The organism is Alcaligenes pakistanensis (assembly GCF_014652815.1).
Taxonomy (GTDB): domain Bacteria; phylum Pseudomonadota; class Gammaproteobacteria; order Burkholderiales; family Burkholderiaceae_B; genus Alcaligenes; species Alcaligenes pakistanensis.
In genome coordinates this window covers 42,363-100,033 of sequence record NZ_BMZN01000001.1, presented here as the reverse complement: position 1 = coordinate 100,033, position 57,671 = coordinate 42,363, and the positions used below count along the sequence as shown (strand labels likewise).

The 57,671-nt window shown below is 54.6% G+C and carries 48 protein-coding genes and 3 riboswitches; of the genes, 20 read left to right on the top strand and 28 right to left on the bottom strand.

The features are described 5' to 3' along the window. Nucleotides 1-127: 127 nt before the first annotated feature. From ugpA to IE156_RS00445, 3 genes are read left to right on the top strand one after another with little or no spacing between them, the layout of a single operon-like run. Nucleotides 128-1,012, top strand: coding sequence for a sn-glycerol-3-phosphate ABC transporter permease UgpA (ugpA, locus tag IE156_RS00455; protein ID WP_189390535.1), 885 nt, complete (start codon nt 128-130; stop codon nt 1,010-1,012). 21 nt (nt 1,013-1,033) lie between these two features. Next, nucleotides 1,034-1,876: a sn-glycerol-3-phosphate ABC transporter permease UgpE gene (ugpE, locus tag IE156_RS00450; protein ID WP_189390534.1), complete on the top strand. Its 843-nt coding sequence runs from the start codon at nt 1,034-1,036 to the stop codon at nt 1,874-1,876. Nucleotides 1,877-1,896: 20 nt separating this feature from the next. After that, on the top strand, nt 1,897-2,982 hold the full coding sequence (locus IE156_RS00445) for a sn-glycerol-3-phosphate import ATP-binding protein UgpC (RefSeq protein ID WP_189390533.1): 1,086 nt from the start codon (nt 1,897-1,899) through the stop codon (nt 2,980-2,982). 82 nt (nt 2,983-3,064) lie between these two features. Here the strand turns inward: IE156_RS00445 and IE156_RS00440 are convergent, their stop codons facing one another. The 6 genes from IE156_RS00440 to IE156_RS00415 all read right to left on the bottom strand — a co-directional run bounded on the left by IE156_RS00440 (nt 3,065) and on the right by IE156_RS00415 (nt 9,520). Beyond that, nucleotides 3,065-4,189: a branched-chain amino acid ABC transporter substrate-binding protein gene (locus tag IE156_RS00440; RefSeq protein ID WP_189390532.1), complete on the bottom strand. Its 1,125-nt coding sequence runs from the start codon at nt 4,187-4,189 to the stop codon at nt 3,065-3,067. Nucleotides 4,190-4,344: 155 nt separating this feature from the next. Then, a complete protein-coding gene (locus IE156_RS00435; protein WP_189391345.1) occupies nt 4,345-4,812 on the bottom strand; it encodes a Dps family protein in 468 nt (155 codons plus the stop codon). A gap of 374 nt (nt 4,813-5,186) precedes the next feature. After that, nucleotides 5,187-6,152 (bottom strand): LysR substrate-binding domain-containing protein, encoded by a 966-nt coding sequence (locus tag IE156_RS00430; protein ID WP_189390531.1) that lies wholly within the window; start codon nt 6,150-6,152, stop codon nt 5,187-5,189. Nucleotides 6,153-6,189: 37 nt separating this feature from the next. Further along, entirely contained in the window at nt 6,190-8,271 is a 2,082-nt protein-coding gene (gene recG, locus IE156_RS00425) for an ATP-dependent DNA helicase RecG (protein ID WP_189390530.1), read from the bottom strand. A 12-nt stretch (nt 8,272-8,283) separates the two neighbouring features. After that, nucleotides 8,284-8,670, bottom strand: coding sequence for a Rid family detoxifying hydrolase (locus IE156_RS00420; protein WP_042480596.1), 387 nt, complete (start codon nt 8,668-8,670; stop codon nt 8,284-8,286). A 73-nt stretch (nt 8,671-8,743) separates the two neighbouring features. Beyond that, nucleotides 8,744-9,520, bottom strand: a complete 777-nt coding sequence (locus IE156_RS00415) for a ferredoxin--NADP reductase (RefSeq protein WP_189390529.1) — start codon at nt 9,518-9,520, stop codon at nt 8,744-8,746. A 298-nt stretch (nt 9,521-9,818) separates the two neighbouring features. Between IE156_RS00415 and IE156_RS00410 the strand changes: the two genes are divergently transcribed. The 3 genes from IE156_RS00410 (at nt 9,819) to IE156_RS00400 (ending at nt 13,406) form a co-directional block, all read left to right on the top strand. Further along, a complete protein-coding gene (locus tag IE156_RS00410; protein WP_189391344.1) occupies nt 9,819-10,862 on the top strand; it encodes a Fe(3+) ABC transporter substrate-binding protein in 1,044 nt (347 codons plus the stop codon). A gap of 94 nt (nt 10,863-10,956) precedes the next feature. Beyond that, the gene (locus IE156_RS00405) at nt 10,957-12,621 is read left to right on the top strand and encodes an ABC transporter permease (RefSeq protein ID WP_189390528.1); all 1,665 of its coding nucleotides are present in this window, start codon (nt 10,957-10,959) and stop codon (nt 12,619-12,621) included. Then, nucleotides 12,618-13,406, top strand: a complete 789-nt coding sequence (locus IE156_RS00400; RefSeq protein ID WP_189390527.1) for an ABC transporter ATP-binding protein — start codon at nt 12,618-12,620, stop codon at nt 13,404-13,406. The genes IE156_RS00405 and IE156_RS00400 overlap by 4 nt, the downstream gene beginning before the upstream one ends. A gap of 225 nt (nt 13,407-13,631) precedes the next feature. Here the strand turns inward: IE156_RS00400 and IE156_RS00395 are convergent, their stop codons facing one another. Next, nucleotides 13,632-14,816: an MFS transporter gene (locus IE156_RS00395; protein ID WP_189390526.1), complete on the bottom strand. Its 1,185-nt coding sequence runs from the start codon at nt 14,814-14,816 to the stop codon at nt 13,632-13,634. Between the two features lie 103 nt (nt 14,817-14,919). On the opposite strand from IE156_RS00395, the gene IE156_RS00390 reads away from it, so the two are divergent. Continuing rightward, the gene (locus IE156_RS00390) at nt 14,920-15,855 is read left to right on the top strand and encodes a LysR family transcriptional regulator (protein WP_189390525.1); all 936 of its coding nucleotides are present in this window, start codon (nt 14,920-14,922) and stop codon (nt 15,853-15,855) included. A 13-nt stretch (nt 15,856-15,868) separates the two neighbouring features. Here IE156_RS00390 and IE156_RS00385 read toward each other — a convergent pair whose 3' ends face one another. The 7 genes from IE156_RS00385 to IE156_RS00355 all read right to left on the bottom strand — a co-directional run bounded on the left by IE156_RS00385 (nt 15,869) and on the right by IE156_RS00355 (nt 24,706). Continuing rightward, nucleotides 15,869-16,345: a GNAT family N-acetyltransferase gene (locus IE156_RS00385; RefSeq protein ID WP_189390524.1), complete on the bottom strand. Its 477-nt coding sequence runs from the start codon at nt 16,343-16,345 to the stop codon at nt 15,869-15,871. Between the two features lie 235 nt (nt 16,346-16,580). After that, nucleotides 16,581-17,993: a type I glutamate--ammonia ligase gene (glnA, locus tag IE156_RS00380; protein WP_189390523.1), complete on the bottom strand. Its 1,413-nt coding sequence runs from the start codon at nt 17,991-17,993 to the stop codon at nt 16,581-16,583. A 226-nt stretch (nt 17,994-18,219) separates the two neighbouring features. Next, nucleotides 18,220-19,434, bottom strand: coding sequence for a radical SAM family heme chaperone HemW (gene hemW, locus IE156_RS00375; RefSeq protein WP_229840805.1), 1,215 nt, complete (start codon nt 19,432-19,434; stop codon nt 18,220-18,222). A gap of 4 nt (nt 19,435-19,438) precedes the next feature. Next, nucleotides 19,439-20,050: an RdgB/HAM1 family non-canonical purine NTP pyrophosphatase gene (gene rdgB / locus IE156_RS00370; protein WP_189390522.1), complete on the bottom strand. Its 612-nt coding sequence runs from the start codon at nt 20,048-20,050 to the stop codon at nt 19,439-19,441. Between the two features lie 159 nt (nt 20,051-20,209). After that, nucleotides 20,210-20,947, bottom strand: coding sequence for a ribonuclease PH (gene rph / locus IE156_RS00365; protein ID WP_189390521.1), 738 nt, complete (start codon nt 20,945-20,947; stop codon nt 20,210-20,212). A 29-nt stretch (nt 20,948-20,976) separates the two neighbouring features. Continuing rightward, on the bottom strand, nt 20,977-23,598 hold the full coding sequence (locus tag IE156_RS00360; RefSeq protein ID WP_189390520.1) for an AAA family ATPase: 2,622 nt from the start codon (nt 23,596-23,598) through the stop codon (nt 20,977-20,979). Beyond that, nucleotides 23,588-24,706: a metallophosphoesterase family protein gene (locus IE156_RS00355; protein WP_189390519.1), complete on the bottom strand. Its 1,119-nt coding sequence runs from the start codon at nt 24,704-24,706 to the stop codon at nt 23,588-23,590. Before IE156_RS00355 ends, IE156_RS00360 begins: the two co-directional genes overlap by 11 nt. Nucleotides 24,707-24,976: 270 nt before the next feature. Between IE156_RS00355 and IE156_RS00350 the strand changes: the two genes are divergently transcribed. Together IE156_RS00350 and nudC are read left to right on the top strand one after the other, a co-directional pair. After that, entirely contained in the window at nt 24,977-25,909 is a 933-nt protein-coding gene (locus IE156_RS00350) for a YicC/YloC family endoribonuclease (protein WP_189390518.1), read from the top strand. 600 nt (nt 25,910-26,509) lie between these two features. Continuing rightward, entirely contained in the window at nt 26,510-27,259 is a 750-nt protein-coding gene (nudC, locus tag IE156_RS00345) for an NAD(+) diphosphatase (RefSeq protein ID WP_189390517.1), read from the top strand. Between the two features lie 21 nt (nt 27,260-27,280). Here nudC and IE156_RS00340 read toward each other — a convergent pair whose 3' ends face one another. The 6 genes from IE156_RS00340 to IE156_RS00315 form a co-directional block, all read right to left on the bottom strand. After that, entirely contained in the window at nt 27,281-27,730 is a 450-nt protein-coding gene (locus IE156_RS00340) for a MarR family winged helix-turn-helix transcriptional regulator (RefSeq protein ID WP_189390516.1), read from the bottom strand. A gap of 85 nt (nt 27,731-27,815) precedes the next feature. Continuing rightward, entirely contained in the window at nt 27,816-28,958 is a 1,143-nt protein-coding gene (locus IE156_RS00335; protein WP_189390515.1) for an FAD-dependent oxidoreductase, read from the bottom strand. A 10-nt stretch (nt 28,959-28,968) separates the two neighbouring features. Then, a complete protein-coding gene (locus IE156_RS00330) occupies nt 28,969-29,961 on the bottom strand; it encodes a VOC family protein (RefSeq protein ID WP_189390514.1) in 993 nt (330 codons plus the stop codon). Further along, nucleotides 29,958-30,821 (bottom strand): alpha/beta hydrolase, encoded by an 864-nt coding sequence (locus IE156_RS00325; protein ID WP_189390513.1) that lies wholly within the window; start codon nt 30,819-30,821, stop codon nt 29,958-29,960. The genes IE156_RS00330 and IE156_RS00325 overlap by 4 nt, the downstream gene beginning before the upstream one ends. Before the next feature lie 4 nt (nt 30,822-30,825). Next, entirely contained in the window at nt 30,826-32,064 is a 1,239-nt protein-coding gene (locus IE156_RS00320) for an MFS transporter (RefSeq protein ID WP_189390512.1), read from the bottom strand. 169 nt (nt 32,065-32,233) lie between these two features. Then, nucleotides 32,234-33,358, bottom strand: a complete 1,125-nt coding sequence (locus IE156_RS00315; protein WP_189390511.1) for an MFS transporter — start codon at nt 33,356-33,358, stop codon at nt 32,234-32,236. Nucleotides 33,359-33,455: 97 nt separating this feature from the next. Here IE156_RS00315 and IE156_RS00310 point away from each other — a divergent pair, with 97 nt between their 5' ends. From IE156_RS00310 to IE156_RS00300, 3 genes are all read left to right on the top strand, one after another. Next, entirely contained in the window at nt 33,456-34,229 is a 774-nt protein-coding gene (locus IE156_RS00310) for an AraC family transcriptional regulator (RefSeq protein WP_189390510.1), read from the top strand. Nucleotides 34,230-34,418: 189 nt separating this feature from the next. Continuing rightward, nucleotides 34,419-35,735, top strand: a complete 1,317-nt coding sequence (locus IE156_RS00305; protein ID WP_189390509.1) for a M20 metallopeptidase family protein — start codon at nt 34,419-34,421, stop codon at nt 35,733-35,735. Nucleotides 35,736-35,863: 128 nt separating this feature from the next. Then, the gene (locus tag IE156_RS00300; protein ID WP_189390508.1) at nt 35,864-36,904 is read left to right on the top strand and encodes a methyltransferase; all 1,041 of its coding nucleotides are present in this window, start codon (nt 35,864-35,866) and stop codon (nt 36,902-36,904) included. Between the two features lie 57 nt (nt 36,905-36,961). Here IE156_RS00300 and IE156_RS00295 read toward each other — a convergent pair whose 3' ends face one another. The 3 genes from IE156_RS00295 to IE156_RS00285 form a co-directional block, all read right to left on the bottom strand. Continuing rightward, nucleotides 36,962-37,411 carry an Hsp20/alpha crystallin family protein gene (locus IE156_RS00295; RefSeq protein WP_189390507.1) on the bottom strand — a complete coding sequence of 150 codons (450 nt, stop codon included), beginning with the start codon at nt 37,409-37,411 and terminating at the stop codon, nt 36,962-36,964. 191 nt (nt 37,412-37,602) lie between these two features. Further along, a complete protein-coding gene (locus IE156_RS00290; RefSeq protein WP_189390506.1) occupies nt 37,603-39,126 on the bottom strand; it encodes a nucleobase:cation symporter-2 family protein in 1,524 nt (507 codons plus the stop codon). A 55-nt stretch (nt 39,127-39,181) separates the two neighbouring features. Beyond that, entirely contained in the window at nt 39,182-40,558 is a 1,377-nt protein-coding gene (locus IE156_RS00285) for an 8-oxoguanine deaminase (protein ID WP_189390505.1), read from the bottom strand. 454 nt (nt 40,559-41,012) lie between these two features. On the opposite strand from IE156_RS00285, the gene fmdA reads away from it, so the two are divergent. The 6 genes from fmdA (at nt 41,013) to IE156_RS00255 (ending at nt 50,209) form a co-directional block, all read left to right on the top strand. Then, the gene (gene fmdA / locus IE156_RS00280; protein WP_189390504.1) at nt 41,013-42,212 is read left to right on the top strand and encodes a formamidase; all 1,200 of its coding nucleotides are present in this window, start codon (nt 41,013-41,015) and stop codon (nt 42,210-42,212) included. Between the two features lie 58 nt (nt 42,213-42,270). Continuing rightward, the gene (locus IE156_RS00275) at nt 42,271-42,558 is read left to right on the top strand and encodes an FmdB family zinc ribbon protein (RefSeq protein WP_189390503.1); all 288 of its coding nucleotides are present in this window, start codon (nt 42,271-42,273) and stop codon (nt 42,556-42,558) included. A 184-nt stretch (nt 42,559-42,742) separates the two neighbouring features. Beyond that, nucleotides 42,743-45,037 (top strand): TonB-dependent siderophore receptor, encoded by a 2,295-nt coding sequence (locus tag IE156_RS00270; protein ID WP_189390502.1) that lies wholly within the window; start codon nt 42,743-42,745, stop codon nt 45,035-45,037. A 209-nt stretch (nt 45,038-45,246) separates the two neighbouring features. Then, complete coding sequence (dsrO, locus tag IE156_RS00265; protein WP_189390501.1) at nt 45,247-46,005, top strand: sulfate reduction electron transfer complex DsrMKJOP subunit DsrO; 759 nt, start codon at nt 45,247-45,249, stop codon at nt 46,003-46,005. Nucleotides 46,006-46,014: 9 nt separating this feature from the next. Beyond that, nucleotides 46,015-47,046 (top strand): NrfD/PsrC family molybdoenzyme membrane anchor subunit, encoded by a 1,032-nt coding sequence (gene nrfD / locus IE156_RS00260; protein WP_189390500.1) that lies wholly within the window; start codon nt 46,015-46,017, stop codon nt 47,044-47,046. 37 nt (nt 47,047-47,083) lie between these two features. Next, the gene (locus IE156_RS00255) at nt 47,084-50,209 is read left to right on the top strand and encodes a tetrathionate reductase subunit A (protein ID WP_189390499.1); all 3,126 of its coding nucleotides are present in this window, start codon (nt 47,084-47,086) and stop codon (nt 50,207-50,209) included. Nucleotides 50,210-50,411: 202 nt separating this feature from the next. Here the strand turns inward: IE156_RS00255 and IE156_RS00250 are convergent, their stop codons facing one another. Beyond that, nucleotides 50,412-50,819, bottom strand: coding sequence for a DUF4260 domain-containing protein (locus tag IE156_RS00250; RefSeq protein WP_189390498.1), 408 nt, complete (start codon nt 50,817-50,819; stop codon nt 50,412-50,414). 374 nt (nt 50,820-51,193) lie between these two features. Here IE156_RS00250 and IE156_RS00245 point away from each other — a divergent pair, with 374 nt between their 5' ends. Then, complete coding sequence (locus tag IE156_RS00245) at nt 51,194-51,727, top strand: AAA family ATPase (RefSeq protein WP_189390497.1); 534 nt, start codon at nt 51,194-51,196, stop codon at nt 51,725-51,727. Nucleotides 51,728-51,883: 156 nt separating this feature from the next. Here IE156_RS00245 and IE156_RS00240 read toward each other — a convergent pair whose 3' ends face one another. The 4 genes from IE156_RS00240 to IE156_RS00225 form a co-directional block, all read right to left on the bottom strand. Further along, nucleotides 51,884-52,519 (bottom strand): riboflavin synthase subunit alpha, encoded by a 636-nt coding sequence (locus IE156_RS00240; RefSeq protein WP_189390496.1) that lies wholly within the window; start codon nt 52,517-52,519, stop codon nt 51,884-51,886. Nucleotides 52,520-52,670: 151 nt separating this feature from the next. After that, nucleotides 52,671-52,815, bottom strand: a riboswitch (FMN riboswitch). A 41-nt stretch (nt 52,816-52,856) separates the two neighbouring features. Next, a complete protein-coding gene (locus IE156_RS00235; RefSeq protein ID WP_189390495.1) occupies nt 52,857-53,606 on the bottom strand; it encodes an SDR family NAD(P)-dependent oxidoreductase in 750 nt (249 codons plus the stop codon). 152 nt (nt 53,607-53,758) lie between these two features. Further along, entirely contained in the window at nt 53,759-55,051 is a 1,293-nt protein-coding gene (locus tag IE156_RS00230) for an LLM class flavin-dependent oxidoreductase (protein WP_189390494.1), read from the bottom strand. Then, complete coding sequence (locus IE156_RS00225) at nt 55,048-55,830, bottom strand: 3-oxoacyl-ACP reductase (protein WP_189390493.1); 783 nt, start codon at nt 55,828-55,830, stop codon at nt 55,048-55,050. Before IE156_RS00225 ends, IE156_RS00230 begins: the two co-directional genes overlap by 4 nt. Nucleotides 55,831-55,880: 50 nt before the next feature. After that, nucleotides 55,881-55,978: riboswitch (TPP riboswitch) on the bottom strand. Nucleotides 55,979-56,045: 67 nt separating this feature from the next. Further along, nucleotides 56,046-56,154: riboswitch (TPP riboswitch) on the top strand. A gap of 137 nt (nt 56,155-56,291) precedes the next feature. On the opposite strand from IE156_RS00225, the gene IE156_RS00220 reads away from it, so the two are divergent. Next, on the top strand, nt 56,292-57,671 hold a 1,380-nt coding region (locus tag IE156_RS00220), incomplete at its 3' end, for a sodium:solute symporter family protein (protein ID WP_189390492.1).

Sequence of the window (57,671 nt, the reverse complement as noted above, 5' to 3'; positions counted from 1 at the left end):
CTGAGGGTGTCTTGGTGTTACTGCCAGCATGTTGACACCCGCTAATCCAAGCGGCTCATACGCTTTTCGTTTCCTTTCAGTCTGTCCACCCTGATGGTGGCGCTCCTTTCCCACCGCGCGCAAACCTATGGAAAAACGTGTCGTCTTTCGTCATAAGACACTGCCTTATTTGCTACTTGCTCCGCAGCTAGCCATCACCCTGATCTTCTTTTTTCTGCCCGCCGGTCAGGCGCTTTGGCAGGCTTTTCATCTGGAAGATCCCTTTGGCCTATCTTCGCAGTTTGTTGGCCTGGAAAATTTTGCCGAACTGTTCAGTAGCGCGGAATATAGAGCCTCGTTCACCACGACGGCGATGTTTTCGGCTGCGGTGTCGGTATTGGGATTGGTCATTGCGCTGGTGCTGGCTGTAATGGCCAATCGCGTAGTGCGTGGTGCCCTGCTCTATCGCAGTTTGTTGATTTGGCCTTATGCCGTGGCAACTGCGGTTGCCGGCGTGTTGTGGCTGTTCTTATTCTCTCCTTCGGTGGGGATTGTGGCCGTGTTTTTGCTGGAACATGGTTTTCAATGGAACCCGCGCTTGAATGGTAATGACGCCATGCTGCTGGTAGTTATCGCCTCGGTATGGAAGCAGATTTCCTACAACTTCCTGTTTTTCCTGGCTGGCCTGCAAGCCATTCCGCGCTCCTTGATTGAAGCGGCTGCCATGGATGGTGCGGGCCCTATGCGCCGTTTTTGGGCCATTGTGTTCCCCTTGCTCGCGCCCACGACCTTCTTCCTGCTGGTCGTCAATATCATTTATGCCTTCTTTGACACCTTTGCCATTATTGATGTGGTCAGTCAAGGTGGTCCGGGCGAAGCTACCTCGATTCTGGTTTACCGGGTCTACAACACGGGTTTCCGTGGCTTGGATATTGGATCTTCGGCGGCTCAGTCTGTGGTGTTGATGGTGCTGGTTGTGGCGCTGACGGTGATTCAGTTCCGCTATATTGATCGCAAAGTGACGTACAGCTGATGCGTAGCAAGGAACATAGTCATGGTTGAACGACGCCCTATTCTTGATTTTTTCACTCATCTGACCCTGATTCTGGGTGTGATCGTGATTGCACTGCCCCTGTACATCACGTTTGTAGCCTCGACCCAAACCAGTGCTGAAGTAGCCCGTGCGCCCATGTCGCTGCTGCCTGGCTCGCACATGGTGGAGAACTACGTGACGGCTTTGCAGGGCAAGGCAACCAATGCTCCGCCGGTAGGACGCATGTTGATGGTCAGCATGGTAATGGCGCTGGGAATTGCCGTCGGCAAGATCATTATTTCCATGCTCTCGGCCTTTGCTGTGGTGTATTTCCGCTTCCCTTTCCGCATGCTGTTTTTCTGGATGATTTTCATCACCCTGATGCTGCCAGTGGAAGTGCGCATTATGCCCACCTACAAGGTCGTGGCGGACCTTCAGTTGCTGGATAGCTATGGGGGCCTGATCCTGCCCTTAATTGCTTCTGCGACGGCGACATTCTTGTTTCGTCAGTTCTTTCTGACGGTGCCCGATGAATTGATCGAGGCCGCCCGAATCGACGGGGCGGGTCCCATGCGTTTTTTCAAAGATGTGCTGCTGCCCTTATCTAAAACCAGCATTGCAGCCCTGTTTGTGATTCAGTTTATTTACGGCTGGAACCAGTATTTGTGGCCGCTGATCATCACCACACAAGAGGATATGTACCCGATTGTGGTGGGTATCCGGCGCATGATTTCCGGTGGTGACAGTGTGACTGAATGGAACGTGGTGATGGCGACAGCCCTTTTAGCCATGATCCCACCTGCACTGGTGGTGATGCTGATGCAAAAGTGGTTCGTCAAGGGCCTCATCGACTCCGAAAAGTAATTCTCTACAGGCTTTATTGAATGGCTAGCTTACGATTTGAAGGCGTCAAGAAAACCTATCCGAACGGCACGGTCGTTATTCACGGCATTAATGTAGACGTGAGTGATGGCGAGTTCGTCGTCATTGTGGGCCCGTCTGGTTGTGGGAAATCCACCTTGATGCGTATGGTAGCGGGCCTGGAGTCTGTTACCGAAGGCCAGGTCTATATTGACGGCAAGATGGTGAATGATCTGGAACCGGCTGAGCGCGATATCGCTATGGTGTTCCAGAACTATGCGCTCTACCCTCATATGTCGGTGTTCGACAATATGGCATATGGCTTGAAGATCCGTAAGTTCTCCAAGGACGAGATCAAGCAGCGGGTCAATGCGGCAGCATCCATCCTGGAATTGGGCGCCTTGCTGGAGCGTCGCCCTGGTCAGCTTTCCGGTGGACAGCGTCAGCGAGTGGCGATGGGCCGAGCCATTGTGCGTGAGCCCAAGGTGTTTTTGTTTGATGAGCCTTTGTCCAATCTGGATGCCAAGCTGCGGGTTCAGATGCGGCTGGAAATTCAAAAACTGCATCGTCGCCTGAAAACCACCAGCCTTTATGTCACCCACGATCAGATCGAGGCTATGACGCTGGCAGAGCGCATGATTGTGATGAATCAAGGCATGCCAGAACAGATCGGTACCCCTAGCGAGGTATTCGAGAAACCTGCCTCGGTTTTTGTGGCTAGTTTCATCGGTTCACCACCTATGAACCTCTTGCCTGTTCATGTGAATGAAGCCGGCCAAATTCGACAAGACAATGACCAGCCTGTGCAATTTACTCCTGATATGGTGCCGGCTTCAGTACGTGGCCGTAAGGTGTTCCTGGGCATACGGCCAGAGCATATCCAACTTCATGTACCGGGCGTGACTACCCAGGTGGAAATGGTGGAGATTCTGGGCTCCGAGCAGCTATTGCATTTGGGCTGTGGGGACTACCGCATTATTGTGCGCTGCCCGATTGAGCAGACTCGCAAGTACCCCATCCAAATTGGTGAGGCTATTCAGATCGGCTATATGCCGCCCCACCCCTTGCATTGGTTCGATCGGGATACAGGCTTGCGTATCGAGGACTGAACCGAACGTGGCAATGCCGCTTGATCGCACAATAAAAAAACCGGCCCGAAGGCCGGTTTTTTTTACAAGCAAGAATCAGGGATTACTTGTTGTAGACAGTTTTGCTACCGTCAGCGTGCCAGCTAAAGACGTCAAATTTGAAGTCGTTCAGGTCGCCCTGCTTGTTCCAGCTGATTTGGCCGATAGGTGTTTTCACACTGTTGGCGTGCAGGTACTCGGCAACTTTCACAGGATCATCAGCGCCAGCGCCCTTGATGCCTTCAGCAATGGCGATGGTGGCCGCATAAGCCGACAGTTGGAACGCGCCGCTAGCGTCACGCTTCTTGTCCTGGAAAGCCTTAACAATGGCCTGGTTGTCCGGATCTTGCGAGAAGTCTGCAGGCAGGGTCAGCAACATGCCTTCAACTGCTTTACCAGCAATCGCGTTAATGTCCGGGTTACCCACGCCTTCTGGGCCCATGAAGTGGACTTTTACGCCCTGTTCCGCCGCTTGGCGCAGCAACAGGCCCATTTCTGGGTGGTAGCCACCAAAATACACAAAGTCCACGCCTGTGGATTTCAGCTTGGTGATGACGGCGGAGTAATCGCTGTCACCGGCATTAATGCCTTCGAACAGGGACACTTCAGTACCGGCTTTTTGCAGCTCGGAGCGAACCGAAGCAGCAATACCCTGACCGTAGGATTGTTTGTCGTGCAGCACGGCTACTTTCTTGGGCTTGATCTGCTCCAGGATGAACTTGGCTGCAGCTGGGCCTTGCTGATCGTCGCGACCGATGGTGCGCAGGATCATTTCGTAGCCTTTGCCATCGGTGACGGCAGGAGCCGTTGCCGAAGGGGTGACCATCAAGACGCCTTCGTTGTTATAGATTTCGGTGGCAGCGATGGTGGCACCCGAACAAACGTGACCGACGACATAGTGGATCTTGTCATTCACGATACGGTTGGCAGCGACGGGGCCTTGCTTAGGTTCGCAGGCATCATCCACAGTGACCAGTTCGAGCTGTTTGCCCAGAACACCACCGGCAGCATTGATCTGTTCGATAGCCGTATCGACGCCTTGTTTGACCATATCGCCGTACTGCGTCACCGAGCCTGTGAAAGGACCGGCCAGAGCAATACGAATGTTGTCAGCGTGAGCAGCACCGGACAAGAGCAGACCCGTTGCCAGGCTCATGGCCGCTGCAACAGGAGTGAAACGAATTTTCATAGAAAACACCTCCGTGAATATGCAGGAAAGCATACACCGATAACAGGGCGATATGCCTGCCTTGGGCTGCAATTCAGGGTTTTCTATAGGAGGAATAAGAAGGGCCACCTGATGGTGGCCCTGTTTTATCGCTCGTTAAGGCGATAAAGACGGTATTACTGCAGCAAGCTGCGCAGCATCCACGCGTTTTTCTCGTGCACGTCCAGGCGCTGTGTCAACAGGTCAGCCGTAGGCTGGTCGTCTGCGGAGTCAGCACGATCAAAGGCGGCGCGAGCGGTACGAGCCAAGGCTTCGTTACCCTTGACCAGCAGTTCGATCATGGTGGTGGCGTTAGGCACGGAAGTGGGCTGCGAAATGGACGACAGCTTCTGGAACTCGGCATAGGTGCCGGGGGCATAGTGGCCCAGGGCGCGAATACGCTCGGCGATATCATCCAGGGCTTGCCACAGTTCGGTGTACTGCGTCATGAACAGCTCATGCAGTGTCTTGAACATGGGGCCGGTGACGTTCCAGTGGAAGTTGTGCGTCATCAAGTACACGGTGTAGGAGTCGGCCAGTACCTTGGACAATTCCTTGACCACAGCAGCACGATCTGCAGTGGAAATACCGATGTCAATTTTCAACGCGCTGCTGACGGCTGCGGGTGCGGCGGGTTTGGCCGCTGCTGCCGGTTTGGTCGCGGCGGGCTTGCTTGCAGCAGGTTTAGCAGCTGGCTTGGCAGCGGCTTTTGCGGGAGCTTTGGCAGCAGTGGCAGGCTTTTTGGCGACGGCCTTTTTAGCAGTCACTTTTTTGGCGGGGGCCTTAGCGGGTGCGGGTTTGAGTTCAGCCTTTACATCGGCTGCAACGGCGGCCTTGGTATCGGTGCTTGGGGCGTCTGCGGCCTTGGTGACCTTGGCGGTTTTACTCACTGCTTTCACGGCTTTTGCCATAATGGACTCCTGTTAAACAGAGGGCTAAATAGGTACTGAAGCAGAATAACACGCAGTATGTGTGCGGCTTACGCTAGTTCAGGATACGGGAAATTGCTGTTGTATTCGACTTTTAAGTAATTGACTCCACCCAAGCCACTTTCCATGATCCCACGGGTCAAGGCATCAATGGCCGAGACACGAGGAAAACTTTTGCGCCAGACCAAAGCAATGCGACGATCCGGGATGGGTTTTTTGAAGGGTACATAAGCGAGCAGATCATTGGCCTGACCAGGGGCATTCAAAGAGCTGGCGGGCAGCACTGTCAGCCCGATACCAGTAGCCACCATATGCCGGATGGTTTCCAGTGACGAACCTTCAAAGGTGCGCTGTATGCCTTCGCTGGAGGCCGAGAAGCGTGACAGTTCCGGGCACACATCCAGCACCTGATCCCGGAAGCAATGGCCAGCTCCCAGAAGCAACATCGTCTGGTCTTTCAGCTGTTCCGGATCGATTTCTTTGCGCTTGGCCCAGGCATGTTCATGGGGCATGGCAACCACAAATGGCTCGTCGTACAACTCGCGGATGACCAGCCCTGTTTCTGGTAAAGGCAAGGCCACAATGGCGCAATCAATCTCGCCTTGGCGCAGCAATTCCAACAAGCGCACGGTAAAGTTTTCTTGCAATAAAAGTGGCATTTGCGGGGTCAACTCGATCTGCTTGGGCACCAGCTTGGGCAGCAGATAGGGAGCGACCGTGTAAATAATGCCAAGTCGCAAGGGCCCTGCTAAAGGATCATGACCCTGGCGGGCAATCTCACGCAGGTTGGCGCCCTCTTCGAGCACTTTCTGTGCCTGAGTGACGATGCGCAATCCGATCGGAGTAATAGCCACTTCGGGCCCGCCACGCTCGAAGATGACCACGCCTAACTCGTCTTCCAGCTTTTTAATCGCCACCGACAGCGTGGGTTGGCTTACAAAGCAAGCTTCGGCGGCACGTCCAAAATGACGTTCGCGTGCCACGGCAACGATGTACTTCAGCTCGGTCAATGTCATGACAATTCCTTGTGCAAAACAGCATTAAGACCTTGGGTCAACTACGTAGTAATTCTTCCCGGCCCTTCATCCAGCGCTGTAAATGGTGGTTAGCGTGGTCTGGATAATCACGGCGAAAGGTGCTGGCCAATGTCTGGGCCTGCTCGATCAGATCTTCATCGGACTCCAGGCTGGCAAAACGCAAGCCAGCCTGTCCGGATTGACGCATCCCCATGAACTCACCGGGACCGCGCTGCTCCAGATCGCGGCGGGCAATTTCAAAGCCATCCGTGGTTTCGTACATGGCACGCAAACGCAGGCGGGCAATGGCCGACAACGGTGCTTGGTACAGCAGCACACAGACGGATTGAATCTGGCCCCGCCCTACCCGGCCACGCAGCTGGTGCAACTGGGCCAGACCAAAACGTTCGGCATGTTCAATAATCATCAGGGAGGCGTTGGGCACGTCCACCCCCACTTCAATAACGGTCGTGGCCACTAAAACATCCAGGTTTCCGGTTCTGAAGGCTTCCATGACGCCGGCTTTGTCCGCCGAGGCCAGGCGACCGTGAATCAGCCCCACGCGCAGTGGTGCCAAGGCCAACTCAAGAGCGGCATGGGTATCAACAGCCGTCTGTAATTGCAGGGCTTCACTTTCTTCAACCAAGGGGCAAACCCAATAGGCTTGTCGACCTTGGGCCACTTCAGCTCGTACGCGCGCCATGATCTCGTCACGGCGATTGTCGGCAGCCAGTTTGGTAATAATGGGGCTGCGGCCGGGTGGCAGTTCGTCAATAGCAGACACGTCCAGGTCTGCAAAAAAGGCCATGGCCAAGGTGCGTGGGATAGGCGTCGCACTCATGTTTAGTTGATGCGGCAGGTAGGCTTGGCCTTTCTTGTCTTGTGCATCGCCTTTGCGATTCAGTTCCAGACGTTGGCCCACGCCGAAGCGGTGCTGCTCGTCCAGAATGACCAAGCCTAATTGCTGGAACTGCACATTATCTTGAATCAGAGCTTGGGTGCCGATCGCCAGTCTGGCTTGGCCGGAGCTGATAGCCTCGTAGGCCAATCGTTTGGCTTTTACACCCAAGCTACCACTTAACCAGGCCAGCTCTATGCCCAAGGGTTCCAGCCAGGACCGCATTTTCAAATAGTGCTGTTCGGCCAGAATCTCGGTCGGTGCCATCAGGGCGACCTGAAACCCGCTGGCAATCGCTTGGACTGCAGCAATGGCCGCCACAATGGTTTTGCCGCTCCCCACATCGCCCTGCAAGAGTCTATGCATAGGATAAGAGCGCTTCATATCCGCGCTGATTTCTTTTACACAGCGTTTTTGGGCAGCCGTCAGCGTGAAGGGTAAAGAGGCCAATAAAGCCTTGGTCAACTCGCTATTGCCCACTTTCATGGGCTTGGAGCGCTGCGCCTGACGGGCTGCACGTGCTTGGGCCAGAGACAGTTGCTGCGCCAGCAGCTCATCAAATTTGATGCGGCTCCAGGCAGGATGTCCTTGCTCGAACAAATCGTCGTAGCTTAATTCGGGAGGTGGATAGTGCAAGAGCCGGATTGCCTGGGAAAAAGGCATTAGGCCATATTCGGTACGGACTTCTTCGGGCAACGTATCGCGCAGATCCGCATGATTCAAGGCATCGGCAATTGCTTTGCGCAACTGCACCTGGCTTAGGCCATCAGTGGTGGGATACACAGGGGTCAAGGCACTGGCCAGGGGCTGGCCGGCTTTGGTGACTTTAGGATGCACCATTTCCAGGCCATGAAAGCCCTGGCGCACTTCGCCACGCACGCGCAAAGGTAAATCGCCTTGCAGCTGTTTGAGCTGACTGGGATAAAAGTGCAGCCAGCGCAAGGCCAACTCCCCGCTGTCATCTGCAATGCGTGCATGCAATTGCGCGCGGGGACGTGCTTGGACATCCGTACTCAGGATGCGCCCTTCGATTTGCGCCATCTTGCCAGGATAGAGACGAGCAATAGGCTCCACCTGAGTCTCGTCCTCGTAGCGCAAAGGGAGATGGACCACAAAGTCGGCAGGCTCTAGCAGGCCGAGCTTTTCAAATTTCTGATCCAGACTGAGCGCTTTGCGTGGCGCCGCCCGTTTGGCCTGAGGCGCAGGCCGACCCGCGGTCATGGCGATACGTCTTTAGAAATTGAGGATGGCCTCGACCTCGAACTGAGCGCCTTTGGGCAAGCTGGCCACACCAATGGTGGAGCGTGCCGGGAAAGGCTGAGGAATCAGTTCGGCCATGATGGCGTTGGCGCTGGCAAAGCGGGACAGATCTGTCAGGAACAAGGTCAGTTTGACGATGTCGCCCAGGTTAGCGCCTGCTTCTTTGACCACGGCTTCCAGATTGGCAAATGCCTGACGGACCTGACCTTCAAAATTTTCAGATACCAGTTCGCCAGTGGCAGGCTCCAGACCGATTTGACCCGACAAAAACACGGTCTTGCCGCCTGAAGCGATAATGGCCTGAGAGTAAGGGCCTACGGCTGCCGGAGCGGCATCGGTGAAGACGACTTGCTTAGTCATAAGAAACCTCTGATGAGTGTTGTACTATCAGAGTTTAAGCGCCTATAGCTAAAATTAACAGATCTTGGCGTGATTATTTTTCGACGAAGGCGCGCTCAATGACGTAGTCACCCGGCTGGCCAACTCCCGGCGAGACCACGAAACCGCGATTGTCGAGCATGGCGCTGATATCGGTCAGCATGGCGGGGCTACCGCACAGCATGGCGCGATCCTGAGCCGGATCCAATTGAGGAATACCCAAGTCTGCACATAACTTGCCCGAATCGATCAGGTCGGTAATGCGGCCGGTATTGCGGAATTCTTCGCGGGTAACGGTGGGGTAGTACAGCAGTTTTTCACGTACCACGTCGCCGAAGTATTCGTTCTGGGGCAGCTCGTTCTGGATAAAATCCGAGTACGCCAGTTCGCTGACGAAACGCACGCCGTGTACCAGGATCACTTTTTCAAAGCGCTCGTAGGTGTCGGGGTCTTTGATGATGCTCATGAAAGGGGCCAGACCGGTGCCGGTACCAAACAGGAACAGATTGCGGCCAGCGCGCAGGTCGTCAATGACCAGGGTGCCCACGGGCTTGCGGCTAACCAGAATGCTGTCGCCTTCCTTCAAGTGCTGCAGGCGCGAGGTCAAGGGGCCGTTCTGCACCTTGATGCTGAGGAATTCCAGATTTTCTTCATAGTTGGCGCTGGCGATGCTGTAAGCGCGCATGAGCGGCTTGCCATCCACTTCCAGACCGATCATTACAAAGTGCCCATTATGAAAACGCAGGGCGGCGTCGCGGGTGGTGGTAAATGAGAACAATGTGTCGTTCCAGTGGTGGACGCTGAGCACTTGTTCGGTATTGAAAGCTGCCATGATAGTTGTCGTATAAAGGGGCAAAAGAGCCCGGATAAGTAAGCAAATATTTGACCATTGTACCGAGTTCCCCAGGTAAATCTATGCTCATTCAGCAATACGATTTGATCGCAATCAGGACTTACCATTAAGTTTTGGAAGCCGCTATTTCCCTGGCTTGGCAGGTCTGCTCCCCTGGTTTTGCGCTGATGGCCGCGCTGGCGCCTAAATAGCTCTTGCCTAGTTTCTGCATACGTTTGATAATCATTCACATTTTCCGGCTTCTTCGCTATTTTCGCCTGTTTTTGGAGTGTTGATGATGCGCTTTAATCTTCGTAATCGTGCCTTGACCCAGGCCTTGTTATTGTCCGCTCTGGGCACCATGTCGATGGCTGCCTTTGCCTCTGGCGAAGTCAATATCTACACAACACGCGAACCTGGCTTGATCACTCCCCTGCTGGAGACCTTCAGCAAAGACACGGGCGTGAAGGTCAACACGGTGTTCGTCAAAGATGGTCTGATCGAGCGTGTGAAAACTGAAGGCGACAAATCCCCTGCCGACATTCTGATGACGGTAGACATTGGCAACCTGCTGGATCTAGTGGAAGCCGGTATTACCCAGCCGGTCCAATCTGCTGAGTTGACCAGTGCCATCCCCGCCAATCTGCGCGGTGCGGACAATCAGTGGTACTCCCTGTCCCTGCGTGATCGAGTGGCGTATGTGGCCAAAGATGTGGATGTGAAGAGCATTCACTACGAAGATTTTGCTGATCCTAAATGGAAAGGCAAAGTGTGTATCCGCTCCGGTCAGCACCCTTACAACACCGCTTTGGTCGCAGCGATGATTGCGCACAATGGCGCAGAAGCAACTGAACAGTGGCTGCGTGGCGTGAAAGACAATTTGGGTCGTAAGGCCGCTGGCGGTGATCGTGATGTAGCCCGCGATATTCTGGGTGGCATTTGTGATGTGGGTATTGCCAATGCCTACTACGTGGGCCGTATGAAGAACGCCGAGCCTGGTACCGATGCCTACAAATGGGGTGAAGCCATCAATGTGGTACGTCCTACTTTCGCGGATGCCAAGGGTGGCGGTACACACGTGAACATCTCGGGTGCGGCCGTAGCCAAGCACTCCCCTAATAAGGACAATGCTGTCAAACTGCTGGAGTACCTGGTTTCCGAGAAAGCCCAGAGCCTCTACGCCAAGGCCAATTATGAATATCCCGTGCGCGCGGGCGTAGAGCTCGATCCGGTTGTGGCCAGCTTTGGTGCCATGACCATTGACTCTTTGCCGCTGATTGAAATCGCCAAACATCGCAAGCAAGCCAGCGAGTTAGTGGATAAAGTTGGCTTCGACAATTAAAATCGCCCTACTCTTTTTCTACGACCGCCAGCTTTGAGAAATCAGAGCGGCGGTCGTCGCGCATTTAAGCGCCGGTAATACCTAGCTTCTAATAATGTCCTTTTTCCGTCGTCTGCCCCTTTGGTCTCTGGCTGCTGCATTAATTGCTCTTATGGTGGCAGCACCTGTGATTACGCTGCTGACTTACGCTTTAGGCGGCTCGACCGAGCATTGGTCGCACCTGTTCCAGTTTGTGCTGCCCCAGGCCATGAGCAATACCTTGTTGCTGCTCTTGGGGGTAGGCGTGGTGGTCAGCTGTTTGGGGGTGGGGTCAGCTTGGCTGATTACCGCTTACGAGTTTCCCGGACGACGTGTATTGCAATGGGCCTTGCTTCTGCCCTTGGCGGTGCCCACCTATATCGTGGCCTTTGCCTATCTAGATTTGCTGCATCCGATTGGCCCGATTCAATCCGCAATCCGCTATGTCTTGGGCTATAGCAGCCCGCGCGAATTCCGCCTGCCTGATCTGCGCTCCTTGGGCGGTGCCATTTTCTTGCTGGGTTCAGTGCTCTATCCCTATGTGTATCTGAGCACGCGAGCCATGTTTGCCACCCAATCGGCCAGCTTGCTGGAAGCGGCACGCATTATGGGTGAATCAGGCCGGAGCGTGTTTTTCCGTGTGGTGTTGCCGATGGCTCGCCCTGCGATTGCAGTGGGTGTCAGTTTGGCCCTGCTGGAAACCTTGAACGATATTGGTGCCTCTGAATTCCTGGGTGTGCAGACCTTAACTGTATCCATCTACACCACGTGGGTGACGCGCTCCGATTTAGCGGGGGCTGCACAAATTGCGGTGTCCATGCTTTGTCTGGTGGCCGCGCTGATCAGTATCGAACGTTATGGCCGTCGTCGTCAGTCCTATTCCAGCAATCAGCGCTCGGAACCCATACGCCCTACAAAGTTGAAAGGGGCGGCAGCCTGTGTCGCCATTGCTTTGGGCGTGGCTCCCGTTGTGGTGGGTTTTGTGGCCCCTTCCCTGTATTTACTAAATGAAAGCATCAAGCATGTGATGCAAACCGGCGGCTTGTCGGCGCAACTGCTTAGCAGCGCCTGGAACACTTTATATATTGCTGCCTTGGCCACCATGGCCACCTTATCCTGTGGTTTGATCATGGCCTGGTCGGCTCGTGCTGTGCGTTCAGGAAGCAAACCCCGTCTGGCACGTTTCTTGGCGGGTGTCAGTAGCTTGGGCTATGCCATTCCGGGTACGGTCTTGGCGATTGGCCTGCTTACACCCTTAGTGATGTTCGACTCCTTTTACAATCAGCTTTTATCCTGGTTCGGGATCTCGTCTACCGGCCTGTTGTTAATGGGCTCGACCCTGGCCTTGGTGCTGGCTTACACACTGCGGTTTTTGGCCATTTCGATTGGCGGTATAGAGGCCGGTCTGGCACGTATCCCCTCCTCGCTGGAACAGGCTTCCCGCTTATTGGGTGAAACTCCGGCGGGTACGCTGAAACGCGTGCACTTGCCTTTGCTGCGGCCCGCCATGGGCGCGGCTGCTTTATTGATTTTTGTGGATGCCATGAAGGAGCTGCCTGCAACCTTGCTGCTGCGTCCGATGAACTTCGAGACGCTGGCAACCTGGTTGTATGCAGAGGCCGCTCGCGGAACGTATGAGGAAGGCGCTGTTGCCGCCTTGGCCATTGTTCTGGCCGGTTTGATTCCCGTTATTTTATTGGCACGTACTCAATTGATGGCCTCTGGCCCACGCGCATCATGAACGATTTTCTGGATTTGCAGGCGATCACCCTGTCCTATGAAACGTCTGAAGGCTTTCGGCCTGTCGTAGACCAGCTCAGCTTGCAGGTACCCCAAGGGGAAATTGGCTGTTTGCTGGGTGCATCAGGCTGCGGTAAAACCACGGTCTTGCGGGCGATTGCCGGTTTCGAGCCTTTGCGTGAAGGGCAGATTCTGCTTAATGGCCGCGTGCTGTCTGCCATATCCCAGCAAGTCCCTCCTGAGCATCGTCAGGTAGGCATGATGTTTCAGGACTACGCCCTCTTTCCCCATTTGACGGTAGAGAAGAACGTGGGCTTTGGCCTACGTAAATGGGACAAAGGTGAACGGCAGGCACGGGTTCTGGAGATGCTGGAGCTGGTGGATTTGGCTCGTTTGGCACAACGTTATCCGCATGAGTTGTCCGGTGGCCAGCAACAGCGTGTGGCCTTGGCGCGGGCTTTGGCTCCCAAACCTTCTTTGCTCTTATTGGACGAGCCCTTCTCCAATCTTGATGTGGATACGCGCGAGCGCCTGGCTTTTGAGGTGCGCGATATCCTTAAAAGTGCCGGTATTACCGCCATTCTGGTGACGCATAACCAGGCTGAAGCCTTTGCCATTGCCGACCGTATCGGGGTGATGCAGGCCGGCAAGATTATTCAGTGGGATACCCCTTACAGCCTGCACCATCGTCCGGTGAATGATTTCGTGGCGGACTTCATCCGCCGGGAAGCGATTATGGCGCAGCGGGCCCAGGCTTTTCTACGCGGTGAGCAAATAGAGTCGTAGTAACAGGGTAAGCTGCGCGCCTGCTTTAGGACCTTGGGGCAGATATATTCTGCAGTCACCATGCGAACAAGCTCAGCATGTTTGGCGGTGTGGGTTGCCATATGCGATTCCTTTGACGTGATGCCGGTTGCGGTACAACCCTCCCAAGCGCTGATACAAACGTTTATCTGACACCTTAGGCAAGGAGGCTTGGGCTAGCAGTAAACAGGTGTAGTGATTTAGTAGTTAGTGATTGGCTGCTTGTGTATTACTGCGCTGCTCAGAGGGTGCGAGCCGCATCAAAAACGGCAAGGCTAGGGCTGTTGCAGCTGTCAGGAGTAGCAAGGTATTTAGCCCGGCAAGCGAGACATCCTGATCACTCAGAACGAAGGCTGGAATGGCCAAGGCGATAAAGCTGCCTATATGGTTACCAGTAGTTTGCAATGCCATGAAACGGCCTCGCTGGGCGGGACTGGGATAGCTAGCGCTGTGGGCACTGGCGCAGACTAGCCGGGTATAAGTTCCAGCCATAAATACGATCATGAATCCCTGCGCTGTGGCCCAGCCTAGAGCCAGCAAGATCAGGGACAGGAGTAAAGCCAGTGTTCCTAGATCGGCCATGAGCGTCTCTCCCCATTTCTTGATACCTAGCGCAGACAGACGCGAAGCCAGCAAAGCGGCGACCCCGCCCAAAATAAAAATGATCGGCATTTGGCTCAGCTGCGTGTCATAGCGTAGTGCCAAGACGGGAATCAGTACTGGAATCAGCAATAGCGAGCCCGCTTGGGCGATAGCAGGCAAGCTTAGCCAGCGCCAGGCGTCTTTACCCAAAGAACTGCTCGGTGTTTGCGCTGTAGCCTGTGAACTGGCAGGCAGGAAGAAATACGCCACTAGGCCCGCGAATAGGCAAAGTCCGGCCAGAACCAGCATGGCAGTACGCCAACCCAGGTTCACAGCAATGAACAAGACAGCGGGCATACCTGCAATGCTAACCAAGGCGAAAGCGCTGACCACAATGGCAATCGCGTCTGTGCGCTGTTCGGCATTCATGCCATTGAGCAGCAAAGTCATAGCTGCACTCATTAAAAAGCCACCCAATAGGCCAGCCCCCAGACGCAGCCCAAGAAAGAGCAAAAAGTCCGAGCCAAGGGCGCCTAAGCCGGTCAATATGGCAAGTAAGCACAAGGCTAAAAGCAGCAAGGGCTTCAAAGGGGCTTTGTGCATCCAACGAGCTGCCAAGACACCGGATAAGGCGGCTGATCCCATATAGGCAGAGGCGGCATAACCGGCATACGCAGGAGGAACGTCAAAATCTACGGCCATCCATACAAATAAGGGAGTGAGTGCCATGAACTCCAATGCATGTACAAACTGGATGAACGAGACGGCCCTAGCCTGTAGCTGGGGACGTAAAACTTCAGATTCAGACATAGTGATCGCCATAAAGAAACAAGGCCCTAGCCTAGTTCTTCGCGATTTTGATATGTAGTCTCTATAATTTTAATATTGATTTATCAAAATCGGGATCTTTGTCATGACGCCTCAGCTGAATCTGAATGCTTTGCGGGTATTTGTTCAAGTGGCGGAAAGTGGCAGTTTCACGGCAGCTGCCCAGGCACTGGCTTTACCGACTTCGAATGTCAGCCGTTATGTCGCCCAGCTGGAGCGGCAAGTGGGTCAGCGGCTGTTGGAGCGCAGTTCTCGGCAGCTACGTTTAACCAGCGTAGGCCAGGGTTTGTTTGATACGGTGCAGCCTTGGTGGGGAGCCTTGAAGCAGGCAGAACAGGATTTGCTGGATCAGCGCACGCGTCTGTCAGGACGTTTGCGGATTTGTATCCCCTCGGAAGTAGGCCCGGTTTTATTGGCAACGATGTTGGCAGATTTTGCAGAGCAGCATCCTGATCTTGAACTGCATTGCCAGACCAATCTGGAAGGCCCTAAGGTGCTGACGCAGGATTTTGATCTGGCCTTGTTAATGTGTCGTGGTGCTTTGCCCGATAGTAATTTGGTCGTGCAGGATCTGTGCTCTTTTGATTGCCAGGTCGTGGCAGCCCCCGTTTTGATTGAACAGCTCGGGATGCCGACGCGCCTGGAAGAGCTGGAGCATTTGCCTTGTATTACGACGGATACGGCCTTGGACGGCCAAGCTTGGCAGTTTGTGCTGCCTGACGGAAATTTCCAGATCTTGAATGTGTCTAGCCGCTTTCGCGTTAATAGCGGTTTATTGGCTGGTGCTGGAGCGCTCAAAGGCTTGGGCTTTGCGATTTTGGCGCAGCAAGCTTGTCAAAAGGACATTGATCAAGGGCGCTTGATCCCCGTTCCCCTGCCCTTGCCTCCTGCACCCCTGCGTCTGGTGTTGGCTTATACGCATCGACGGCACTTGTCGAACGCGGCACGTGCTTTGATTGATTATTTAAAGACGCAGCGTGATAGTGGCGCACTGCCCGGTTTAAGCACAAGCGTGGATTAGCGTTCACGGCTTATCATTTGCTGCCCCGGCACGTGACTGCTTTAGCTGGCTTAACCATATCAATATGAGGAATACCGTCCTCGTCGTAAATGTCGCCCACCGGTTTAAAGCCTAAAGAACCGTAGAAGCTCTGCAAGTGCGCCTGGGCTCCGATGCGTATGCCTGCGCGGGGATAGTGAGCTTCAGTAAAGCGAATGGCTTCGGCCACCAGGGCATAGCCAATTTTCAGGCTTCTGAATTTGGCCAGCGTCAGGACACGCCCAATTGATGGCTGATCATATTTCAGGCCGGGTTCGACGACGCGGGCATACGCGGCCAGTTCCCCATCTTTAAGTACTGAAAGATGCCAGGAACGCAAATCCAGCCCATCTACCTCTTGATAGGCGCAGGATTGCTCCACGACAAACACCGCCTCCCGAGCCTGGATGATGGCGTACAGTTCCCGCGTGGACAGATCGTCCAGTTGCTTCCATTGAAAAACCAGGTCCATCTTTACGTCCATGACGATAGTGATTTATTGACTGCGTATGGTAATCGTTTAATTGATACGTGCAAGTACCCAAGTACTTGCCTTAGCAGCGCTATCTAAGAAAATCTTGCCAAGACTAATGTTGACCTCATTGACAGATACCGTTCATGCAGCTTCGCTGCAGAGCCAATAAAAAGAGCGGCCCGCAGGCCGCTCTTTTGGATCGTACTGGCAAACAAAGCCAGTGCCTTCGATCTTACAGGCTGTAGTACATATCGAACTCAACCGGATGCGGGACCATACGCAGACGGGTGATTTCGGCTTGCTTCAGCTCGATGAAGGCATCCAGCATTTCATTGCTGAATACACCGCCGCGAGTCAGGAATTCGCGATCTTTGTCCAGGCACTCGATGGCTTGTTCCAGAGACACACAAACGGTTGGGATTTTTGCATCCTCTTCGGGGGGCAGATCGTACAAGTTTTTGTCGGCTGCATCGCCGGGGTGAATCTTGTTCTGCACACCGTCCAGACCGGCCATCATCAAGGCCGAGAAAGCCAGGTATGGGTTAGCCATTGGATCGGGGAAGCGGGCTTCCACACGACGTGCCTTGGGGTTGCTGACGTAAGGAATGCGAATCGAGGCCGAACGGTTACGGGCGGAGTACGCCAGTTTGACCGGAGCTTCAAAATGCGGAACCAGACGCTTGTAGGAGTTGGTCGTGGGGTTGGTGATGGCATTCAGGGCACGGGCGTGCTTGATGATGCCGCCAATATAGAACAGCGCGAACTCGGACAGGCCTGCGTACTCGTTACCGGCAAACAAGTTCTGGCCATCTTTCCAGATGGACTGGTGGACGTGCATGCCCGAACCGTTGTCACCCACTACAGGCTTGGGCATGAACGTCGCCGTTTTGCCATACACGTGAGCCACGTTGTGAATGGTGTACTTCATGATCTGGTTCCAGTCCGCGCGCTCGACCAGGGTCGAGAAGCGAGTACCGATTTCCAATTGACCAGGAGCTGCCACTTCGTGGTGATGGATTTCAACAGGAACGCCCTGCTGTTCCAGCAGCAAACACATTTCAGAGCGCAGGTCTGCAAACGAATCCGTAGGCGAAACAGGAACGTAGCCACCTTTGATGCCAGGGCGGTGACCCAGGTTATTGCCATTCAGTTCCAGGCCACGCGACCAGGGGGCTTCGTCGGAGCGAATCTTCACGAAGCTGCCCGACATATCGTCGTTCCAGGTAATACCGTCGAACACGAAGAATTCTGGCTCGGGACCAAAGTACGCGGTATCGCCCAAACCGCTGGAGCGCAGGTAGGCTTCAGCACGTTTGGCCAGCGAACGTGGATCGCGGTCGTAACCTTTCAAATCGGAAGGCTCGACCACATCGCAGGTCAGAATCAGGGTGGGCTCTTCACGGAACGGATCCATACGGGCCGTCTTGGGGTCCGGGATGAGCAACATGTCCGAGGCTTCAATTCCTTTCCAGCCAGGCAAGGAAGAGCCGTCAAAGGCGACACCAGACTCAAAGCGATCCTCGTCCACCGCGTGTGCAGGGGTGGTCAAGTGGTGCTCTCGGCCCAGGGTATCGGTAAAGCGGAAATCGACAAACGTGATTTCGCGTTCGGCGATGATCTTCAGAACATCTTCGGGGGAGGACATGGTTACTCCAGCGTCAATGACGTTAACAAAAAGAGAGAAGGAGTGGCGCGGATCATTGTGTAACCCACTACGGCAGGTCTTAAATACGCTTATCAAGATCGGGGCTGAATTGATGCAAACAGTCCGGCATCGATAAAGTAGTTATGGCATAGGACTTACCAGAAATTAATTGTAGAGCAATTGTGCAGATGCACAATAAAAAATGTCTTAAATAAACAATTAAATGTCAGGAACCTTCATCAGGCAGGAATGCTTCCTGTAAATCATTTAGAAAGCGCCAGCCTAAATCGGTCGTTCGAATGCGGACAGGATCGGAAGCCAACAAACCTTTCTCGATATTGCGCTTGATCGCCGGCAGGATCTGCGTCAGTGGCACGCCGGTGCGCTCCTGGAAGTATTGGGACGGAACGCCCTCTTTCAGACGCAGCACGTTCAACATGAACTCAAAGGGCAAGTCTTTAGGCGTGACGCGGGCATTGTGCGCATAGTGGCTGCCATCGCGCTTGACAGCGTTCTGCATCCACTGCGCTGGGCTGCGGGTGGTGGCGCTGCGGATAATGCGGTCGTGAAAGGACAGCTTGCCGTGGGCACCAGGGCCTATGCCGATATAGTCGCCAAACTCCCAATAGTTCAGGTTGTGGCGGCTATGGCCGCCGCGTTTGCTGTAGGCCGATATCTCGTACTGATTCCAGCCACGGCTGGCGGTCAGTTCGATCAGTCTGTCTTGCATGGCGGCGCTATCGTCGTCATCAGGTAAAGCGGGCGGGTATTTGGCAAAGACCGTATTGGGTTCCAGCGTCAAATGATAGAGCGACAAATGCTCGGGTTCATACGACATGGCCTGCAAAATGTCCTGCTCCGACTGCGTGGGCGTTTGGCCCGGCAAGGCGTACATGACGTCCAGATTGACGCGATCCACGGCTTTCATGGCGGCTTCAATAGCCTGGCGCGCCTGTTGGCTATCGTGGATACGGCCCAGCGCCTTCAGGGCTTGGTCGTTAAAGCTTTGGATACCCAGTGAAATCCGGGTGACACCACTTTGTGCGAAATCCAGGAAGCGCGAGGCTTCCGAGGCACCCGGATTGGCTTCCAGAGTAATTTCAGCATCGGGCAGCAGGTTCAGATGCGAGCGCAGCAAGGCCAACATGCGATCCAGGGCCTGGGCCGACAAAAGACTGGGTGTGCCGCCACCAATAAAGACGGAGATGACCTGTCTGCCCCAGACCAGCGGCAGGGTTTGTTCCAGATCGGCCTGCAAGGCGTCCAGATACTCGTTTTCAGGCAATTCAGCCGGGGCTTCGTGTGAGTTGAAGTCACAGTAAGGGCATTTGCGCACGCACCAGGGCACGTGTACGTAGACTGACAAAGGCGGCAGGCTGGGCAATAGGGTTGCGGGTCCGGAACCAGGCCGGATGCGTACCTCGGGAGAGAAAACGGTCATGTGTCTACTCGGCAGCCAGACGTGCCAACAGCGCTTGCATAGCCTGCGCGCGGTGGCTGTATTTGTTCTTCACCTCGGGGGACAGCTGTGCCGCAGTTTGCTGGAGTTCGGGCAGGTAGAAGTGTGGATCGTAGCCAAAGCCGTTGTCGCCTGCCGGCTGATCCTGAATCTCCCCTTCCCATACGCCTTCAATCACGATGGGCCGCGGGTCCTGGGCATGGCGCACATACACCAGAACAGCCACATAACAGGCGTGACGGTCACTTTGGCCTTGCAGACGTTCTACCAGCAAAGCGTTATTGGCCGAATCGGACTTTTCGCCGCCACGTTCACGCGCTGCAAAACGGGCAGAATAGACGCCGGGGGCTTGATCCAGGGCGCGCACACAGAGACCAGAGTCGTCCGCCAAGGCGGGCAAGCCGCTTAACTGACTGGCGTGGCGCGCTTTGGCCAATGCATTTTCGATAAAAGTGGCAAAGGGTTCCTCGGCTTCGGGGATATCCAACTGGCCTTGTGGAACCATACTGATACCGGCCTGGGCCAAGATAGCCGAAAACTCTTTGAGTTTGCCGGCGTTATTGGAAGCCAGAACCACACGCTTGGATTCAGTGTTCATAAGTCGCTGCAGACGCTAACGCGCCCTGTTCAGTAAAGATGGCAAGGCGCCGTGCCAGGCAGTGGGTGCTGCGCGGGACGGCACGGCGTCCCAATAGCGGGCTTGTCCTGCTGCCAGGCCGTGTGGCGCAGCGAGCTTGACAGGCCCAATTCATAACAATCAGCCCTGTAAAGCTTGCTTTTGAGCCTGCATTAGCTCGGCGATGCCTTGTTCGGCCAAATCCAGCAAGCGGTTCAGTGTGGGGCGGGCAAAGGTTTGCCCTTCTGCGGTGCCCTGCACTTCCACCAGATTGCCGCTGCCGGTCATGACAATATTCATGTCCACGCCGCAGCTGGAGTCTTCCAGATAATCCAGGTCCAGCACGGGATTGGATTCGTACACGCCTACTGAGACGGCGGCTAACTGATCCAGGATAGGCGAGGCTTGCAGTTTGCCCTGTTCTTGCAGGCTGCGCACGGCCAGACTGGCTGCCACCCAGGCACCGGTAATGCTGGCGCAGCGGGTGCCGCCATCGGCTTGCAGGACATCGCAATCAATGTGGATAGTGCGTTCGCCCAAGGCCTTCAGGTCGAATACAGCGCGCAGGCTGCGGCCAATCAGGCGCTGAATTTCTTGGGTGCGACCATTTTGCTTGCCACGGGCGGCTTCACGGTCCGAACGGGTATGGGTAGAACGAGGCAACATGCCGTATTCAGCCGTTACCCAGCCCTGTTCTTTGCCTTTCAGGAAGGGAGGCACTTTGTCGAGCACGCTGGCATTGCACAGTACATGGGTTTCACCCAGACGGATCAGTACCGAGCCTTCGGCGTGACGGGTAAAACCAGTCACCAGTTCGATAGGACGGCATTGTGCAGCAGATCGACCCGAGGGGCGTGCAACGGTAGCGGTTTCAGACAAGGCAAGACTCCGGACAAAAATCAAAAGGCCTATTGTACGCTTTGCGGCACGGGCCGTAGCGCAACGCCCATGTCCATCCACTTATCAGCCTGACAGGTGAAAAGCAGGATCTGGTGGCGCTGGGCAGCGTCATTAATAATGCGTTTCATGGCGCTCAGACGTTCGTTGTCGCTGTGTACCAGCACGTCGTCCAGAATCAGCAAGGTAGGACGCCCCGCTTGCTGTAATAAATCCGCATAAGCCAGACGCGCAATCAAGCCAATTTGCTCGCGTGCGCCAAAGCTCAAGCCATCTATATCGTCGGCCAGACCTTGGCCACTGTCGCGTTGCAGCCATCGAGGAGCCAGGTATTCGTCCAGCTCGACCCGTGCCTTGCCTAACAGCAGGCGCAAGTAGTGGTTGATGTGCTTTTGTAAAGGCTCGTGCAAGCGTTGAGTCAAGGTGTTGCGCTGCTCGCGCAGCACGGACAGCAACAGGCGTAACGCAGCGACGCGGCGTTCGTAGGCGGCACAACGGCGTTGGCAGTCGTGCAGGCGCAGAGCAGTCTGGTCAATTTGTTCTTCCAGTCCTTGGGCTCCGTGGGTTTCCAGCTTGGTTTGCACCAGTTGGGCGGCTAGACGGGCCTCGTTGTAGCTTTGCTCCTGCTGCTGTGCGCTGCGCTCAAAACGTTGCAGATCTTGCTCCAGAACCGAGACTGATAAGGTGGCCAGCTCTGCTTCCAGGGTCTTCTGATCCGCCAGACGTTGTTCGCGCTGCAGTCGCAACTGTCCCCATTGCTGTTCGCGTTCTTGCTGGGCTTGCTGGCGTTGAGGGTCAGCCCATTGCTGTTCCAGGCTCTGCGCCTCGGTGTCGGCTTGCTCCAGACGGGTCTGGGTCCGGGCAAGAGCTTCGCGGGCGTCATGCCAGTCGCTTTCCAGGGCACGATATTGCTGCTCGGCCAAGCTGGCGGTTTGCGCAATCCGGCCCAGCTCTGTGGCTTCGATGGCTTCCCCATTGGGGCGCTGTGGGGCCACACGTTGCTGGGCGGCCTGAACTAAGCCTTGTAAGTGTGCCTTGCCCTGCGGCGCCAATGCTTTCATAGAGCCACGCAGCAGGCGGTCTTGCTGCTCCTGCTCCCGATACTGTTCACGGCGGCGTTCCAGCTCGTCCAGGCTTTTCCCGCCTAGCTGGCCAAGTGCCTGTGTGTAATCTTGCTGGGTTTGTGCCAATTGCTGTTGCACTTTGCCCAGGTCACGACCACCGGGGATGATACGCAATTGGCCCAGACCGGGCAGCTCGATCCGGGTGCTGGCGCTAAGGTGGGCGCGGTGTTGGCCTTGGACGGGCTCACCGTCCAGAAGCAAGCTCGCGCCTTCCTGCAAGTCAATCTGCAGTTCGGTAGAAATCGTTTCAAGCTGATGTTGCAGACGCTGAATAAGCTGATTTTGCTGGCGTAACTGATCCAGCGCCTCATCGCTGATCTTCAACTGTACTAAGGCGGCACCACATTGGATCAACTCGGCTTCCAGCTTATTTAGCTCAGCCAACTGCCGCTGTACTTGCTCCAGTTGCTGCTGGGAGCTCTCAAAAGCGGCCTGCTCCTGAAACCATTGCTGCCAGGCACTGGCACGTTCCTGCTCCTGCTGACTGGCTTCTTTGTGGCTACGAGCCTGATCCAAGCGTTGATTAAGGCTATTAAAGATGCCCTTTTCTTGCTCGAACTTTGCTCCCAGCGTCTTGACCTGCTCGGCCCGTTGGCTGCGTTGGCTGGCCCATTCCTTATCGCGTTCACCTGCTTGTTGGTAGAGCTTTTCACGCTCGTCCAGCATCGTCAGGGCTTGTTGTAACTCTTTAGCACGCTCTTGCAGTTGGCGGGCCTGAGTCAGTTGAGTCTGTACCTGCTTGGCTTGGTCGCGCAGTTGTTCCCACGGGCGATTGGCTTCCGCCTGGACAATTTGCTGGCGTGCTTGTGCCAGTTCGTCCACCCACTGCTGATACTGCTGCAGGGCCGACTTCTGGCTCTGCAGCTGTTCTTCCAGCTCTTTAGCTTCTTTTTGGGCTGCCAGCCAGACGCCACGCGGCTGTCCTTGAGCCTGAGTCACGTATTGATCCAGCTGTTGCTGCGCTTGCTCGATCAGATAATCGCCATCAGCACTGGTCAGATCGGCAATTTCGCTACCCAGGGCTTGCTGCAAGGTTCCGCTGGCGTGTTCGACTGAATTGCGCAGGTCTTGACCCTGCCCTTGCTCGATCCATAACAGTCCTGGCACCCCCCAGTTGCGGGCCTGACTGCCACCTTTGGCAGCGTATTCAAAGCCCATCTGGCTGGCGAGATACTGCTCGGCCTCGTCATTGTCCAAGTGTTGATTGCCGATATACAGATCACAACGCTTGCGCTTCAAAAACCGTTTGCTCAGGCGCATATCCTGGCCGTTCAGGCTGAAATCCAGTTCGATCTCGGGAGCAGCCGAGGAATCGCCCCAGGGAAGGATTTTAGTCAGGCTACCCGTGCCATATCGCTCGAAAAACACCGTACGCAAGGCTTCGGCCAAGGTGCTTTTTCCGGCTTCGTTAGGGGCACTGATGATGTTCAGGCCCGGTTCCAGCTTGTCCAACGACACGGGTTGGCGAAAACGCTTGAACTGCTCGACGCGTAGAGACTTAATGTGCATGACCACCTTCCTTATCGCGCAGCAAACCGGCCAAAATCAACAAGGCATCTTCTGCCGCTTGTTGCTGGCTGCCGTGACGCAGCTCTTGTAGTTGTTTCAATGCGGCCTGCAAATAGCCATCGGCTTGTAATGCATTCAGATCCTGCTCGGAAGGCGCCAGACGCAATGCATCGCGTTGGCAATCCCAGGCGCGGCAGCGGGCTTGAGCTTGCCCCAGCAGGCTATCCAGACGCTCAAAACCGCTCAGGCTCAACTGGCCTGACAGTTCCAGTTCCACCACGCTTTGTTCGGCCAAGGCCGTTAATTCGCGCTCCAACAGGTCCAGATCCGTGTCGTCATTCAAATGGCGTTGAATACTGCGCCAGGGGTGCTGGGCAACGGGCAAGGCTTGGACAACAGGCGCAGCGCCCACTGCGCTGATTTCCACCAGCAAAGCCTGCCCTGATTCGTTGTCTCGAAAACGGTCCGGCTCGGGCGTGCCGCTGTAGTAACAGCGCTCGTTAATTTTGACAGTCCCATGCCAATCGCCCAGTGCCAGATAGTCCAGGCGGGCCCGCTGCACACGGTTTTGGTCAATCAAGTTATGGCTGTCCAGGTGTTCCAGCACGCCGCTGACACTGCCGTGGGCTAGGCCGAGACGCCAATAGCCGGCGGGGCTGTCCGCCTGATCGAACCAGTCGCTTAGATCCTGATAAGTTTGCCGTTGGGTCAAAGGTGCAGGTAAAACGGCGACTTTCAAAGCATCTAGCAGGAAAAGCGCTGGAGTATCAAGTACATGGGCATTGCTGGGAATGCAGTTTAGGCGCCGGGCACGGGTCCAGACGCTTTCACTGAGGGCTGCATCATGGTTGCCGGGCAGCAAAAGCCAGGGGCCGGCAAAACCGGCCATTTCATTGAAGCTGCGACGCAGATTGCGGTCACTTAAGGTTTGCGAGTCGAACACATCGCCAGCCACCACAATCAGGTCTGCACCGTGTTCGGTGGCTAATGCAGCCAGTTTTGCAATGGCCTTGAATCGCGCCTCCGCCAGTGCGGCTGCGTCTTCCAGCTCGAAACGCGAGTACTGGCGCCCTATTTGCCAATCGGCCGTATGCAAGATTCGTAGCATGGCTGCCTTATAAAATGTCCCCACGCTGCGCCTTTGGCTTGCTGCCCCCCGAGGGGGGCGTTTTTACCTTAGGGTGGCCCAGCGGTAAAAAATACACCCTCTGTGCACCGGAAGGACGTTTTTAGCTTGAGGCGGCGTGGTGAAAAAAATCGGCCCACATAGGCCTTGAATGCCTAAAGTATAGAGCTTTGCGTGTGCTTGAGGAGCGGCCAAAGTCAGGACGGCAGAGTACAATTGGCCGCTTTATTCCATTCTTAAAGTGACCCACCCATGATCCGTAGCATGACCGCGTTTGGCAGCGCCAAAGCCGAGTCCGAAGCAGGCTCCATCAATATCGAGATGCGCAGCGTCAATAACCGCTTTCTGGACCTGAATCTGCGTTTGCCCGAGGAACTGCGTTTCGCGGAGAATCTGCTGCGTGAGCTGGCCGCACAAGGCGTTCAGCGCGGCAAGCTGGAACTGCGAGTTAACTTTGCTCGTAGCGGCACTGAACAGCAACGCAGTCTGGACATGGAAGCCGTGGAACGGACCGCCCAGATGTTGCAAGCGGCCCGAGTGGCTATTCCCGACCTGCCCGCTCCTGAATTGCAGACTTTGCTGAGCAATCAAAGCGGCAATAGCTCGGATATGGACCCGGAAGCCTGGCTACCCATGATCAAGCAGGCGTTTGAGGCGGCCTTGCAGGACTTGCAAGCGACCCGTGAACGTGAGGGCCAGCGTCTGGCTCAAGCCATGCTGGATATTCGCCAGGACATGGGCACGATTGTGGATGAGGTCGAGCAGCACCTGCCTGCCATCCTTAGCGAGCAAAAGAACAAGATTGCCACCCGTTTGCACGATGCTTTGCTACAAGCCAGTCCTGACGGTTTCGCCCTGATTTCGGGCGAGGAACTGTCCGCTCGTGTCGCTCACGAAGCTGCTGTTTTTTCTTTGCGTATTGATGTGGCAGAGGAAATCGCTCGCCTGCGCTCCCATTTGACTGAGCTGGAACTGATTCTGAGCGGCGACACCAGCGCCAGTTCCAACAAGAAAAGCGCAAGACAAGGCAGCACTGGCAAGCGTTTAGACTTCCTGTTCCAGGAAATGAACCGCGAGGCCAATACCTTGGGCTCCAAGGCAGGCAGCATGGACATGACGCGGGCATCCATTGACCTGAAGCTGTGCATTGAACAGCTGCGCGAGCAGACACAAAACATCGAGTAAAACCGGCTGGTTCCCTATTTTCTGCTGGCTGGCTGTTTTTTTTAGCAGCTGGGCTCTTGTTAAATCAGGGAAAATGCTATTTTTTCAAGAAAACCGCCTTGCTCCGGCCACGCGGTTTTTTTTTGCATCGTTTTTTTGTTTGTCTCAGAAATCTAATTTGTCTGTTTTTTTGCAAGTGGTCTAGTGTAAAGGGGAAATAAACATAGACACTTTATCAGGCGCCTTAATATCTAAAAATAAAATAGAAAACTTTTAAATAAAAAAATAAAACAAAGAATAAAATTGGTTTTTTATAAAGAATGAATCTGGTTTTAAAAATAAATAATAAAACAATAGATTTAAACAAACCCATACTTAATTATCTGCCTACTAATTAGGTGCCGTGCTAGTTTCGTCCTATGCTTTTTTCTGTAGGCTGATGACAAACGTCATCTTTTTGACAATTATGTTTCTGGTTTTAAAACAGCTTTTTTTGTCATGCGGCTTCTGAAGCCTTGGTCCTTCTGCCCGTTTTTTTCTGCCTTTTTCCGTCTGTGCCCTTCCCTTACAATAGCCAGCGCTGGGCTGCTCTTAGGTGGCTTATTAAAGGACAGGAAACTCATGAATTTCATTTTTCGTGGAAATGAAATATTGGTCAGCAGTCAAGAAGAACAATCCTTGATTCCTACCAAACCCGCATTGGACTTAGCGCAGACGCAATGGCATGCACTTTTTTCTGGGGATAGTTGTCAGGATTTTGCTGCTCATGTGGCGGCAGATACCCCGGCTCCAGAAGGCACTATCTTTCGTCCCTTGCGTGGTGTTCTGGCACAGTTGGGGGAGCAGGCCAGTATCGTGAATCGTGCGTTTCAAGTCTCAGAGTGGGCGCGCAGTCATCGTTATTGCGGCGTTTGTGGCAGTGCCATGGAACGCGTCATGCATGAGCTTTGTTTTCGCTGCACATCCTGTGGCTTCTCGGCGTACCCACGAATTTCCCCTGCCATGATGGTTCTGATCCGCGACCAGGATCGTATTTTGCTGGCTAGCCACTCGACGTATGCCACAGCGCGTTACACCGCTTTGGCTGGATTTGTGGAGGCTGGCGAGAACCTGGAGGAAGCTATTCACCGCGAGGTGTTAGAGGAAGTCGGCCTGCGTGTGGACAATATCCGGTATTTCGGCAGCCAGTCCTGGCCTTTTCCACATTCTTTGATGGTGGCGTATACCGCCGAGTACGCCGGTGGTGACTTGCGTATTCAGGCGGACGAGATCAACGATGCCCGTTGGTTTGGCCCCGGCGATACCTTGCCTGACCTACCTCATACCGATTCCATCGCTGGGCGTTTGATACGAGCTCATTTACCGCGATAGTCTGGCGATTAAGTCCAGGCTTCACGTTGCCAGATGCGTGGCGACATTGCGCAGCATACGGCCCAGGTCTTCACGCTCATCGGGATTGAGCACGGACAGGGCCCCATCAATCATTTCTTTGGCGGCGGGCCAGACCTGCGCGTAACGCTCACGCCCGGTCTCGCTCAGGTAGACACGCATATAGCGGCTGTCGATTTCGTCGTTGCGGCGCTGCACCAATTCGCGCTCTTCCATTTGATCGATGACCCGGCTCAGCACCGGCTGATGCACCACAATCGCTTTGGCGATTTCCCCAATGCTGCGCCCGTCTTTATCCCACAGGTATTGCAAGACCCTGAAATGCACATAGGTCATATTGTGCTCGCGCAGGGTGGTGGATCTTAGGGTTTGGTCCAGCTTGTAGATAATATTGGCCATCTGGAAGGCCAGGTTGGTTTCTACGCTGCTGTCAGGGATGGGAATTTTGCTCATGATGCCTTGGGAGAGTCAGTCCAGCGCGTGTCGCCCTATGAAAACAGGGCGACACGCGGACCGTCGTATAGTAGCAGAGCTCTGCTTAGACGGTTCCCGTTGGCGTGTGGCTGGCGGCCCGGAAAATCTGCTCGTAACTCCAGGGATTGGCCATAGCCGAACGTACGACTTGCGTGCGTACTGCATCCGGCAAAGCACTGATTTCGCCATACAGACAGGACCACTTCTGGCAGTGCTCCACAATCTCGCGCTCGCTGTTTTCCCAGGCCTCTAAAGCCTGGGGAATGTCTCGGGCGTCGTTCACTTGTTCCAGAAAACTGGCCAGAGCCAGACCATTTTGCATGGCCATGCCCCCACCCTGCCCCAGATTGGGCGGTTGGGCGTGAGCCGCATCACCCAAAATGGCAGTTCGTCCGCTGGACCAGGTTTTACAGCGTGTGATGCTGTAACGACCCCAACTGACGGGGCCATCAATACGCTCGATCAAATGTGACCAATGCGGGAACAAGGCGGACCAGTACTCCTTGTCGATCTCAGTATTGCTGGCGCGTACATCGTCGTGCGGGCAAGTCAGTGCCAGATAGGTTTGGGTTTCACTAACTGGAGTAATTAGTAAACGGTGCAGGCCATTCCAGTTCTCAATGTATTTCTGGGCATCTTGTTCAGAGGTGTCGCCCGGTTTGCGAGCGATCATGGTGCGTAAAGCCCCTTCACGGGTTTGCTCGTGTACCAGTTCCAAACCCAAAGACTGGCGGACACGGGACCAGATCCCGTCAGCCCCGACCACCAGATCAGCTCGCAGACGTTCGCCCGAAGCCAGTTGCACTTCGCCACGCGCACTGGCCTCAATCACTTCTACATGGGTACGAACTTTAACGCCGGCACGTTTACCTGCCTGCTCCAAGGATTTCAGCAGTTGCGAGCGCAGGACTGTAATCAGACGACGATTGGCGGGTGTAGGGCCGCAATCGATGACATCATTTTGCAGATCGCGTTGTTCAAAGTGGCTGCCATAAAAAGCACCCTCAATTGCTTGCTCGTAAGCTCCCAGCGCCTTCAGAATACGCAGGCCATTTTCCCAGATATAAATACCCGAACCATTGGCACGCAGTTCGGACTGGCGTTCCAACACGGTGACGTCCCAGCCGCGTTGGGCCAATGCAGCGGCCGTGGCCAAACCGCCCAGACCGCCACCAGCGATCAAAGCACTTAGTTTTTTCTCGGACATGGTGGTTTCCTTAAACTTGCGCCCACAAAGGCAAAGAGTGACAGCGATCCAGAGCACGCTCGCCATCCAGGGTGATGTACCACTCACTGAGCAAACCATCGGGGTCGCGAAGAAAGAAAGAACGCTTCCAAGGCAGGTTCACGTCGTGAATGGGGCTAATGTTCTGCCCTTTCAAGCGCTCCAGAGTGTGCTCCAGATCCTGCAGGCTGGCCAGCTCGAAGCTGCCATGAGAAAACGAGGCCTGTTCGTCCTGCACCAGGACCAGGCTGTAATCATAATTAGCCAGACCGGCGCGCAAGTAGACGACGTGCTCATCTTGATAAACCACGTCCAAACCACCGACTTCGGTGTAGAAAACACGCATGGCATCCAGTTGAGCCGTACGTAATACAGCATGGGTGACTCGGCGCGGCTGTACAGGTGCATCAGCAACCGTTTCCAGAATAGGGGTGGAGTCGTAGCGCCCCTCGGTAAAGGGTTCCTGAGCTTCCGGGTCCCAGCGGCTGGTCAACAACTCCATCGGGCCACCCAGCACACTACGCCAGTCTTTGATGGTGTCGCAGTAGAACTCGTTGTAGTTACCATCAGGGTCAAACATATAGACGCTATGGGCCACTTGATGATCCACCGTCATATCAATGTCGCGACCTTGTTCTTTGGCGCGCTTCCAACCGGCGACCAGCTCGGCCTCGTTATCCAGTTCCCAGGCCAAGTGGTTCAAACCGGGTTCCAGACCAATGGTGCCGGGCAACTGCAACAGGCCGTCGCGGCCATAACGGTTGACGCCTTTGGTGGTTTCCATCATGCCCAGATCATGGGGGGTATGGCCGGTACCCAAAAAGGTGGCGACCAGATCAGGCTCGGTAAATTCCACTTTCAGGCCGCAGATCTGGCTGTAGAAATCTTCACCGCGTTGCAGTTCATCTACCCACAGATTGACGTGGCCCAGACGGCGGGGCTCAAAGCACGCCGCTAGGGTGGAGTGGGAAGTTGCTTGTGTCATAGTCTCTCCTCCTTGGTATGACGGTCCATGGTCTGCAGCAAAGCCAGCGTCAATGCGCTGCCGCTTTGCTCCAGATCCATCAAGACATTGAAATGATTTCGGTTTGGCACGGCCAAGCGGTGCACTGAGCAGCCCGCCAGCTCGCATTGCCGGGCGTAGTGACGGCTTTGTTCTTGCATGACAGCCGGTTCCTTTTCACCCCAGGCCACCAGCACAGGTGTTTGGGCAGCAGGCGGATGCAAAGCTGGGCTGTAGCGCTGGGCTTGTTCTTGGTCCAGTTGCAGCCAGTCATTGACGGCGGTTTGCAAAATAGGATGCAAATCCATGACACCGCTGATGATGCTGGCGCTATGGATCCGGCGCTGTGTGCGTTGGGCGTCTGCCGCCAGCAACATACCGCTTAAATGGCCGCCTGCAGAACTGCCACTAATATGAATACGCAGAGGATCGCCATTGAATTGCGCCGCATGGGTGTATACCCACTGCAGGGCGCGTTCACATTGCTCGATCATTTGAGGCAGGCGGTACGCGGGGGCCAGACCATAATCCAGGCAAATCACGGTGGCACCTGCCGCGTGCAGGCTTTGTGCCATCATGGCCGAGTCATCCTTGGACAACATGCGCCAGTAGCCACCATGAATGAATAGATAAACAGGGGCCCCGGCTTGGCTGGCGGCATAAATATCTAGCTTCTCGACCGCCTCATCGCCATAAGCATGCGTGCTGAAACAGGGCTTTAATGCCAATCGAGCCCGCTCGCTGGCCTGTCGATAAGCCGCCATTTCTGCGTCAAAGTCTGCGACCGAAGCCTGGAGGCGGTACTGGTCCAGATCCGCCGGATCGAAAACAAGTTTGTTCATTGCATTACTCCGCCTGCGCCGACGGCAAACGGTTCAGCATCAGAAAACCGATGAAAACCAGTACTTCCACGGCCAGAAAGCTGCCAAAAGCCCAGACGTAGGAGCCGGTCAGGCTCAACAAGAGGCCCAGCAGGGACGGTGCGACAAAGGTGGCAAACACCCCGCCCATTTCGGCATAGCCAGCGGCGCAAGGGCCCAGATTGACGCCGTAGCGTTCACCCACATAACTGAAGATGGCGCCGCCATGAAACACGCCGACCCCGCAAAGCAATGCCACTATCAACAAGCCGGTATGGGGCAAGGATTGCCAAGCAGCCAGCACACAGGCGCAAGCCGCCAGAATAGTCAGCCACATGCCAATCCGCATGACGCCCACTCGAGTACAGCGATCGCTGACGTACCCACCTAGAATCAGGAAAAAGACTTGAGACAAGCCCATGACGGTGCCAAACAAAGGCGCTTGTTCGGGAGCCAGACCTTGCACATCAATTAGGGCGGGAATCAGCCAGGTTGCGGTTGCAGCAACCGAGAACAAGGCACCGAAGATGGCCAGGATGCCGACCCAAATCCAGGGACGGGCGGCAATGGAGCGCAGTACGCCGGCATCAGTCTGGATTTTGTCGTGCGGATCTTGATAGGGCCCGGAGCGCACAATCAATTGTGTGATCAGACAGGAGCTTAAGGTCAGCCCCCCTAACACCAGGAAAAACGCGCGCCAGCCATGTGCCATGGCATAAGGCAGCCCCAGCGCAAAGTCCAAGGTAATCGCTAGTGAATACGCCGCCAAAATAATGCCCAGGACCAAGCCCTGACGACGTGGCGCAAACCACTGCATGACAATTTTCATGGACCCGACCCAGACGGCAGAGTCAAAAAACCCCACAACCAGACGTAGCAGAAACAACTGTGTGAAGTCTTGAGCCTGGGTTTGCACCAGCATCAGCAAACCACTACCACCCAAACCAATCAGATACAGACGGGCGGAGCTCATGGAGCGGCCGCGGGGCGCCCAGAACAACATGCCCAAGGCAAACGAAACCCCAAAAGCGCCCTGCACCAAACCCGCTTGCGCCGGGCTGAGCGACAGGTCTGCCGACACAATTTTAATGACGGCCGCAAAACCATAAAAGTCGGCTGCCAGGCACATTTCGCCCATGACAGCCATTAAGAGCATTAGTACCGCCACCGTGCCGCGTGGCTTGGCCTTATCGAGCGAAGTGCCCATAACCCCCTGTTCCACCATGTCATCCTCTCCTTGGGAAAATGTTCAAGCTGGGTGTTTGTCAGACACACCCTTTGATTGCTTTAAACATGAAGGATTATGGTGATCAAGACTAATGCATGTCAATACATATGTATTAGTATATTCCCTACGATGAGCCGCCTTACTAAAAGGAGATTAAGGCTGATTTTCAGGTTTTATGAATGGGCAGGGCCAGACAAATAGCGGCCAACAAGGCACAAACCAGCGTTACATCGGCTAGATTCCCCCACCAGGCCGACAGAGCCAAACCAATTCCCAGCAGCAGGCTGTACATCAAACCAAAAACCGCTCCGGCCATTCCAGCAACGGCACGATAGTGCTGCAAGGCACTGGACAGGAGATTAGGAATGGCTACGGCATAAGCCAGAGCCAGTAGTACGGCGGGCAAGAGAAAAATCAGTTTTTCACCGGCCAGTTCAAGCCCAATTGCCGATACGACCAGCAGCACAATGCCCCGCCAGATCAAGCGGCGGGAGGATAGCCCGCCTGCCAGCCAACGGCTGTTCAAGAAAGCTCCCACAAATGTCCCCGCGGCCAGCAACAAACCAGCAACCATCATCGGGCGGTTATTGGAGCCCAAGCCTTGCAGCAGGAACGGAGCCCACTGATAAAAGGCAAAAATGGTGGTATTGAATAGGGCCACCAAGATGGCTGATTGCCAAATGGCTGGATCTTGCAGCAAGCGAATCATTACTTGCCCCAGGCTGTGACCTTGGCTGCGGGCTGGGCGGGTTTCAGGAAGGTGAAACAAGCTGACAGCCAGCAGAATCAGGGCTAACACCAGCAAACCGATAAAGACCGGCATAAGCTGAGCCCCTGCCGATAAAGCCACACCCATGGCCAGGCCCAGCAAGGGGCTCAAGGCTAAAGCCGCTCCGATGGTGCCGAATATTTTGGCCAGTTCCTTGGCTTGATAACGGTCGCGCAGCATGGTCTGTACACCTATAGAGCCCACCGCGGCACCAAAGGCACTCATCATGCGCGCCAGCAAAAGCATATTAAAATCCAGACTGAACAGCGCCATCAGGCAACCTAAGCCATAGACGCTTAGACCCGCCAACACGGCAGGCCGTCGCCCTGCCCGATCACACAGCCAGCCCCAAAACAGCACGCCGACTGCAAAGGCCACAAAGTAGACCGACAAGGTTTGGCCGGCCCGGCCTGCAGCTACAGCATAGGTGTCGGCAATCAAGGGTAAAGCGGGGCTGTAGGCGGTTTCCACCACCTGAGGAAACATGATCAAAGCGATCATTAAAAGAAGAAAACGCGGCATGCCAATTCACACATTAATTTGAAAAGAATCAGCGTAATCCTGGCCGGATTTTTCTATTACAAGTATTCTTCTTAAAAACCCATGAAATCGGACAAACATGCCTTACTTAGACGCCAGTGACCCTTTCCCGGACCTGACCGATCGTCATGCCTTAGGTATTGCAGCCCGTTTAGCCCAGCATGACTCGGGGCTGCACCAGCATCCCTGGGGGCAGATTTTGTATACGCGTAGTGGCTGCATTACGGTCACCCTGGATCAGCAACTGTGTTTATTGCCGCCGGGACGATTGATCTGGATTCCTGCTCTTCTCCCCCACCAGGCGCAGATGAGCCAGCACGTGGATTACCGATCGGTCTATCTGGACCCGGGCCATTACCCGAACTTACCGCCCAAGGTTCAGTTGTTGGCAGCCAATGAGGTGTTGACGGCAGTATTGGAACGAGTCGCTCAAGCTGATCTAGACCAAGACTGGGACCAGCCTCCTGCTTTGCATGTAATGCTGGTTTTATTGGACGAGTTGCAACGGGCTCCAGATCAGGCCCTGTTTCTGCCTTTGCCGCTAGACGCCCGCTTGCGACATATTGCGCTGGATACCCTGCCTCCGGCCTTACATGTACTGGCCACTTATCTGGGTGCCAGCGAGAAAACGATCAGCCGCTTGTTCAAACGCGACACAGGCTTGAGCTACCAGCAATGGCGGCAACAATGGCGTTTGCTCAAGTCCATCGAACAGCTCTCTACCGGCGGTAGCGTGACCCAGCTCGCGTCGGACTTAGGTTTTGCCAGCGACAGTGCTTTTATTGCCTTTTTCAAGGAACAGACTGGCCTGACGCCGGGTCAGTACGCTCGTCAGCAAAGTTATTTTGATTAGATTCACATCATTCCCCCGGCTTGCTACGCGAGTATTTTTTTGTACCGTTTGAAGACTGCTTTAGGTGTTCTTAGCCACCACATCTTCAATAAAATCCAACCTTCTAGGTGTCAATCAATGGCGCTGTTTATGACATAGAGCAGTGCTATGATCAAACGCTTATTACTACTAAAAATGAGAGGGGACTTTATGAAATACTCATTCCGCTTGAGCCTGTTGGCAGCGACGTGTTTGATGGCCAGCACGGCTTTGGCACAAGCCAGCAACCCTATTATTGACACGGCGATGAGCAAGGCCGACGCTCTGGAACAGCAAGTTATTGAATGGCGTCGCCACATTCACCAGAACCCCGAGCTGTCTTATCAAGAACACAACACAGCGGCCTATATCAAAGCGGCGCTGGAAACCATGCCCGGCTATGAGATCCAAACCGGAATTGCCCAGACGGGTATCAAGGCTGTACTGAAAGGCGGCAAACCCGGCCCCGTGGTGGCCTTGCGGGCTGATATGGACGCCCTGCCCGTGCAGGAACGTAATGATCTGCCCTTCAAATCCACGGCCAAGGGGACCTGGCAAGGCAAAGAGGTGTCTGTCTCGCACGCTTGCGGCCATGACACCCACGTGGCCATGCTCTTAGGCGCAGCCAAGGTGTTCTCGGATATGCGTGCGGAATTGCCCGGCACCATTGTGCTGCTGTTCCAGCCAGCCGAAGAACAAGGCCCAGGCAAACCGCTGAGCGGTGCCAATGCCATGATGGCCGAAGGCGTCCTGGACAAGCCTAAAGTGGATGTAGTGATGGGCCAGCATATTGGGCCGTCTTATCCGGCAGGTAGCATCGGTTATCGACAAGGCAGTTTGATGGCCAGTGGTGACGTGTTCTCCATTTCCCTGGCGGGTAAAGGTGGTCACGGCTCATCGCCTTGGAATGCGGCTTCGCCTGTCGTAGCGGCAGCAGAAACGGTGGTGGCCCTGAACAATATCATTGCGCAGCGCACCAACCCGCAAGACGGAACAACCGTGGTGACGGTCGGTTCGCTGCAAAGCGGCAATCGCCCCAATGTGCTACCAGAGAGTGCCGACATCAGTGGCACCGTGCGTTCACTGTCCAAGCAGAATCAGGCTACGGCTCATGAGCTGATCCAGCGTTATGCCCAAAACATCGCCGCCAACCATGATTTGAAGGCAACCGTGCGTATCGACACCGGCTACGAAGTCTTGGTCAGTGATCCTAAAGCGACGCAAACCGTGATCCCGGCTCTGGATCTGGCAACAGACGGCATCGGTGCTAAAGAAGTACCTCCGGGCATGGGCTCGGAAGATTTTGGTGCTTTTGGTAAAAACGTTCCAGTCGTCTTCTGGCGTCTCAATGCCTCGCCCTATTCCGACAAGATGGGTTCCCCTAATCACTCGCCTGAGTTCATGATTGATGAAAAAGCATTGCGTATTGGCACACGGGCCTTACTGGCTAGTTCTTTGACTTACATGATCCAAAGCAATAAGCCTTAGTTTTTCGACATTATTGACTTAGGAAATCATGCATATTAGTCGCTCATTCTGACTGATTGGCTTTCGTTTTTCTAAATGGCCGGTTCACTGTTTCAGTGGCCGGCTTTTTTTTATAAAAGGGAGTAGACATGACGATACACAAAGAAATGAGTGATCTTATGCCGGGCCCGGATCAGGACTACGAAAGTGGACCGGAATTATTGTCTCTGATCATGGCGTATTCCATCTCCACCGCTGTACGCGCCGCTGCCCAACTAGAGTTGGCCGATCTGTTGAAGCAAGGCCCCAAGACCATAGAAGCACTGGCGACGGCCAGCCGTACTCAGCCTATCCACCTGCAACGTATCTTGCGTGTGCTCTGTGCCCATCGTGTTTTCCGTGAGCAGCCTGCTAATACCTATCAGCTTGATAAGCTGGGCTGGAGCTTATGCTCGGACTCCCCTACTCGCTTAAAAGAAGCGGCCTTAATGTTGACTGACCCTGCTTTTTTTCATTGCGCCGGAGATTTATCGCAAGCAGCGGCCGGGATTCCTATATTTCGAGAAAGATTTGGTCATGGCTTCTTTGAACATTGGGAAGATAAATCTATTCACGATATTTTCCATCAAGGGGTGGCGGGTTTATCACGTGCATCGAATGTTTTCTTGATTAATCAAATTGACATTCCCGATGGCGCGACCGTGGTCGATGTAGGCGGGGGAATCGGCGGCTTATTACTGCTGATTCTGCAAAAATTCCCTACGGCATCCGGAGTTCTGTTCGATCAGGCCCAGGTTTTAGCTAACTCGGTCTTGCCTAGCTTGAACCAGCCCGAACGCTGGCAACTGCTGGAAGGCGATTTCTTTCAGCGCTGCCCCGCTGGTGATATCTACCTGTTGCAGATGATTCTGCACGACTGGAGTGATGAGCAAGGCGTCACCATTTTGCGTAACTGTAAGCAGGCCATGCCTGACAACGGCCGAATCCTGGTGTTGGAAAGTGTGATCGAGCCTGATAATCAAGCCAGTGAGGGAAAACTGCTGGATTTGGTCACCATGTGCGTATTGGAAGACAGCCGGGAGCGCACATTGGCCGAATTCGAGGCCATGTTCGAGCGCGCTGGCTTGCGTTTGTTACGCCGCATTGAGGCGGGAGGGATCGCCTCCATTCTGGAGCTTGGGCATCAATAACTGATACCCATAAAAAACCGCGCCTCTAGAGGCGCGGTTTTTGTTTAACAGTGCAGATTAGCGAATTTCTAGCTTTTTAGCCCCTGCTCCACCCTTTTTCTTGGGCAGAACCAGTTCCAAAACACCGTTTTCGCATTTGGCACTGGCCTGTGCATCGTCAATGTCTTGAGCCAGGCTGAAACGACGGGTTTGCACGCCGTAATAGCGCTCGCTGCGCAAAACTGTATCACCGTCCTTTTCTTCCTGGGCACGGCGGCTTTCAACTCGTATAGACACCACGTTGCCATCTACGCTGACATGTACGTCTTCTTTGTTAATGCCGGGAATCTCGGCACTGACTTGATAGGCTTCTTCAGTTTCCTTGACATCCAGCCGAATGCTGGGCGGTGTATTACCTGCTAAAGAACCAACAACGGGTACTCGCCGGAAGATATCTTCAAAGTCCCGCCAGGTGTCCACGCTCGCCAGATCACCAAACGGATTAAAACGTGTCAAATTACTTGCCATGTTTGATCTCCATTTTCGCTTGCTGAGCCCTGCTGCTAGGGAAGGCGTGGGCTCGTTCGCCTACGCCACTAAACATGGTGTTAGTGCCTGATATTTCAAGCCCTTAGATAAAAAAAACCCGCCTGACTCCCTAGAGAGAGCAGACGGGCAAAGGTACGATCTTATGTTTTTTGCGCTACGTTTTCAGGGAATCAGGTGCTGCTTAAACCGGGTTTCGTGTGCAGGACAGCATGTTGTTCTGGCTCGGGATGTTCATCGCCAATAACAGGAATTTCCTGACCATCTTTATCCATGACCTTACCGTTGATCACGTGGTCGCCCTCGTTCAGCTTGGCCAGGTCAGAGACCCGCAGATAACGACCACCACCGGCGGCAAAGACAGAAGGCTGATCGGGATTGCCCAAGGTGAAGTGGTTGAACAGCAGGTTCAGCACAATGGCGACCAGGGCAGCTGAGCTAATACCAGAGTGGAAAATCGTTGCAAACCAGACCGGAAAGTGCTCGTAAAACTTGGGAGCCACGATGGGGATCATGCCGGCACCGATAGCGGTCGCCACGATGATCAGGTTCATATTATTTTCGTAGTTCACTTTGGCTAGGGTACGAATACCGCTAGCTGCGACGGTGCCAAACAAGACCATGCCTGCCCCACCCAAGACAGCAGGCGGTACCGCGGCAACCAGACGTCCCATCACGGGCAGCAAGCCCAGTGCAATCAGAATCAGGCCACCAAATGCGACTACATAACGGCTTTTCACGCCGGTTACGGCGACCAGCCCCACGTTTTGTGCAAATGCGCTTTGCGTGAAGGAGCCAAAAATAGGCGCAATCAAGCTGGACAGCATATCGGCACGAAGGCCATCACCCAGGCGACGCGAGTCAACCTTCGTTTCGATAATGTCGCCCACAGCCAAAATGTCGGCCGAGGTTTCGACCAGCGTCACCAGAATTACAATCACCATGGAGATAATGGCGGCCGTCTGGAACGTAGGCATGCCAAAGTGGAACAGGCTGGGCAATGCAAAGACTTCACCTTCACCGACGGTCGAGAAGTCAGCATGACCCATGGCCGCAGCAATAATGGTGCCGATGATGATGGCCAGCAAAATCGACAGACGCGAAATGCTGGCGCTGCCTAATTTGCTTAGCAACAGCACAATCAGCAAGGTCATGGCGGCCAGGGAAATATTGCCGACACTACCAAAGTCAGGAGCGGAGGGATTTCCGCCCATGGCCCAGAATGCAGCAACCGGCATCAAGGTCAGGCCAATAGTCGTGATCACGCATCCCGTTACCAAAGGTGGAAAAAAGCGGATGACCCGTGAAAAGATCGGGGTAATAAGCAAACCTATCAAGGACGCTACGATGACCGCGCCAAATACCGCTGGCAAGCCGCCGCCAGTACCCAAAATGGCAATCATGGTGGCGACACCGGAAAACGATACGCCTTGAACCAGAGGCAGGCGGCAACCAAAAAAGGGAACGCCCAAGGTTTGCAACATGGTGGCCAGGCCACCCATGAACAGGCAGGCCGTGATCAGCAAGCCGGTTTCATTGGCGGGCAGCCCCGCTGCTTCGCCAATAATCAGCGGTACGGCAATAATGCCGCCGTACATGGTTAATACGTGTTGGAAGCCGTAGGCCAGGTTGGCACCCAGGCCCAGGTTCTCGTCTTCGGGGCGTATCGGGTCCGTAGCCCTTGTTGCTGTTGTCATTCATGTCTCCAAATAAGAAATAGGCAGGGCTCTGTTGGCCCTGTCGCTACCAAAATCAAATCGTCGTTGCGGTGTCCAACATCTTGTCGCGCAAACGGCGTGCCGCAGCTTGATGGCGCTGCATCAAATCCTGCAAATCAATACCGCAAGGTTGGCCGTCAATGACCCGCCACTGACCGGCGACCATGACGCGATCGGCCCGATCTGCGCCGCAGAGCAGCAAGGCAGCCAAGGGGTTTTCTGCGCCTGAAAAGCGCAATTCATCTAGTGTGAACAAGGCCAGATCGGCTTGTTGTCCTACATTCAAGCCGCCAATGTCTTCGCGGCCCAGGCAGCGAGCCGAGCCTTGGGTGGCCCAACGAATGACGGCTTGATGTGTCACTTGGCCCGGTTCATAGCGCAGGCGGCCTAACAAAAGTGCCTGTCGCATTTCCTGGGCCAGATTGGAGTGATCGTTAGAGGCAGAACCATCCACAGCCAGACCGACTGGTGCGCCTGCCGCTTCCAGTTCAATGGTGCGGCACAGGCCACTGCCCAGCACCATATTGGACGAGGGGCAATGTGCAATACCGGTGCCGGCTCGGCCCAGGCGCTGGATTTCCTCATCGTTGAAATGGATGCCGTGCGCCAGCCAGGTGCGATTACTTAACCAGCCTTGCTGATCCAGATAATCCAGTGGACGCATGCCGAACAGACGTTCGCAGTAAGCGGTTTCGTCCTCGGTTTCAGCCAGGTGAGTGTGCAGACGTACATCTTCGCGTTCGGCCAGTTTGGCGCTTTCACTCATCAAATCGCGGCTGACAGAAAACGGCGAGCATGGCGCCAGAGCCAAGGTAATCATGGCTCCGTCTTCGCGTTGGTGATATTGGCGAATCAGGCGCAGGCTATCGTCCAGAATGGTTTGCTCGTCCTGCACGACGCTTTGTGGGGGCAAACCACCCTGGTCGCGGCCCACGCTCATGGACCCTCGGGTCAAAGCAGCCCGGACGCCCAGACGTTGAGCAGTTTCAGCCTGACAATCAATGGCGTGCTGCAAGGCCCCGGAAAACACGTAGTGATGATCCGCGACAGTAGTACAACCGGATTGCAGCAGCTCCACCATAGCCAGCTCGCTGGCAATCTGCATTTGCTCATCATCCAGCCCTGCCCATACGTCATACAACGTGGTCAGCCATGGGAACAAAGGCTTGTTCAGCGCTGGGGTGTAGGCCCGCGTCAGGGTTTGGTAAAAGTGATGATGGGTATTCACCAGGCCTGGCAGCAGAACATGGCGGGAAGCATCCCAGCTTTGATCGTAGGCTTGGCGAGGCTGCTGTCCAGCAGCGACTTTTTCGATAATGCGGCTGTCTTGTACCAGTACACCACCGGCGGCTTCCGCGTCAGAACAGGCCAGTGGGCGACGAATCCACAAAATTGGGGAACGGCTAGTCATTGTTGAGTCTCCAGCGTTTTATTTGTTGCTTATTGTTGTCAGTTCAACTTACTGACTTATATATCCGCTGTGATAAGGGTTATTCAGGTCCCTGGGTTCTAAGCACTCTGCACCCCAGCAAGCCTAGGGAATCACCGCCCCATCCAGGAAGTTCTATACCTGCTATATGGATTGCTATATATCGGCAAGGCCACCTTTTTTGCTTTCATGCCCTCAAAAAAAAGATCCTTAAACTCAGGATTTATCCTGTGGACAAAACGCTGGGTTTGGTGTCGTTTACTCCCTTAAAACCTAAACCATTGGCCTGCTTAAGAAATTATTTAACGGCATAAATAAGCATATAAAACGGCTTGTTCAGACATTTTGACCACCTCCATACAGTCGTGTTACTTGTGTCGCTAAGCGCAGAAATAGCGTCGTTGTGCGGAACGCGCACACAATCTTCGGAGAACACATGCAGCATATAAAAATCAAACCCGGCGCACCCCTGGCCGAGCAAGCCGAGATCGGTCACAACCGATGGCACCCGGACATTCCAGACCTGACCAGCGTCAAGCCTGGCGAAGAGATGATCCTGGAATGTATGGACTTTCTGGACGCCCAGATTAAAAACACGGACAGCGCTAACGATGTGCGCGACGTGGATTTGACCCGCGCCCACCCCCTGACTGGCCCCATTCACGTAGAAGGCGCTGAACCTGGCGACATTCTGGTGGTGGACCTGCTGGATATTCGCTGCATTACCCCTGTGGGCTTCTCTGGCATTTTTGCCAAAGAAAATGGCGGTGGCTTCCTGGCTGAGCACTTCCCTGAAGCTGACAAGGCGATCTGGGACTTGCATGGCGTCTACGCCACCTCGCGTCACATTCCTGGCGTACGTATTGCGGCCATGATGCACCCCGGCCTGATCGGTACCCTGCCTTCGCACGATTTGCTGCGCGAATGGAATCGCCGTGAAGCCTTGCTGGTGCCTAAAGGCCACGCCAACCCGCCCGATGCCAAAACAGCCGTGTTGCGCGGCGTGAAAGGTGCGGAATTTGACCGCATGGCGGCAGAAGCAGCCCGTACCGTGCCTCCGCGGGAGCATGGCGGCAACCTGGACATCAAGAACCTGACCATTGGCTCGCGGATTTACTTCCCTGTCTATGTGAAGGGTGCTGGCTTGTCCATGGGCGATTTGCACTTCTCCCAGGGCGACGGCGAAATCTCCTTCTGTGGCGCCATTGAAATGGACGGCGCAGCCCACCTCGGCTTTGATCTGATCAAAGGCGGTATGGCCAAATACAATCTGACTGCGCCTATTTATGTGCCAGGCCGTCACGATCCCAAGTATGACCAGTGGATGCACTTCACCGGCATCAGCGTGGAAGAAGGCGTCAACTACTACCTGGATTCCACGGTTGCTTACCGTCAGGCCTGTTTGGCAGCAATCGACTACATCAGCCGCACGACAGACCTGTCGCGCGCGCAGGCGTACATGCTGTTGACAGCGGCTCCGGTTGAAGGCCGTTACGGCGGCGTGGTGGATCTGCCTAACAGCTCCGCTTCGTTGGCATTGCCTACCGGTATCTTTGATACCGATATCTTGCCTAAAGGTGCTCTGAATGACGCGGCTCGTTTTGGTCGTCCAGGCACTCGCTGTAGCTTGACTTAATCAGTCTCTGGCCCTGGCTCGGTGTTCTGAGCCAGGGCTTGTATCACTCGGATTTGCCATGCCTTTGTACGACTATCTTTGTAATCATTGCCTGCAGCGCAGCAGTAGTTTGCGCAGTATTGCCACGCGCAATGAGCCTCAAACCTGTTCCGCCTGCGAAAAAGGCACTCTTTTGCTGCAGTTGAGCGCACCACGACACTTGTTCAGCAAAGCCGGACTAACCCGTGGCTTGACTCCTCAGCAGGCCCTGGCGGGCAATAATGTGACCGGCCCCGGCACCCGTTCTCGTACACGCGACTCCGTGTTGCATACCTGTATGGGGCCTGGCTGTAGCGTCTGCGCCTAAATACAATCTGTTTGGTCAAGATACAAGCTGTTAGCTCTGACAGGCCTGCCGCTTCGGCTGAAATGATGCTCATCAGGCTGAATTTGTCTTGTCCTATGTGTTGGATTTACGAGATTGCCACCCTGCAAGATTGATCCCTCTGTCTATAATCAAGAATCAATCTCATTATTACCGGGTGTTTACTATGTCGCTGTCCTCGTCTCTCGCCGCTATGCGCCTGCTGCCTAGCGGCGCATCTTTTATGCCGTTAAGCAGTCTGGCAGTGGCTTTATTGTTGGCCTTCCCCTATCAGACCCATGCTCAACAGGTGGACGAGTTAGACCGCATCGTCGTCAAGGCCGAGCAGGAACTGAAGCAAACGCTGGGTTCTTCCATCATTACGGCGGAAGACATACAAAAGTCCCCGCCTGCCAACGATATTTCCGAAGTCTTGCGTACCATGCCTGGCGTGAATCTGACCGGGAACTCGGCCAGCGGCCAGCGCGGTAATAATCGACAGATCGACATCCGCGGCATGGGCCCGGAAAACACGATGATTCTGATTGACGGCAAACCCGTCAGCTCGCGCTCTGCCGTGCGTTTTGGCTGGCGTGGTGAGCGCGATTCGCGCGGTGACACCAACTGGGTACCTGCAGAACAGATTGAGCGCGTGGAAGTGCTGCGCGGCCCGGCAGCTGCCCGCTACGGTAACGGTGCAGCCGGTGGTGTGGTCAATATCATCACCAAACCCACGACGGATACGTTTCAGGGCACCTACTCCCTATACGGCAACCTGCCCGAGCATAGCGATGAAGGCGCAAGCCGGCGCATGAGCTTTGGTTTAAGTGGCCCAATCAGCGAATCGCTGTCCTTCCGCTTGTACGGGAATTTAAACAAGACGGACTCGGATGATCCGGAGATCAATAAGGGGCATCAGACTGAGCGTGGCGGCGGCAATGCCAACAGCCTGCCTGCCGGTCGTGAAGGTGTGCGTAACAAGGACATCAATGGTTTGCTGTCCTGGCGTCCGGATAGCCGCCAAACCGTGGATCTGGAAGCCTCTTATAGCCGCCAGGGGAATATTTACACGGGCGACACCCAGAACACGAATACCAATGACGAAGTGAAACGTCAGATCGGCGATGAAACCAACAAGATGTATCGTCAAAGTTATTCCTTGACGCACCGTGGCGACTGGAACGAAAAGACGGACTCCTTGGCGTATTTTCAATACGAAAAAACGCGGAACTATAGGCTACTGGAAGGTTTGGCGGGTGGTACCGAAGGGGCCTTTAACGATCCATCCCGCGTTAACGACGGCGGCTTCGGAACGGTTGATTTGACCACGCTGACGGCCCACGCGGAAGCCAGCCATCAATTCAAAACAGGCAGCGTGGAGCAGTACGCCACTCTGGGCATGGAATGGGTAGGTCAGGAATTGAACGACAAATCATCGGATTTGGCGCAACGTAACCCCACTCGTATCCCTGGCGTGCCCAATAGCTACAAAGCCAAGTCACGCGCCAATATTTATTCGGTTTTTGCCGAAAACAATATCTACGCTACCGACAAAACCACGATTACCCCCGGTCTGCGCTTTGATTATCACGACAAGCACGGCAGCAACTGGAGCCCGTCCCTGAACCTGTCGCACGCAGTGACTGATAACTGGCTGCTTAAAGCCGGTATTGCCCGTGCCTACAAAGCACCTAACCTGTATCAAAGCAATGATGGCTATACCTTATACAGCCTGGGAAATGGCTGCTGGGGCAATACAACCTCCAGTACGACGGGTTGCTTCCTGCAAGGGAACTCTGACCTGAAGGCTGAAACCAGCATCAATAAAGAGCTGGGTGTCGAGTATGTGGGGGATGATGGTTTGGGTGCCAGCCTGACCTACTTCCATAACGATTACCGTAATAAAGTTGAGGCAGGCCGTTTTGCCACGAATAGCTTTACTGCTTTGAACAACCAGCAGTTAATTCTTCAGTGGGAAAACATTCCTAAAGCCGTGGTATCCGGCCTGGAAGGTAACCTGACACTGCCTTTAGCCGAGCACTGGCTGTGGTCCACCAACTTTACCTACATGATCGAGTCCAAAAACAAGACCACTGATGAAGCGCTGTCCACCATTCCCAAGTACACCATCAACACCACCTTGGATTGGAACGTGAACGCCGACTGGTCTTTACGCGCCAAGGCAACTTTCTATGGCGAGCAAAAACCGCCTAAATACGATTACTACGGTCAGCCGTTGACGGGCTCGGCAACGGATAAGGTTTCTCCTTACGCTCTGTTCGGCTTAAGCACGCAGTACAAGGTCAACAAGCACTTCCGTATCAATGCAGGTGTTGACAACCTTTTCGACAAACGCCTCTATCGTCGCGGTAATGCCATTGGTGTGAACCTGGGAACCCCCAACTACATCTACGGCGCCGGTGCCCACACCTTCAACCAGCCCGGCCGCACTTTTTTCCTGGGACTAAGCGGAACGTTCTAAGCCCTTCTCCCCTACAAGATAGGTATATAACGCCCCTCCTAAATACGGAGGGGCGTTTTTTTACGCCTGAAAAATATAGGCGTGCGTCAACATTTCAACCTTTAAATGTTCTTTTTGACCTTCATCAAGACCAGACCTTCATATTCTTCATATGCTTATAACTACAAATAATGTAAATGGGTTAAACCCAAGCAAAAAAAGGAAAACACATGATTCAAAGCGCCGAGCCCCAAAAGGGCAAGCGACGTTTTCTTAAGGAATTGCTGGGCCTGAGTGCCGGTGCCACCATCATTCCTATCCAGCCTGTTCATGCTGCAATGAACAGCCAACCTCCACGACGTAGCGGCGGGAAAGATGGGGCCCGCTACGGCATGGTGGTTGATTTAAGAAAATGTATCGGTTGCCAGGCCTGTACGGTCAGCTGTTCTATCGAAAATGCACCGCCTATTGGGCAGTTCCGCACCACGGTTCTGCAATATGAAGTGCTCGATGAACAGCAGCAGGCGGCCATGCTGAGCCTGCCGCGTCTCTGTAATCATTGCGACAACCCGCCCTGTGTGCCGGTCTGTCCGGTACAGGCGACCTTTCAGCGTGAAGACGGTGTGGTGCTGGTCGATAACGAGCGATGTGTCGGCTGTGCCTACTGTGTCCAGGCTTGCCCTTACGATGCCCGCTTCATTAACCATGAAACGCAAACTGCCGACAAATGCACCTTCTGCGAGCACCGCCTGGAAGTGGGCCTGCTGCCAGCCTGTGTAGAAAGTTGTGTGGGTGGCGCGCGGGTTATTGGCGATATGAACGATGAAACCAGCACGATTTCTCATTTACTCAAAGAGCACAAAGAGGAAATTCGTGTACTCAAACCCGGCATGAACACCAACCCGCATGTGTTCTACATCGGTTTACCCGATGAGTTCGTCGATGGTGTGGATGGCCAGGCCAGTGTGCGCCTGACCAATCAGTTCTAAGGGGCCTTTATGTCTATTATCGAAATTCTGACGCCCGCCTACGAAGTTGCCTGGCTACCTTGGGCGGTTCAATACTTCTTCCTCGTCGGTATGGCCGCCACCAGCACCGTCTGGGTATGGCGGTGCGCTTGGTCCAATGACAGCGCCTTGCGTCGGCTGGAGCCCGCGCTGATGATTGTGCTGCTGTGCAGCAGCATTGCCGCACCAGTCTCTTTGCTGGCTGACCTACATCAGCCAGGACGTTTCTGGCACTTCTATGCCTATTTCACGCCTTGGTCCTGGATGTCACTGGGCGCTATCCTGCTGCCATTGTTTGTCGGTTTGTCCGTAGCCAACGTCTTGGCTTGGTGGCTGAACAAACGTGCTTTGTGGAGCTGGTTGAGTCTGGCTTTGCTGGTGTCGGCCTTGTCTATTCTGGTCTACAGCGGTTTTGAAGTAATGGTGCTGCGTTCGCGTCCTTTGTGGAATACCGCGTTCCTGCCCGTTAACTTCGCCTTGACCGCCGCGCTGGCCAGCCTGGGGGCGATCTTGCTGGTAGCCCGGTTCTTGCCCGGTGGTGTAGCGGGTTTGCCGCTGGAGTATGTGCGCCGCTGGTCGCTGGGCGTGGTCTTAGCCTTGATCGTCGTGGCTCTGTTCTGGGTAGGCACCGGCCTTATGGGTTATAGCCATTCTTTTGGCGCAGCCTGGGAACTATTCCAGATCTATCCCGTCTGGCGTTTGGGCTTGCTGGGTTCTTCCATTTTTGGTCTGTTGATTCTGTACATGCTCAGCCGCCCTGTCAGCACCTTGCAAGGCAATTTCTACAGCTTGCTGTGTGCGGCTTTTCTGCTCGGCTCTGCCTGGGTGTTTCGTTGGATTATTTTCATGGCGGTACAAGGTGTCCCTAAATACGGCGCCGGTTTGTATCTCTACACCATGCCCTTAGGCAGCGATGGTCTGCTGGGTATGCTCGGTGTGTTGGGCTTGTGTATTGCCTTGCTCGCCGCGAGCACCACCCTGCTTTCTCTGTTCCCGGCCCGTCGTTCTTCCTTGACGGCTTAAGCCCCGCAGATTAATTAGCTTTCAGGTACTTATCGTCATGAGCAAGAAAAAAGAAACCCCTAACCTGTCGCGTCGACAGGTCTTGACCCGCGGCGGCGTCGCTGTGGGTGGTCTGGCTGCCTTTGCAGCCGGTTATAGCGACACTGTCGTTAAAGCAGTACAAGGTCTGGGTAAAGGCACTGCTGGGGCTCCAACTGCCCACGCAACCCGTGGCAACTCCTTGCAAACCGAGTTTCGCATTGATCCGATTACGGGCCTGCTGGATACGCAGCCCGGTCAGATTGTTAGCCCTTCCAGCTGTCTGGGCTGCTGGACACAGTGCGGCGTGCGCGTACGTATCGATACGGAGAACAACAAAATTCTGCGTATTGCCGGCAATCCCTATCACCCCTTGGCCACGACTCAATCTGCGCCGATGGACCTGCCGGTGCGCGAGGTTTACGCCATGCTGGGCGGTGAAAATGGTCTGGAAGGCCGCGCCAGCGCCTGTGCTCGTGGTGCTTCCATGCTGGAACAGCACAGCAGTCCTTATCGTGTTCTGTCGCCATTAAAGCGCGTTGGGCCTCGCGGTTCGGGTCAATGGCAGCGCATCAGCTTTGAACAACTGATTGAAGAGGTCTGTGAAGGTGGCGATCTGTTCAAAGAAGGTCAGGTCGATGGTTTACGTGCCATTTGGGATCACGAAACCCTGATTGATCCGCAAAACCCAGAGTTTGGGCCCCTGGCCAATCAGTTGCTGTTCACAGATGCCGCCAACGAAGGCCGTACGCCGCTGGTCAAACGCTTTGCCGAACAAGCTTTTGGCACGATCAACGTCAGTAATCATGGCTCTTACTGCGGTCAAAGCTTCCGTGTTGGTACGGGTGCCGCGATGGGTGACATTAAAGGCATGCCACACGGTAAGCCTGATTGGAAAAATGCCCGTTTCGGTTTGTTTATTGGTGCTGCGCCGGCTCAATCCGGCAACCCCTTCCAGCGCCAAGGCCGTGAACTGGCAGAAGCCCGTTCGCGTCCAGAACACCCCTTTCAGTACGTAGTCGTCTCCCCTATTTTGCCCACCTCCTCCAGCTTGGCCTCCGGTAGTGGTAACCGCTGGCAGCCCGTTCTGCCCGGCACAGACTTGTCTTTGGTGATGGGGATGTTGCGTTGGATTCTGGAGCAAGAGCGCTTTGATACTGAACACTTGTCCCTGCCCCACCCCCCCAGCGAGCAGGATGACAGCATCGCTTCCTGGACGAATGCCACGCATTTACTGATTGCCGATCCCAAACACCTTGGTTTTGGCCGCTATTTACGCGGCACCGATCTAGGCTGGGAAGTGGCTGAAGGTGCCGAGTCGCCCTTTGTGGTTCTGGACGAGCAAGGCGAGCTGCGTGCTCATACAGATTTGGATCGTGCCACCTTGTTTGTTGATCGTACCGTGGCGCTGGACGGCCAGGACATCCGTGTCTGTACCGCCTTGCACATGCTGCGTGAGCGTAGTCAGGAAAAATCCATTGCCGATTACGCCAAAGGTTGCGGCATGGACGAAGAAACCTTGATTGAGCTGGCTCGTGAGTTCACCAGCTACGGCCGTCAAGCTGTGGCCGATGCACACGGCGGCACTATGAATGGCTCTGGTTTCTACACGGCTTACGCGATTGCCATGTTGAATACCTTGGTGGGTAACCTGAATCTGAAGGGTGGTTTAGTACTGGATGCAGGTCCATTTGGTCCTTTCGGCCCTGGCCCGCGCTACAACTTTGCCCAATTCCCCGGCAAAATGACGGCCAAAGGTGTTTCCCTGTCGCGTCATCGTTTCGCGTACGAAAAATCCAGTGAGTTCAAGCGTCGTCAGGCCAATGGGGAAGCTTTGTACCCTGCTCCAGCTCCCTGGTACCCAGCGGTCGGCGCCTTGAGCAGCGAAATGATTGCTTCTGGCCTGAATGGCTATCCCTACACCAGCAAAGTGTGGATCAACCACATGAGCAACCCGGTCTATGCGATTGCAGGCTTTAAAAATGCGTTGCTGCACAAGCTGAAAGACCCGGCCGTCCTGCCTTTGTCGATCTCGATTAACCCCTTCATCAACGAAACGAACGCCTACGCCGACTACATCGTGCCGGATACGGTTACGTACGAAAGCTGGGGGGTATCGGCCCCCTGGGCAGACGTTATCGCCAAATCTTCCACCTTGCGCTGGCCTGTAATGCAGCCCCGCGTGGACCGTACGGCCGATGGACAGCCGATCAATCTGGAAAGTTTCTTGTTCGCCGTGGCCTTGCGACTGGAATTGCCCGGTTTTGGTAAAGGCGTTCTGAAAGATAAAGCAGGTAATCCACACGATTTGCTGCGTGCTGAAGACTTTTACTTGCGCGGCATGGCCAACATCGCTTTTGGTGCGGGTCGTCCGGTTGGCGATGCCTCCGACGATGATATGCGTATGACGGGTGTAGATCGCCTTTACCCGGACCTGCAATCACGTTTACACCCTGAAGAACAGCGCAAAGTAGCCATGTTGCTAACACGAGGTGGCCGATTCGACCGCATCGAGAACGCCTGGAAAGGCAATCAGCTGAAAAACCGTTACGACAATGCCTTGCAGATCTGGAACGAAGATTTGGCCAAGATGCGTCACACTATGACGGGCGAGCGATTGAGTGGCTGCCCCACTTGGTACCCGACCCGTCTGGCTGACGGCAGCCCTATGCGCGAACACTTCTCTGAACAAGAGTGGCCGTTGCTGATGAGTTCGTACAAATCCAATCTGATGAGCTCCATGTCTATCGGCATGTCTCGTCTGCGCCAGGTACACCCGCATAATCCGATTTCCTTGAACCTGGATGATGCGAAGAATCTGGGTATCCGGAACGGCGACCGTATTCGTGTCAGTACTCCAGGAGGCACAGTTGACGGAGTTGCTTTGGTACGCGGCGGTATTATGCGCGGCGCGATTGCTATCGAACACGGCTTTGGCCATACCGAGCTGGGCGCACGCTCGCACCAGATTGATGGTGAAGCGATGCCTTACCTGACAGATTTGGCGGCAGGCGTAAACCTGAACGAACTGGGTTTTGCTGACCCAACACGTGGCAATGGTCAGGACAACGTCTGGATTGACTGGGTGTCGGGCGCTGCGGTGCGCCAAGGTCTGCCAGCGAAGGTTGAGAAGTTGTCAGCCTAAGGGTGATAGCCCTCTTTCAAGAGACTGATGAAGTATAAAAAACGCCGATTGTCCTGTGGGATTATCGGCGTTTTTATTTGAGGTGCTTTGTCGAGGTATGAGGCCTTGTACAGCATTTCCAATAATAAAGGGACGGTGCTTCTGGCGCTGTGGCCTTAAAAAGTTATGTCTCTCTAATACCTCAGCAATCAGTGCGGGCTACTCAAGGCGTTTTCCTGTGCCGCCCGATGAGTCCTAAATGGGTAACACCGAAGCCCGCCCCGTATTTAAGACCGTAACCTAACATGCGATCAAAGCCGATATGAGCCGTCCAGATCAGGCCAGCTGCTAATAGACTTGGTTCCTTCAAATACAGGCTGACTCCTAAAATCAACAATGGAATCAGGTAGGAGTGAGCCGTTTTGTATAGGGCTGAACCAATCTTGGGGCCAAGTGCGTAGCCGAATAAGGAAATATCAGGGACTAAAAAGAAGATCGCGAATACGCCCCAACCCATTCCAAATTTTCCGTATGCGAATAAGGCCAAGCATAAAACAGCGAGGCCCTCTATCTGCAAAATTAGTCTAACTTTGCCACTAACAAAGTTTGTGCAGGTTTCAGCTTGGTCCATTTTTCTCTCTTGGTGACTCGTATGGCTATTATTGCGTGTTGGATATTACCCCCCTTTAAGTACTGCGAGTAGCTAAGCGCGCAGCAGGCTAAGTCGTCCCCCTTTTGTTGGAGACTTGCTTTTCAATGTTTAAAACTCTTTTCCGTTAATTGCATTTTATGGTTTCTAGGTTAGCCTCTAATCTGCTACTGCTTGACGGTGCGGGGGGCTTCTTCTTAAGTGCGCTACACTTATTCTATCTTCGCGGATGCCTGTTCAAGGTGCTCCCACCATAGCTATTCAATCCCTACATCCCTACATCCCTACATCCCTACATCCGGCTTCAGTTTCGGGGCTTAAACCCGTTTCCACAAGCACCTGACCTCCTACTCTTTATGAATTCCTTTGTCCTTATTTCCGGCTGCTCCGGCGGCGGTAAATCAACCTTATTGTCAGCTTTACAAGAGCGTGGCTATCCGGGGATTCAAGAGCCTGGGAGACGCATTGTGCAAGAACAACTGCGTAAGGGCGGTACCGCCCTGCCCTGGCTAGATATGAAGGCATTTCTGGAGGAAGCGGTCAAGACTGCACAGGCTGACTATTTAAACGCGCCGCGTGACGGCCACTGGACATTTTTTGATCGCGGGCTGTTGGATGCGGCGGCGGCCTTGCAAGAGCTAAGCGGCGAACCTGTGTTGGAGCCATTAAGCAGCACCTGCCCCTATCATCCGCTGGTGTTTTTAACGCCGCCCTGGCCAGAAATCTATACCGCTGATCCTGAACGTCGTCACGGCATGCAGGCCGCGCTTCATGAATACGAGCGTCTGGAACGTATCTACCCGCTGTTAGGATATAAGGTGTGCGTGCTACCCAAAACAACGGTGGAAAATCGGGCTGATTTTGTGTTGCGCTGTTTGGAGCAAAAGTAAGGGGAAATCAAGTCGTGCCGAGCAAGCAGCAGAAATTAAGCGAACAAGCTTAACAGCCGCCCTCTTGTAGCGCTGCGTTCACCTAAGTCCTGCAAGCATCAAAAAGAGCCGTCAATCATAACGAATGCGGCTCTTTGTCTATATTGCGGGTTTCAATCAGTTTTTAAAAGCAGGCAAGACCCGTGACAAGGTTCCCGCAACAGTACGCTCTAGCACATCAACCAAAACAACGGTCTGTTGATCCACCTCGATGTTGAGCAAATCGCCCGCCTTGTAGCGAGAGAATGTTGTCTGTCGCAAGGTTTCGGGAATCAGGTTGATCGTCACAACGCCATCATCCACGTCAGCCACCGTCAAGCTGCAACCATTGACGCCCAGAAAACCGCGCGGAAACACGTATTTTGCCCACGCTTCTGGCATACGAAAACGTAGCCGGTTGCCTTCCTCGGTAAGGCTTAGCTCCAGGACCTCCGCCATCGTAGCGATATGGCCAGCCATTACATGACCGCCAATTTCCTCGTTCAACTTGGCCGATCGTTCGATATTGACCAAGTCACCCGTCTTAAGACCACCTAGATTGGTCCGCTCCAGCGTTACCGGAATCGCGTCAAACTTTACTTTGGAGCCGGTAATGCTGGTCACGCTCAGGCATGTGCCTTCAACGCTGACGCTAGCGCCTAGCTTCAGCTCGTCCAGCAGCGCTTCGGTGAACTCAATTTCAAATTCGGTACGACCTGTTTCAACCTTGACGGCGTTAAGGGGTCGAACAGCTTGAACTATGCCGGTATACATTAGTACGCTCCTTTGCCGTGTTGACGCAAAAGATCAGCGACTAAGCGGGAGAAAGTATTGGTTTTTTTCATTTGAACGCATCCTTGATTAAACAATGCGTCCTCCGGGCAGCAATAAAACACGTCGCTGCGTCAGGTATAGGGCAGCGATGCTTCATCTTCTTTCATCCGGACTCTAACCGTCGGCTCAGGCTTCGCACCTGATCTGCTGACCTTTCCCTAATGGAAAGCGCTCGCGGGCTTGGGAGAAACTCCCTTACCGCCGGTGGGGAATTACGCCCCGCCCTGAAGACGACTGCAGTGTAAGACGTCAGCCTGAATCAAATCAAGCCTGATTGTTAGGCCTTGCGATGAATGCTCAAGCCCGCAAAGCTCTGTGCCACTGGCATCAGCTCGATGTAGTTGACGTTCATATGCGCGGGAGCATTCATGATCCAGGCAATGGTGTCAGCGATATCGTCTGGTGTCAGCGCATCTACGTTCTGGTAAACCGCAGCAGCTTTATCTTTGTCACCCAAACGCACAGCAGAAAAATCCGTGCCGGAACACAGGCCAGGGGCCACGGTAGATACTCGAACCGCGGTACCCGACAGATCAGCGCGCAGATTCAGGCCAAGCTGATGCACAAAAGCCTTGGTAGCACCGTACACATTGCCGCCTGCGTAAGCGTATTCACCTGCGGTCGAGCCCAAGTTGATAATGTGGCCCTTATTGTTCTTGACCATACCAGGCAACAAAGCGTGCGTAATATGCAGCAAGGCGCTGATATTGGTGGCGACCATGGTGTCCCACTGGTCCATCTTGGCGTCTTGTGCCTTGTCCACACCCAACGCCAAGCCGGCATTATTGATCAGGACGTCGATAGCTGGGAAACGGGCGCTTAGATCTGTCAAGACCGCTTCGGCGCGAGCACGATCCGTCAAATCCACACTGACAGGGATAAAGCGCTCGCCCAGTTCCGCTGCCAATGCATCCAGCTTGTCCTGGCGGCGAGCCAGACCCAACACGGTGTGCCCTTCAGATACCAATTTACGGGCAAGTGCAGCCCCAAAGCCTGAGGAAGCCCCAGTGATAACGGCGGTTTTCATAGTGCGATCCCTATACAGCTCGCTGCTCGTTAAGCAGGCGACAATTAAAGCATTAAGGATAGCAAACTTCAGGAACTTCGTAGCCCCATGACCTGGGGAAAAAGCGGACAAATTTGTCTATGAAAAGCCCGCCTTTCCCTTTCACCGTTCTATCAGGCAGCAGGGCGCTCCAGCCCTAAATGGCCACGCAAGGTGGTGTGCTCGTAGTCATGACGGAACAAACCACGTTTTTGCAGAACAGGAATGACCTGCTCGACAAAGTCACGAATGCCATTGGGCAAAGAAGGAGGCATCAAGTTAAAGCCATCTGCACCTTCATTACGCCACCATTGCTCGATTTGATCTGCAATCGATTCAGGCGTCCCCACCATGGTGCAATGCCCTCCGCCGGCTGCAATGCGACCCAATAGCTGGCGCACGGTTGGTTTTTCCATTTCAACAATGCGCAGCATAGTGGCATAGCGTCCCTTGGGGCCTTTGAAGCTTTCCAACGGTGGCAGTGGCGGCACAGGAGCATCCAGCTCCCAGTTCATGCAGTCTTGATCAACAAACATGCCCAGTTGACGCAAGGAGGTTTCGGCGGGCAGCAGTTCATCGAGCTCCTGCTGTTTACGACGCGCCTCCTCCATGGTCGAGCCCACATAGGTCACCAAACCTGGCATCACCGGCACATCCACACCACGACCCGTTTCACGTACCCGTCGTTTGATATCACGGTAATAGGCTTGGGACGAGGGTAAATCGTAGGCCACGGCATAAATCGCCTCGGCCTTACGGGCTGCCAAATCGCGGCCTTGCTCAGAAGCTCCCGCTTGAAACAATACAGGCTGGCCTTGGGGTGAGCGTGGCAATGTCAAGGGGCCATCCACCAGGAAGTGGTCGCCTTTATGCAGGATCTGGCGTACCTGATCCACCTTGGCATAATCCCCCTGTCTGTCCATCACCAAAGCGCTATCGCTCCAGGAGTCGAACAGTTGCAGGGCCGTATCCACAAATTCTTCGGCCCGCGCATAGCGCCAGGCATGGTCGGGCATGGCTTCGTAGCCATGATTGCGGGCCTCGGAATCGAACATCGAGGTCACCACGTTCCAGCCCATACGCCCCTTGGACACATGGTCCAGCGAACACAACATACGCGCAGCCACAAAAGGCGTATAGAAGGTGCTGGAGACGGTGCTGATCAGGCCGATACGCTCTGTTGCGCGAGCCAGTGCAGCCATCATGGTCAAGGGTTCCAGAAACCAGCGTGGGCCATCAGATACGTTATCGCTGGATTGGCCATCGGCAAAGAAAATGGCATCCAGCTTGCCGCGTTCAGCGATCTGGGTCAGTTCTTCGTAAAACCGAACATCGCCTAAACGCTCGACTTGCGAATCGGGGTGACGCCAGGCTGCTTTGTGATGTCCGCAACCCATAATGAACAAGTTGAAATGCAGTTGCCTCATCCGTTTTTCACCAATCCGCCGTCAACCACCAGATTCTGACCTGTTACTGCACGTGCCCAGGGGCCTGCAAAAAACAAAGCCGCATCCGCAAACTCTTCAGGTGTCGTAACACGACGCAGGGGCGTGCTGGCAGCGATCAAATCAAACACGGCTTCGGGCGTGGCCGAAGACGCATCCGTCGTGCGCAGTAAACCGCCCGAAATCATGTTGACGGTAATCTGATCCGGCCCCAAATCGTGCGACAAGGTGCGCGTCATGGACAGTAGCGCGGCCTTGGCAGCGGTGTAGTCGTGATAGGGAACAACGGGGTTTTGGAACAGGTTGGTGCCGATATTGATGATGCGGCCAAAGCCAGCTTGTTTCATACCGGGCAAGGCGGCCTGTGTGGTGTTCAGAGCACCGCCCACGATACCTTCCAACTGCTGATTCAGGTGCGACCAGCGCAGCGTGTCGGCGTGAGGACGCGCATCGCCATTGAAGGAAAACTCGGGCAAGGCATTGTTGATGACCGTGGTGATAGGCTGCCCAAAATGCGCCTGGGCCTTGGCAAACAAAGCCTGTACCGACGCGGCATCTGTCACATCAGCTTGCACTGCCAGACATTGCTGCGGGAACTCGTCCACCAGCGCCTGAGCGGCAGCTTCGCTTTTCAGATAATTGATGACAATCTTGGCGCCCTGACGTGCAAAGGCACGCACCAGGCAAGCCCCCAGACCGCGTGCGCCGCCGGTGACCAGGACCAATTGTTGGGAGAGTTCCGAGACGTGTTCCACAGACATGACATTCCTTGCATAAATTCGGCGAGGATGTCGGCCCAGTTCGGACGCAGGGCGATAGCTTCGGACATCCCTTCGCCAGTATGAGCTGGATCAGGTTCGACGGGTTTTATCTCAGCCCTTGCTTTGAAGGACACCCCGTGCCGCAGGGCAGACCATAGCATAAATTAGCCCCACTCGTATTATTGACATTTGAAAGAAGCTCTCCTACTCTTCTAGCCTGTTCCTGGGGGAGTCCTTAACGGGCTGAGACTCCGCAATTGCTGCGGTAACCCTTAGAACCTGATCCGGATCATGCCGGCGAAGGGAAAGGAAACGCGGCCTGACAGCCTGCCCGCTCTTGTGCGGCGCATTCGCAAGCTCACACGCCCCATTTCAATCCCTCCATTTTCCCGCGCCTTCCGTTGGCTTGCTGCCGACCGGGCCGGTTTGTGCCTGTTCAAACAGGCTTTTGGGGAGATCTCATGCTGGACCAAACCGCCACCCTCCTGTGGCTGATCGTTTTTTCTGCCGCTTTTGCTTTGGCCGGGGTGCTGTACGCCCGCCACTACAACAGCTCTCTGGAAGACTTTGTAGTGGCTCGCAATAGCCAAAGTTCCGTTGCCACTATTCTGACTTTACTGGCTTCATCTCTGGGTGCCTGGATTCTGTTTTCACCGGCCCAGGCAGCCAGTTGGGGCGGCTTGAGCGCCGTCATTGGCTATGCCATCGGCTCCATGTCGCCACGTCTGGCCATGATCCCGCTGGGTAAGCGCATGCGCGAATTATTGCCACGCGGCCACAGCCTGAGCGAATTCGTGATTGCCCGCTACGGCCGTCCCATGTATGCGCTGACACTGGTCATCATGCTGTTTTATATGTTCATCTCCATGACCGCTGAAATCACCGCCATGTCCAAGATGATCACCTTGATTGCGCCTATCCCCTTGTGGGTCACGGCCAGCATTGTGCTGCTGGCCACACTGATCTACACCTCCTACGGTGGTCTGCGCGCCTCCATCTTTACCGACAAGGTGCAGATGTTTGTCATCCTGCCCATGCTGTTTTTGATTGTGATGTTTGGCTGGCAAGCCGTGGGTGGCCCAGTGCAATTGTTTGAAAGCGTGAAGCTGGAAGCACCGCGCCTGGTAGAGCTAAGCGATCCGGTGGGAGTGAAAGCGGGCCTGACGTTTTTTGTCGCCATCTTGCTGACCGGTTTATTTCACCAGGGTAATTGGCAGCGTATCTACGCCGCCAAAGACACGAAATCCATGCGCCGGGGCTTTCTGCTGGGTGGCTTGTTGGTCGCCCCCTTTATCTTTTTGATGGGTTTGTTTGGCTTGGCTTTTGTCGGTCTGGGCTCGCCCGGCGACAGTTCAGTGGCCCTATTCAATGTCATTTTGCCGCACGTACCCGTCTGGTTTCTGGTGCTTTTGATCCCTCTGGGCCTGTCCTTGGTGATGAGCAGTGCCGATACCGCCATCAGCGCCGTATCCAGCCTGATCGCGGTGGACCTGAGCCGCATCATGCCGCATCGCACTACGGCACAAATGATGAGCCTGTCCCGCTCCCTGATCTGGCTTTGCTCCATTCCCGTGCTGTACGCCTCAGCCCAAGGCTTCAGCGTGCTTTACCTGTTCTTGCTGGCGGATTTGCTCTGCTCGGCTGCCGCCTTCCCTGTCTTCTTTGGTCTGTACAGCCGCCGCTATGATGGCTTTACCGCCACCATCAGCACGATAGGTGGTCTGGTAGCCGGTCTGGCCGTTTTCCCACGTCCAAACGGGCCTATGGATTACTTGCTGGAATCCTTCTTGCTGGCTGCGATTGTGCCGGTCGTCATCAGCGTGTTGATCATGCCTTTGCGC

Excerpts from the sequence above, each read along its gene's own strand:
- ugpA (WP_189390535.1), top strand. The coding sequence starts at position 128 with ATGGAAAAACGTGTCGTCTTTCGTCATAAGACACTGCCTTATTTGCTA.
- ugpE (WP_189390534.1), top strand. The coding sequence starts at position 1,034 with ATGGTTGAACGACGCCCTATTCTTGATTTTTTCACTCATCTGACCCTG.
- IE156_RS00445 (WP_189390533.1), top strand. The coding sequence starts at position 1,897 with ATGGCTAGCTTACGATTTGAAGGCGTCAAGAAAACCTATCCGAACGGC.
- IE156_RS00440 (WP_189390532.1), bottom strand. The coding sequence starts at position 4,189 with ATGAAAATTCGTTTCACTCCTGTTGCAGCGGCCATGAGCCTGGCAACG.
- IE156_RS00430 (WP_189390531.1), bottom strand. The coding sequence starts at position 6,152 with ATGACATTGACCGAGCTGAAGTACATCGTTGCCGTGGCACGCGAACGT.
- recG (WP_189390530.1), bottom strand. The coding sequence starts at position 8,271 with ATGACCGCGGGTCGGCCTGCGCCTCAGGCCAAACGGGCGGCGCCACGC.
- IE156_RS00420 (WP_042480596.1), bottom strand. The coding sequence starts at position 8,670 with ATGACTAAGCAAGTCGTCTTCACCGATGCCGCTCCGGCAGCCGTAGGC.
- IE156_RS00415 (WP_189390529.1), bottom strand. The coding sequence starts at position 9,520 with ATGGCAGCTTTCAATACCGAACAAGTGCTCAGCGTCCACCACTGGAAC.
- IE156_RS00410 (WP_189391344.1), top strand. The coding sequence starts at position 9,819 with ATGCGCTTTAATCTTCGTAATCGTGCCTTGACCCAGGCCTTGTTATTG.
- IE156_RS00405 (WP_189390528.1), top strand. The coding sequence starts at position 10,957 with ATGTCCTTTTTCCGTCGTCTGCCCCTTTGGTCTCTGGCTGCTGCATTA.
- IE156_RS00400 (WP_189390527.1), top strand. The coding sequence starts at position 12,618 with ATGAACGATTTTCTGGATTTGCAGGCGATCACCCTGTCCTATGAAACG.
- IE156_RS00395 (WP_189390526.1), bottom strand. The coding sequence starts at position 14,816 with ATGTCTGAATCTGAAGTTTTACGTCCCCAGCTACAGGCTAGGGCCGTC.
- IE156_RS00390 (WP_189390525.1), top strand. The coding sequence starts at position 14,920 with ATGACGCCTCAGCTGAATCTGAATGCTTTGCGGGTATTTGTTCAAGTG.
- IE156_RS00385 (WP_189390524.1), bottom strand. The coding sequence starts at position 16,345 with ATGGACCTGGTTTTTCAATGGAAGCAACTGGACGATCTGTCCACGCGG.
- glnA (WP_189390523.1), bottom strand. The coding sequence starts at position 17,993 with ATGTCCTCCCCCGAAGATGTTCTGAAGATCATCGCCGAACGCGAAATC.
- hemW (WP_229840805.1), bottom strand. The coding sequence starts at position 19,434 with ATGACCGTTTTCTCTCCCGAGGTACGCATCCGGCCTGGTTCCGGACCC.
- rdgB (WP_189390522.1), bottom strand. The coding sequence starts at position 20,050 with ATGAACACTGAATCCAAGCGTGTGGTTCTGGCTTCCAATAACGCCGGC.
- IE156_RS00360 (WP_189390520.1), bottom strand. The coding sequence starts at position 23,598 with ATGCACATTAAGTCTCTACGCGTCGAGCAGTTCAAGCGTTTTCGCCAA.
- IE156_RS00355 (WP_189390519.1), bottom strand. The coding sequence starts at position 24,706 with ATGCTACGAATCTTGCATACGGCCGATTGGCAAATAGGGCGCCAGTAC.
- IE156_RS00350 (WP_189390518.1), top strand. The coding sequence starts at position 24,977 with ATGATCCGTAGCATGACCGCGTTTGGCAGCGCCAAAGCCGAGTCCGAA.
- nudC (WP_189390517.1), top strand. The coding sequence starts at position 26,510 with ATGAATTTCATTTTTCGTGGAAATGAAATATTGGTCAGCAGTCAAGAA.
- IE156_RS00340 (WP_189390516.1), bottom strand. The coding sequence starts at position 27,730 with ATGAGCAAAATTCCCATCCCTGACAGCAGCGTAGAAACCAACCTGGCC.
- IE156_RS00335 (WP_189390515.1), bottom strand. The coding sequence starts at position 28,958 with ATGTCCGAGAAAAAACTAAGTGCTTTGATCGCTGGTGGCGGTCTGGGC.
- IE156_RS00330 (WP_189390514.1), bottom strand. The coding sequence starts at position 29,961 with ATGACACAAGCAACTTCCCACTCCACCCTAGCGGCGTGCTTTGAGCCC.
- IE156_RS00325 (WP_189390513.1), bottom strand. The coding sequence starts at position 30,821 with ATGAACAAACTTGTTTTCGATCCGGCGGATCTGGACCAGTACCGCCTC.
- IE156_RS00320 (WP_189390512.1), bottom strand. The coding sequence starts at position 32,064 with ATGGTGGAACAGGGGGTTATGGGCACTTCGCTCGATAAGGCCAAGCCA.
- IE156_RS00315 (WP_189390511.1), bottom strand. The coding sequence starts at position 33,358 with ATGCCGCGTTTTCTTCTTTTAATGATCGCTTTGATCATGTTTCCTCAG.
- IE156_RS00310 (WP_189390510.1), top strand. The coding sequence starts at position 33,456 with ATGCCTTACTTAGACGCCAGTGACCCTTTCCCGGACCTGACCGATCGT.
- IE156_RS00305 (WP_189390509.1), top strand. The coding sequence starts at position 34,419 with ATGAAATACTCATTCCGCTTGAGCCTGTTGGCAGCGACGTGTTTGATG.
- IE156_RS00300 (WP_189390508.1), top strand. The coding sequence starts at position 35,864 with ATGACGATACACAAAGAAATGAGTGATCTTATGCCGGGCCCGGATCAG.
- IE156_RS00295 (WP_189390507.1), bottom strand. The coding sequence starts at position 37,411 with ATGGCAAGTAATTTGACACGTTTTAATCCGTTTGGTGATCTGGCGAGC.
- IE156_RS00290 (WP_189390506.1), bottom strand. The coding sequence starts at position 39,126 with ATGACAACAGCAACAAGGGCTACGGACCCGATACGCCCCGAAGACGAG.
- IE156_RS00285 (WP_189390505.1), bottom strand. The coding sequence starts at position 40,558 with ATGACTAGCCGTTCCCCAATTTTGTGGATTCGTCGCCCACTGGCCTGT.
- fmdA (WP_189390504.1), top strand. The coding sequence starts at position 41,013 with ATGCAGCATATAAAAATCAAACCCGGCGCACCCCTGGCCGAGCAAGCC.
- IE156_RS00275 (WP_189390503.1), top strand. The coding sequence starts at position 42,271 with ATGCCTTTGTACGACTATCTTTGTAATCATTGCCTGCAGCGCAGCAGT.
- IE156_RS00270 (WP_189390502.1), top strand. The coding sequence starts at position 42,743 with ATGTCGCTGTCCTCGTCTCTCGCCGCTATGCGCCTGCTGCCTAGCGGC.
- dsrO (WP_189390501.1), top strand. The coding sequence starts at position 45,247 with ATGATTCAAAGCGCCGAGCCCCAAAAGGGCAAGCGACGTTTTCTTAAG.
- nrfD (WP_189390500.1), top strand. The coding sequence starts at position 46,015 with ATGTCTATTATCGAAATTCTGACGCCCGCCTACGAAGTTGCCTGGCTA.
- IE156_RS00255 (WP_189390499.1), top strand. The coding sequence starts at position 47,084 with ATGAGCAAGAAAAAAGAAACCCCTAACCTGTCGCGTCGACAGGTCTTG.
- IE156_RS00250 (WP_189390498.1), bottom strand. The coding sequence starts at position 50,819 with ATGGACCAAGCTGAAACCTGCACAAACTTTGTTAGTGGCAAAGTTAGA.
- IE156_RS00245 (WP_189390497.1), top strand. The coding sequence starts at position 51,194 with ATGAATTCCTTTGTCCTTATTTCCGGCTGCTCCGGCGGCGGTAAATCA.
- IE156_RS00240 (WP_189390496.1), bottom strand. The coding sequence starts at position 52,519 with ATGTATACCGGCATAGTTCAAGCTGTTCGACCCCTTAACGCCGTCAAG.
- IE156_RS00235 (WP_189390495.1), bottom strand. The coding sequence starts at position 53,606 with ATGAAAACCGCCGTTATCACTGGGGCTTCCTCAGGCTTTGGGGCTGCA.
- IE156_RS00230 (WP_189390494.1), bottom strand. The coding sequence starts at position 55,051 with ATGAGGCAACTGCATTTCAACTTGTTCATTATGGGTTGCGGACATCAC.
- IE156_RS00225 (WP_189390493.1), bottom strand. The coding sequence starts at position 55,830 with ATGTCTGTGGAACACGTCTCGGAACTCTCCCAACAATTGGTCCTGGTC.